This window comes from Streptomyces sp. NPDC051315, from assembly GCF_044455165.1.
Lineage (GTDB): Bacteria > Actinomycetota > Actinomycetes > Streptomycetales > Streptomycetaceae > Streptomyces.
The window spans coordinates 341,433-396,773 of the sequence record NZ_JBITEN010000004.1; the positions used below are offsets into that span (position 1 = coordinate 341,433).

Sequence of the window (55,341 nt, forward strand, 5' to 3'; positions counted from 1 at the left end):
AGGCACTGACCCGGGCGATGGCCCGGGAGACCTCCGCGAGCGGCGGGACGGCGCTCGCCGTCGACAGCCTCGCCGACCGCGTCGTCGCCGCCCTGGACGCCGACGGCGCCGACGTCCACCGGCCCGAGCTCGGCACCCTGGTCGCGGAGGTCCCCGCCGACCCGCAGGCCCGCAACGAGGCACGGCAGGCGGTCGCGGCCGTCGACGACGAGGCCGTGCGCCTGAAGTCGGCCGTGAAGGCGCGCGACGGCTTCTTCACCACCTTCTGCATCAGCCCGTACTCGCGTTACATCGCCCGCTGGTGCGCCCGCCGGGGCCTCACCCCGAACCAGGTCACCACCGCCTCGCTGCTCACCGCGCTGATCGCGGCCGGCTGCGCGGCCACCGGAACCCGCGGCGGCTTCGTCGCCGCCGGCCTGCTGCTGCTCTTCTCCTTCGTGCTGGACTGCACCGACGGCCAGCTCGCCCGCTACTCCCTGCAGTACTCCACCCTCGGCGCCTGGCTGGACGCCACCTTCGACCGGGCCAAGGAGTACGCCTACTACGCCGGCCTCGCCCTCGGAGCCGCCCGCGGCGGCGACGACGTGTGGGCGCTGGCCCTCGGCGCGATGGTCCTGCAGACCTGCCGGCACGTCGTGGACTTCTCCTTCAACGAGGCCAACCACGACGCCACCGCCAACACCAGCCCCACTGCCGCCCTCTCCGACAAGCTGGACAGCGTCGGCTGGACGGTCTGGGTGCGCCGGATGATAGTGCTGCCCATCGGTGAACGATGGGCCATGATCGCCGTCCTGACCGCGGTCACCACCCCGCGGGTCACCTTCTACGCTCTGCTGATCGGCTGCGCCTTCGCGGCGACGTACACCACGGCCGGCCGCGTCCTGCGCTCGCTGACCCGCAAGGCCGAGCGGACGGACCGGGCCGCGCAGGCGCTGGCGGACCTGGCGGACAACGGGCCGCTGGCCGCCGTCGCGGGGAAGCCGCGCAGCCGGAACACCCGCTTGCGCGGCGGATCCCCGCTGCTCCTGGCAGTGATCGGCACCGTCGTCCTCGTCTCGGCCGTCCTCTCCGGCGAACCCTGGGCGGCCGTCGGCGGCGCGGCCGTCCACGTCGTCACCTCCGGGCTCGCCCTGTCCCAGCCCCTCAAGGGCGCCCTCGACTGGCTCGTCCCCCCGCTGTTCCGCGCCGCCGAATACGGCACCGTCCTGATCCTCGCGGCCCAGGCCGAGGTGAACGGAGCGCTACCGGCGGCTTTCGGGCTGGTGGCGGCCGTCGCCTACCATCACTACGACACGGTGTACCGCATCCGCGGCAACGCCGGAGCGCCGCCGGCCTGGCTGGTGCGCGCGGTCGGGGGGCAGGAAGGACGGACCCTGCTGGTCGCGGTCCTGGCGGCGCTGCTGACCGCCGAGCAGTTCACGCTCGCGCTCACGGTGCTCGCGGTGGCCGTCGCCCTCGTGGTGCTCGCCGAGAGCATCCGCTTCTGGGTGTCCGCTGGGGCGCCCGCCGTACACGATGAAGGAGAACCCGCATGATCGGCCTCGTGCTGGCGGCCGGCGCCGGACGGCGTCTGCGCCCCTACACCGACACCCTGCCGAAGGCGCTGGTGCCGGTGGGGCCCGCGGGCATAGAGGGCGAACCCACGGTGCTGGACCTGACGCTCGGCAACTTCGCCGAGATCGGTCTGACCGAGGTCGCGGTCATCGTCGGCTACCGCAAGGAGGCCGTCTACGAGCGCAAGGCGGCCCTGGAGCAGAAGTACGGCCTCCGGCTCACCCTCATCGACAACGACAAGGCCGAGGAGTGGAACAACGCCTACTCCCTGTGGTGCGGACGTGACGCCCTCAAGGACGGCGTGATCCTCGCCAACGGCGACACCGTCCACCCGGTCTCCGTCGAGAAGACGCTGCTCGCCGCCCGCGGCGACGGCAAGAGGATCATCCTCGCCCTCGACACCGTGAAGTCCCTGGCCGACGAGGAGATGAAGGTCGTCGTCGACCCCGAGAAGGGCATGACGAAGATCACCAAGCTGATGGACCCCGCCGAGGCCACCGGCGAGTACATCGGCGTCACCCTCATCGAGGGCGACGCGGCCGCCGAGCTGGCGGACGCGCTGAAGACCGTGTGGGAGACCGACCCGCAGCAGTTCTACGAGCACGGCTACCAGGAGCTCGTCAACCGCGGCTTCCGCATCGACGTGGCGCCGATCGGCGACGTCGCGTGGGTCGAGATCGACAACCACGACGACCTCGCCCGGGGACGGGAGATCGCGTGCCAGTACTGACCCGGCTCATCCCCTCGCCGCTCGTCGTGGACATCCGCCCGGGTGCCCTCGACGACGTGGCGTGCGTCCTCGCTGACGAGCGCATCTCGCACTCCGGCCGGCTGGCCGTCGCCGTCAGCGGCGGCTCCGGCGCCCGGCTGCGCGAGCGGCTCGCGCCCTCGATGCCCGGCGCCACCTGGTACGAGGTCGGCGGCGGCACCCTCGACGACGCCGTGCGGCTGGCGAGCGACATAAAGGCCGGCCACTACGACGCGGTCGTCGGCCTCGGCGGCGGCAAGATCATCGACTGCGCGAAGTTCGCCGCGGCACGCGTCGGCCTTCCCCTGGTCGCCGTCCCGACGAACCTCGCGCACGACGGACTGTGCTCCCCGGTCGCCACCCTCGACAACGACGCGGGCCGCGGCTCCTACGGCGTGCCCAACCCGATCGCGGTCGTCATCGACCTCGACGTCATCCGCGAGGCCCCGGTGCGCTTCGTGCGGGCCGGCATCGGCGACGCCGTCTCCAACATCTCCGCGATCGCGGACTGGGAGCTGGCCCACCGCGTCAAGGGCGAGAAGATCGACGGCCTCGCCGCCGCGATCGCCCGGCAGGCGGGCGAGGCGGTGCTGCGGCACCCGGGCGGCATCGGCGACACCGACTTCCTCCAGGTGCTCGCCGAGGCGCTGGTCCTCAGCGGCATCGCCATGTCGGTCTCCGGCGACTCGCGGCCGTCCTCCGGCGCCTGCCACGAGATCAACCACGCCTTCGACCTGCTGTTCCCCAAGCGTGCCGCCGCCCACGGCGAGCAGTGCGGACTGGGCGCGGCCTTCGCGATGTACCTGCGCGGAGCCCACGAGGAGTCGGCCTACATGGCCGAGGTGCTCAGGCGGCACGGACTGCCGGTACTGCCGGAGGAGATCGGCTTCACCCCGGACGAGTTCGTCCGCGCCGTGGAGTTCGCCCCCGAGACCCGGCCCGGCCGCTACACGATCCTCGAACACCTCGACCTCAAGACCGAACAGATCAAGGACATCTACGCCGACTATGTCAAGGCCATCGGTAGCTGAACTCAGACCGGTCGTCCACCCCCCGGGGGTGAAGGACCGGCGCAGCGGTGAGCACTGGATGGGACGCCTCTACATGCGCGAGGTGTCCCTGCGGGTCGACCGCTACCTGGTCAACACCAGGGTCACGCCCAACCAGCTCACGTACCTGATGACCGTCTTCGGTGTCCTCGCGGCCCCGGCGCTCCTGGTGCCGGGGATCCCGGGCGCCGTGCTGGGCGTGGTCATGGTCCAGATGTACCTGCTGCTGGACTGCGTCGACGGCGAGATCGCGCGCTGGAAGAAGCAGTACTCGCTCGGCGGGGTCTACCTGGACCGGGTCGGCGCGTACCTCACCGACGCCGCGGTGCTCGTCGGCTTCGGTCTGCGCGCCGCCGACCTGTGGGGCTCCGGACGGATCGACTGGCTCTGGGCCTTCCTCGGCACGCTGGCCGCTCTCGGCGCGATCCTGATCAAGGCCGAGACGGACCTGGTCGGCGTCGCCCGTCACCAGGGCGGCCTGCCGCCGGTCAAGGAGACCGCGTCCGAGCCGCGTTCCTCCGGCATGGCGCTGGCCCGCCGGGCCGCCTCGGCGCTCAAGTTCCACCGGCTGATCCTCGGGATCGAGGCGTCCCTGCTGATCCTGGTCCTGGCCGTCGCCGACCAGGTGCGCGGCGACCTGTTCTTCTCCCGGCTCGGCGTCGCGGTGCTGGCCGGCATCGCGCTGCTGCAGACGCTGCTGCACCTCGTGTCCATCCTCGCCTCCAGCAGGCTGCGGTGAGCGCCATGGCCTCCTCCTCCCTGAAGGTCGGCGCGGTCGTCATCACGATGGGCAACCGCCCCGACGAGCTGCGCGCCCTGCTCGACTCGGTCGCCAAGCAGGACGGCGACCCGGTCGAGGTGGTCGTCGTCGGCAACGGCTCGCCCGTCCCGGACGTCCCCGACGGCGTGCGCACGGTCGAGCTGCCGGAGAACCTCGGCATCCCGGGCGGCCGCAACGTGGGCATCGAGGCCTTCGGCCCCAGCGGCCGCGACGTCGACATCCTGCTCTTCCTCGACGACGACGGCCTGCTCGCCCACCACGACACCGCTCAGCTGTGCCGCGAGGCCTTCGCGGCCGACCCGAGGCTCGGCATCATCAGCTTCCGCATCGCCGACCCGGACACCGGCGTCACCCAGCGCCGCCACGTGCCCCGGCTGCGCGCCGCCGACCCGATGCGCTCCTCCCGGGTCACCACCTTCCTGGGCGGCGCCAACGCCGTCCGCACCCGGGTCCTCGCCGAAGTCGGCGGGCTGCCGGACGAGTTCTTCTACGCACACGAGGAAACCGACCTGGCGTGGCGGGCCCTCGACGCGGGCTGGATGATCGACTACCGGTCCGACATGGTGCTGCACCACCCCACGACCGCGCCCTCACGGCACGCGGTCTACCACCGCATGGTCGCCCGCAACCGCGTCTGGCTGGCCCGCCGCAACCTGCCCGCCCCGCTGGTCCCCGTCTACCTCGGAGTCTGGCTGCTGCTCACGTTGGCGCGCCGCCCCTCGGGGTCGGCGCTGAAAGCGTGGTTCGGCGGATTCCGGGAAGGGTGGACCTCGCCGTGCGGTCCGCGCAGGCCCATGAAGTGGCGTACGGTGTGGCGGCTGACCCGACTGGGCCGGCCTCCCGTCATCTGACAAGCTCGTCCCCGAGGGCCCCGGAGCGTGCCGTGGCCCCCCGGCTCATGCCAGACCCGTTCAGGTCGCGCATCCCGAAGACGAAAGTTTCCTACTGGTGAGTGAGACAACGCATGACGGCGGAGTCGCGGTGAGCGCGCCCCCGTCGCCCGACGAGGGCCTCACGGCGGCACAGCTGGCCGCCAAGTACGGGCTGGCCGTGAGCGGTGCCCGGCCCCCGCTGCGGGAGTACGTCCGCCAGCTCTGGGGCCGGCGCCACTTCATCCTGGCCTTCTCCTCGGCGAAGCTGACCGCCCAGTACAGCCAGGCCAAGCTGGGCCAGCTGTGGCAGGTGGCCACTCCGCTGCTGAACGCGGCCGTGTACTTCGCGATCTTCGGTCTGATCCTCGACGCGGGTCGCGGGATGGACAAGGACGTGTACATCCCGTTCCTCGTCACGGGCGTGTTCGTCTTCACCTTCACCCAGAGCTCGGTCATGACCGGCGTGCGGGCGATCTCCGGCAACCTCGGCCTGGTCCGCGCCCTGCACTTCCCGCGGGCCTCGCTGCCGATCTCCTTCGCGCTCCAGCAGCTCCAGCAGCTGATGTACTCGATGATCGTGCTGTTCGCCGTGGCGATCGGCTTCGGCAGCTACCCGGACGCCTCCTGGCCCCTGATCATCCCGGTGCTCGTCCTGCAGTTCTGCTTCAACACCGGCCTGGCCCTGATCTTCGCCCGGGCCGGCGCGAAGACCCCCGACCTCGCGCAGCTGATGCCGTTCGTGATGCGCACCTGGATGTACGCGTCCGGCGTGATGTTCTCCATCCCGGTCTTCCTCGCCGACAAGCCGCAGTGGATCGCGAACGTCCTCCAGTGGAACCCGGCCGCCATCTACATGGACCTGATGCGCTTCGCCCTCATCGAGGAGTACGGCGCCGAGAACCTCCCCGACCACGTCTGGGCGGCCGCGGGCGGCTGGGCGGCCCTGTTCGCCATCGGTGGCTTCGCGTACTTCTGGCAGGCGGAGGAGAGGTACGGCCGTGGCTGAGCAGGTACCGGGGCACCGGGTCCCCACCGTCATCGCCGACGACGTGCACATCGTCTACCGCGTCAACGGCGCGAAGACCGGCAAGGGCAGCGCCACCGCCGCCCTGAGCCGCATGGTCAAGCGCGGCTCCGACGACACCAAGCGCGGAGTGCGCAAGGTGCACGCCGTGCGCGGCGTGTCCTTCGTCGCCTACCGGGGCGAGGCCATCGGCCTGATCGGCTCCAACGGCTCCGGCAAGTCCACGCTGCTGCGCGCCATCGCCGGCCTGCTGCCGCCCGAGAGCGGCAAGGTCTACACCGACGGCCAGCCCTCGCTGCTCGGCGTCAACGCGGCCCTGATGAACGACCTCACCGGCGAACGCAACGTCATCCTCGGTGGTCTGGCGATGGGTATGTCCCGGGAGCAGATCAAGGAGCGCTACCAGGAGATCGTCGACTTCTCCGGCATCAACGAGAAGGGCGACTTCATCACCCTTCCGATGCGCACCTACTCCTCCGGCATGCAGGCCCGGCTGCGCTTCTCCATCGCCGCCGCCAAGGACCACGACGTGCTGATGATCGACGAGGCCCTGGCCACCGGCGACCGCAGGTTCCAGAAGCGGTCCGAGGAACGCATCCGGGAGCTGCGCAAGGAGGCCGGCACGGTGTTCCTGGTCAGCCACAGCAACAAGTCCATCCGGGACACCTGCGACCGCGTCCTGTGGCTGGAGCGCGGTGAGCTGCGCATGGACGGTCCGACCGACGAGGTCCTCAAGGAGTACGAGAAGTTCACGGGCAAGTAGTCCGGTGCGTCGAGGGCCCCGCCGGAACGGTCCGGTGGGGCCCCGCGTCTGCAAAGGAAGCGTCAACTCCGGCCCGTCGTAGGAATCTTGACGCCAATCGGTGTGTTGTTGTGATCTGTGGGACACCCCCGCGAACCCCGCTGCGTTGTACAACGTAAGCTGTACCGGTCCCGAATCACGCCAAGTGGGGCGATATGCGCGACACCCTCGGACGGGGCTGCCGTGCGGGCGGCTGGGCGGCGTGTCCGAAATAGTGGGTATCGGGTTGTCGGTGTAGAACGGGAGATGTGACGGCAATGGCTACGGAAACTCCCCAGCTCAACGCAGCATGTGCCGTCCCTGCCCCGGGCAGCCGACGATGACGGCCCCGGCCCCGTCGCGCCCGCTGGACGCGGAGCGCGACACCCTCGCCAAGGCCGCGCACGAGAACTTCCCGGTGGCCCCGTTCTTCCTCCCCCGCGCCTGGCGCGACGACCTCATGGCGGTGTACGGCTTCGCCCGTCTGGTCGACGACATCGGCGACGGCGACCTGGCCCCGGGCGGCGCCGACGCCCGGCTGCTCGGCGTGTCGGCCACCGACGCCGAGGACCGGCTCGTCCTGCTGGACGCCTTCGAGGCCGACCTGCGCCGCGTCTTCGACGGCACGCCCCGCCACCCCCTGCTGCGCCGCCTCCAGCGGACCGTCCGCCGACGTGCGCTCACCCCCGCGCCCTTCCTCGGCCTGATCGCCGCCAACCGCCAGGACCAGCTGGTCTCCCGCTACGAGACCTACGACGACCTCCTCGCGTACTGCGAACTCTCCGCCAACCCCGTGGGCCGGCTCGTCCTCGCCGTCACCGGCACCTCGACCCCCGAACGCGTCCGCCGCTCCGACGCGATCTGCACCGCCCTGCAGATCGTCGAGCACCTCCAGGACGTGGCCGAGGACCTCGGCCGCGACCGCGTCTACCTGCCCGCCGCGGACATGAGGCGCTTCCACGTCCAGGAGGCGGACCTCGCCGCCGCCACCGCCGGCGCGTCGGTGCGCGCCCTCGTCGCCTACGAGGCGCAACGCGCCCGCGACCTGCTGAATGAGGGCGCCCCCCTGGTGGGCAGCGTCGACGGCAGGCTGAGACTGCTCCTCGCGGGGTTCGTGGCGGGGGGAAGGGCGGCGATCGCCGCGATCGCCGCCGCCGACCACGACGTCCTTCCCGGCCCGCCCCGGCCCGGCAAGCTCCGGTTGCTGCGCGAGGTGGGCGTGACCCTGCGAGAAGAGGGGTGATCCGGACCGTGGACTCCGCGCCACCCGTGTCCGCGCCGGTACTCGCCGCCTACAGCTACTGCGAGGCCGTCACCGGACAGCAGGCCCGCAACTTCGCGTACGGCATCCGGCTGCTCCCCGCGCCCAAGCGGCGCGCGATGTCGGCGCTGTACGCGTTCTCGCGGCGCGTCGACGACATCGGCGACGGCGCGCTGGACGGCGACGTGAAGATCGCCCGGCTCGAGGACACCCGGGCGCTGCTCACCCGGGTGCGCGAGGGCGAGGTCGACGAGGACGACACCGATCCCGTCGCGGTGGCCCTCACGCACGCCGCGCGGGTCTTCCCGATCCCGCTCGGCGGCCTGGACGAGCTGATCGACGGCGTGCTGATGGACGTCCGCGGCGAGACCTACGAGACCTGGGACGACCTGAAGACGTACTGCCGCTGCGTGGCGGGTGCCATCGGCCGGCTCTCGCTCGGCGTGTTCGGCACGGAACCGGGTGCGCGCGGCGCCGAACGCGCGCCGGAGTACGCCGACACGCTCGGGCTCGCGCTGCAACTCACCAACATCCTCCGGGACGTCCGCGAGGACGCCGCGGGCGGCCGCACCTATCTGCCGGCCGACGACCTCGCGAAGTTCGGCTGCTCGGCCGGGTTCGACGGGCCGAGGCCACCGGAGGGCTCCGACTTCGCGGGCCTCGTGCACTTCGAAGTGCGACGGGCCCGCGCCCTTTTCGCCGAGGGCTACCGGCTGCTGCCCCTGCTGGACCGGCGCAGCGGCGCCTGTGTCGCCGCGATGGCCGGCATCTACCGCCGCCTCCTCGACCGCATCGAGCGCGACCCCGAGGCGGTCCTGCGCGGCCGGGTCTCCCTGCCCGGCCGGGAGAAGGCGTACGTCGCCGTGCGCGGGCTGTCGGGTCTGGACGCCCGCCACATGTCCCGGCTGACCGTCAGGAGGCAGATCTGATGGCCACCCGGGGCGGCGCGGTGGGCCCACGTGATGTCACCGGCGGGAAACGGCACGCAACCCTCCGGTGCGGCGCGGCGTCCCTGACTGCGGAGTCCCGCCGTGCACGGGTCGAGCGTCACGGCGGGCGGGCAGGGGAGGCCGCACGATGAGCGACGCACTGCACCCGGACACCGCGAAGGGGTCCGGGAGTTCCGGGCGGGAGGCCGTCGTCGTCGGCGGTGGGCTCGCCGGCATCACCGCCGCGCTGGCGCTCGCCGACGCGGGCGTACGCGTCACCCTGCTCGAAGGCCGCCCCCGGCTGGGCGGGCTGGCGTTCTCCTTCCGGCGCGGCGGACTCACCGTGGACAACGGCCAGCACGTGTACCTGCGCTGCTGCACCGCCTACCGCTGGTTCCTCGACCGGATCGAGGGCGCGGAGCTGGCACCGCTGCAGGACCGTCTCGACGTGCCCGTCGTCGACGTCGCCAAGCCCGAGGGGCGGCGGCTCGGCAGGCTGCGGCGCGACGCGCTGCCCGTGCCCCTGCACCTGGGGCGCGGTCTCGCCACGTATCCGCACCTCTCGCTCGCCGAACGCGCCCGGGTGGGCCGGGCCGCGCTCGCCCTCAAGGGGCTCGACCTCGCCGATCCGGCCCTGGACGCGCAGGACTTCGGTACCTGGCTGACCGCGCACGGTCAGTCGGCGCGTGCCATCGAGGCCCTCTGGGACCTGGTCGGCGTCGCCACCCTCAACGCGGTCGCGGGCGACGCCTCACTGGGGCTCGCCGCGATGGTGTTCAAGACCGGACTGCTGTCCGACCCGGGCGCGGCCGACATCGGCTGGGCGCGTGTCCCGCTGGGTGACCTGCACGACCGGCTGGCCCGCAGGGCGCTCGCCTCCGCGGGCGTGCGCACCGAGGTCCGGACACGCGTCAGCTCCCTCTCCGCGAACCAGAACGGGAGGTGGAGTGTCGAGGTGCCGGGCCATACGTTCCGGGCCGACGCGGTCGTCCTCGCCGTACCGCAGCGCGAGGCCCACGACCTGCTGCCGGACGGGGCGCTCGACGCGCCCGAGCGGCTGCTGCGGATCGGCACCGCCCCCATCCTGAACGTCCACGTCGTCTACGACCGCAAGGTCCTCGACGTGCCCTTCCTCTCCGCGCTCGGCACGCCGGTGCAGTGGGTGTTCGACCGTACCGAGGCCTCCGGCCTGCGCTCGGGCCAGTACCTCGCGCTGTCGCAGTCGGCCGCGCAGGACGAGATCGACGAGCCCGTGGCCGCGCTGCGCGAGCGCTACCTGCCCGAGCTGCGCCGGCTGCTGCCGGGCGCGCGCGGCGCCCGGGTGCAGGACTTCTTCGTGACGAGGGAGCGTACGGCGACGTTCGCCCCCACCCCCGGCGTCGGACGGCTCAGGCCCGGCGCCCGCACCAAGGCACCCGGCCTGTACCTGGCCGGAGCGTGGACCGCCACCGGGTGGCCCGCGACCATGGAGAGTGCGGTCCGCAGCGGTGTGAGCGCGGCGGACGCCGCGCTCGGCGCCCTCGGCCGGCCCCGCCCCCGCCACCTCTTCGAGTTCGAGAAGGCGGCTCACTGCATCGTTCCGGGGATCATCCCCCGGACCCCCGGCCGAGAACCGGAGGGAACCGGCGTCCCACTGCGAGGTGGGAACCGGTGAGGTTCGATCAGCACGGCTCGGCACATCCCCGCACCCCCTCCGGTAACGCAACAAGAGGAGAAACTGTGCCCACTGTGCCCCCGGCCTCGACGGCCGCTCGAAGGCCCGCGGTGGACGTGACCGCGCTCCTGGAGCGCGGCCGCACCCTGGCCACGCCGGTGCTGCGGGCGGCCGTCGACCGTCTGGCGCCCCCCATGGACACGGTCGCCGCCTACCACTTCGGCTGGATCGACGCCCAGGGCAACCCGACCGACGGTGACGGCGGCAAGGCCGTGCGCCCCGCGCTCGCGGTGCTCTCCGCGGAGGTCACCGGCGCCGCCCCCGAGGTGGGCGTGCCCGGCGCGGTCGCCGTCGAACTGGTCCACAACTTCTCGCTCCTGCACGACGACCTGATGGACGGCGACGAGCAGCGCCGTCACCGCGACACGGTCTGGAAGGTGCATGGCCCCGCCCAGGCCATCCTGGTCGGCGACGCCCTGTTCGCCCTCGCCAACGAGGTCCTGCTGGAGCTGGGCACCGTCGAGGCCGGACGGGCGACCCGCCGGCTGACCACCGCCACCCGCGCCCTCATCGACGGCCAGGCGCAGGACATCTCCTACGAGCACCGCGACCGCGTCAGCGTCGAGGAGTGCCTGGAGATGGAGGGCAACAAGACCGGCGCCCTGCTGGCCTGCGCCAGCTCCATCGGCGCCGTGCTCGGCGGCGCGGACGACCGCACCGCCGACACCCTGGAGAAGTACGGCTACCACCTCGGCCTGGCCTTCCAGGCCGTCGACGACCTCCTCGGCATCTGGGGCGACCCGGTCTCCACGGGCAAGCAGACCTGGAGCGACCTGCGCCAGCGCAAGAAGTCCCTGCCGGTCGTGGCGGCGCTCGCGGCGGGCGGCTCCGCCTCAGAGCGGCTGGGCGAGATGCTCGCCGCGGACGCCAAGAGCAGCGACTTCGAGACCTTCTCCGAGGAGGAGTTCGCGGCGCGTGCCGCCCTCATCGAGGAGGCCGGCGGCCGCGACTGGACCGCCGAGGAGGCACGCCGTCAGCACACCATCGCCATCGAAGCCCTGAACGCCGTCGACATGCCCGAGCAGGTGCGGGCCCGGTTCACGGCGCTCGCCGACTTCGTCGTCGTACGAAAGAGATGATCACTATCGGTCGAATAGCCCTCGCGTAGTCGCCGGCCGGTGCAGCGAGGCGAGGACCAGCACCGGCCGACGGCGGACCCACAGCAGCACGACTTCGCACGACTGCACGAAGGGGAAGCCATGACAGCGACGACCGACGGAAGCACCGGGGCGGCCCTGCCGCCCCGCGCTGCCGCGGCCAGCGAAACCGACATCGACACCCCCGTGGCGGCCGGGGTGCACGAAGCCGCCGAGCGCGCGGTGCGGCGCGCCACCGACTTCCTGCTCGCCCGGCAGGACACCGAGGGCTGGTGGAAGGGCGACCTCGAGACGAACGTCACGATGGACGCCGAGGACCTGCTGCTCCGTCAGTTCCTGGGCATCCTCGACGAGTCCACGACCCGGGCCGCCGCCCTCTTCATCAGGGGCGAGCAGCGCGAGGACGGCACCTGGGCCACCTTCTACGGCGGCCCGGGCGAACTCTCCACCACCATCGAGGCGTACGTCGCCCTGCGCCTGGCCGGCGACGCGCCCGACGCGCCCCACATGGCGCGGGCCTCCGCCTGGATCCGCGATCAGGGCGGCATGGCCGCCGCCCGCGTCTTCACCCGGATCTGGCTGGCCCTGTTCGGCTGGTGGAAGTGGGAGGACCTGCCCGAACTCCCGCCCGAACTGCTCTACTTCCCGAAGTGGTTCCCGCTCAGCATCTACAACTTCGGCTGCTGGGCACGGCAGACGATCGTCCCGCTCACGATCGTCTCGGCGAAGCGCCCGGTGCGGCCGGCCCCGTTCCCGCTGGACGAACTGCACACCGATCCGGCCCGCCCGAACCCGCCCAGGCCCCTGGCGCCGGTGAACACGTGGGACGGGCTCTTCCAACGGCTGGACAAGGTCGTGCGTGGCTACCGCTCGGTCGCGGTGCGCCGGCTGCGCAGGTCCGCCATGAACTCCGCCGCGCGCTGGATCATCGAACGGCAGGAGAACGACGGCTGCTGGGGCGGGATCCAGCCGCCGGCCGTGTACTCGGTCATCGCCCTGTACCTGCTCGGCTACGACCTCGAACACCCGGTGATGCGGGCCGGGCTGGAGTCCCTGGACCGGTACGCGGTGTGGCGCGAGGACGGGGCCCGGATGATCGAGGCCTGCCAGTCGCCGGTGTGGGACACCTGTCTGGCCACCATCGCGCTGGCCGACGCGGGGGTGCCGGCCGATCACCCCCAACTGGTCAAGGCGGCCGACTGGATGCTCGGCGAGCAGATCGTACGCCCCGGGGACTGGTCCGTACGGCGTCCGCAACTCCCCCCGGGAGGATGGGCGTTCGAGTTCCACAACGACAACTACCCCGACATCGACGACACCGCCGAGGTCGTCCTCGCACTGCGCCGCGTGAAGCACCACGACCCGGAGCGGGTGGAGAAGGCGATCGCGCGCGGCGTGCGCTGGAACCTCGGGATGCAGTCGCGGAACGGGGCCTGGGGCGCCTTCGACGTCGACAACACCAGCCGGTTCCCCAACCGGCTGCCGTTCTGCGACTTCGGCGAGGTCATCGACCCGCCGTCCGCCGACGTCACCGCCCACGTCGTCGAGATGCTCGCCGTCGAAGGACTCTCGCACGACCCGCGCACCCGGCGCGGCATCGCCTGGCTGCTGGCCGAACAGGAGCCGGACGGCTCGTGGTTCGGGCGCTGGGGCGTCAACTACGTCTACGGCACCGGCTCGGTGGTGCCCGCGCTGACCGCCGCGGGACTGCCCGCCCAGCACCCGGCGATCCGCCGGGCGGTGGCCTGGCTCGAGCGGGTGCAGAACGACGACGGTGGCTGGGGCGAGGACCTGCGCTCCTACCAGGACGCCGGCCGGTGGAGCGGCCGGGGCGCCTCGACCGCCTCCCAGACGGCCTGGGCGCTGATGGCGCTGCTGGCGGCGGGGGAGAGGGAGTCGAAGGCCGTCGAGCGGGGCGTCGCCTGGCTCGCCCGCACCCAGCGGGAGGACGGCTCCTGGGACGAGCCCCACTTCACCGGCACCGGCTTCCCGTGGGACTTCTCCATCAACTACCACCTCTACCGGCAGGTGTTCCCCCTCACCGCGCTCGGCCGGTACGTGCACGGAGAGCCGTTCGCCGCCCAGGCCCTCGTCGGCGCGGTGTCCGTCGAGGCCGAGGGGAGCTGATGAGCGCGCAGCCCGCCTCCGCCCCGCTGCTGATCGCCTGCGCGCTCGGCATCGAGCACCTCGCCCTGCGCATGGGTGACCGCGGCGGGGCCGGCGGGCCGGTCACCGTCCTGCGCACCGGCATGGGGCCGAAGGCGGCCGAGCGTTCCGTCACCCGGGTCCTGGCCGACCCGGTGCTGAGCGGCGCGGCCGTCCTGGCCACCGGTTTCTGCGCGGGACTCGCCCCTGGCATGCACCCGGGCGACCTGGTCGTCGCCGAGGAGACCCGCGACCGGGGCGGGACCGTGCCGTGCGTCGGCACCGAACTGCTCGTCAAGGAACTCGTGCGCACGCTGCCCGGTCGCACCGTCCACACCGGCCCCGTCACCGGCTCCGACCACGTCGTGCGCGGCCCCGAGCGGTCCGACCTGCTCGCCACCGGCGCGATCGCGGTCGACATGGAGTCGGCGGCCACGCTCCTGAGTGCCGTCCGTGCGGGGACGCGCCCGGTTGCGGCCGTCCGGGTGGTCGTGGACGCTCCTGAACATGAACTCGTCCGGATCGGCACGGTGCGCGGTGGAATATCGGCTTTCCGCGTCCTTCGTTCCGTCCTGCCTGCATTCTTCGAATGGCACCGTAACGTGCTGCTCCCCCGGAGGTGAGCCAGATGGCCATGCCGCTGCGCCAGTCCATCAAGGTCGCTACATACTTGGCTGAACAGAAGCTCCGCAAGCGGGACAAGTTCCCGCTGATCGTCGAGCTGGAACCCCTCTTCGCCTGCAACCTCAAGTGCGAGGGGTGCGGCAAGATCCAGCATCCGGCGGGAGTGCTCAAGCAGCGCATGCCGGTCGCCCAGGCCGTGGGGGCGGTGCTCGAATCCGGTGCGCCCATGGTGTCGATCGCCGGCGGTGAGCCGCTGATGCACCCTCAGATCCACGAGATCGTCCGGCAGTTGGTAGCGAAGAAGAAGTACGTCTTCCTCTGCACCAACGCGATGCTGCTGCGCAAGAAGATGGACAAGTTCCGGCCCTCGCCCTACTTCGCCTTCGCCGTGCACATCGACGGGCTGCGCGAGCGGCACGACGAGTCGGTGGCCAAGGAGGGGGTCTTCGACGAGGCCGTGGAGGCGATCAAGGAGGCCAAGCGGCGCGGCTTCCGGGTCACCACCAACTCGACCTTCTTCAACACCGACACCCCGCAGACGATCGTCGAGGTGCTCGACTTCCTCAACGACGACCTCAAGGTCGACGAGATGATGATCTCGCCCGCCTACGCCTACGAGAAGGCGCCCGACCAGGAGCACTTCCTGGGCGTGGAGCAGACCCGCGAGCTGTTCAAGAAGGCCTTCTCGGGCGGCAACAGGCGCCGCTGGCGGCTCAACCACTCCCCGCTCTTCCTGGACTTCCTGGAGGGCAAGGTCGACTTCCCGTGCACGGCCTGGGCCATCCCGAACTACTCGCTGTTCGGCTGGCAGCGCCCCTGCTACCTGATGAGCGACGGATACGTGCCGACGTACCGCGAGCTCATCGAGGACACCGACTGGGACAAGTACGGCCGCGGCAAGGACCCGCGCTGCGCCAACTGCATGGCGCACTGCGGTTACGAGCCCACCGCCGTCCTCGCCACCATGGGGTCGCTGAGGGAGTCGCTGCGCGCCATGCGCGAGACGGTCTCCGGGAACCGGGAGTGACCCCGTGACGGCCGTCTCCCTGGGCGTCCCCGAGGTACCGGCCCGGCCGATCGCCGAGCGCCGCGTGTCGCGGCGCGTCCAGGTCGGGCCGGTGGCGGTCGGGGGCGGGGCCCCGGTGTCGGTGCAGTCGATGACGACGACGCGTACGTCGGACATCGGCGCCACCCTGCAGCAGATCGCGGAACTGACCGCGTCCGGCTGCCAGATCGTCCGTGTCGCCTGTCCCACCCAGGACGACGCGGACGCCCTCGGGACCATCGCCCGCAAGTCGCAGATCCCGGTGATCGCGGACATCCACTTCCAGCCGAAGTACGTGTTCGCCGCGATCGAGGCGGGCTGTGCCGCCGTACGCGTCAATCCCGGCAACATCAAGCAGTTCGACGACAGGGTGAAGGAGATCGCGCGGGCCGCGAAGGACCACGGCACGCCGGTCCGGATCGGGGTCAACGCCGGCTCGCTGGACCGGCGGCTGCTGCGGAAGTACGGCAAGGCCACCCCCGAGGCGCTCGTGGAGAGCGCGCTGTGGGAGGCGTCGCTCTTCGAGGAGCACGACTTCCGGGACCTCAAGATCTCCGTCAAGCACAACGACCCGGTGGTGATGGTCGAGGCGTACCGGCAGCTGGCGGCGCGGTGCGACTACCCCCTGCATCTGGGGGTCACCGAGGCCGGTCCCGCCTTCCAGGGCACCGTCAAGTCGGCGGTCGCCTTCGGGGCGTTGCTGTCGCAAGGCATCGGCGACACCATCCGGGTGTCCCTGAGCGCCCCTCCGGCCGAGGAGGTCAAGGTCGGCATCCAGATCCTCGAGGCGCTGGGCCTGCGGCAGCGGCGGCTGGAGATCGTCTCCTGTCCCTCCTGCGGCCGCGCCCAGGTCGACGTCTACCGGCTGGCCGACGAGGTCACGGCCGGCCTGGAGGGCATGGACGTGCCGTTGCGCGTCGCGGTGATGGGCTGTGTGGTCAACGGCCCCGGAGAGGCGCGGGAGGCGGACCTGGGGGTCGCCTCGGGCAACGGCAAGGGGCAGATCTTCGTGAAGGGCGAGGTCGTCAGGACGGTCCCGGAGTCGAAGATCGTGGAGACCCTCATCGAGGAGGCGATGAAGATCGCCGCACAGATGGAGCAGGACGGCGTCGCGTCGGGGGAGCCGGCCGTCACCGTGAGCTGAACAGCACGGACCGAGAGGGGGCCCGAGCGTGACGATCCTGGAGAACATCCGGCAACCACGCGACCTGAAGGCGCTGTCCGAGGCGGAAGTCGGTGAACTGTCCGGCGAGATCAGGGACTTCCTGGTGCACGCGGTGGCCAGGACCGGCGGACACCTCGGGCCCAACCTGGGCGTGGTGGAACTCACCATCGCGCTCCACCGGGTCTTCGAGTCACCGGTCGACCGCATCCTGTGGGACACCGGCCACCAGTCCTACGTACACAAACTGCTGACCGGCCGGCAGGACTTCTCCAAGCTGCGGGGGAAGGGCGGGCTGTCCGGCTACCCCTCCCGTGAGGAGTCCGAGCACGACGTCATCGAGAACAGCCACGCCTCCACCGCCCTCGGCTGGGCCGACGGACTCGCCAAGGCCCGGCAGGTGCAGGGGGAGAAGGGCCATGTCGTCGCGGTCATCGGCGACGGCGCGCTCACCGGCGGCATGGCCTGGGAGGCGCTGAACAACATCGCGGCCGCCAGGGACCGGCCGCTGATCATCGTCGTCAACGACAACGAGCGGTCCTACGCGCCCACCATCGGCGGGCTCGCCAACCACCTCGCCGCCCTGCGCACCACCGACGGCTACGAGAAGGTCCTGGCCTGGGGCAAGGACGTCCTGCTGCGCACGCCGGTCGTCGGGCACACCGTGTACGAGTCGCTGCACGGCGCGAAGAAGGGCTTCAAGGACGCGTTCGCCCCGCAGGGCATGTTCGAGGACCTCGGCCTGAAGTACGTCGGCCCCATCGACGGGCACGACATCAAGGCCGTCGAGTCCGCGCTGCGCCGGGCCAAGCGCTTCCACGGACCGGTGCTGGTGCACTGCCTCACGGAGAAGGGCCGCGGCTACGAACCGGCCCTCGCCCACGAGGAGGACCACTTCCACACCGTGGGGGTGATGGACCCGCTGACCTGCGCGCCGCTCGCGCCGGCCGGCGGACCGTCCTGGACGTCCGTGTTCGGCGACGAGATCGTCCGGATCGGGGAGGAACGCGACGACGTCGTGGCGATCACGGCCGCCATGCTGCACCCGGTGGGCCTCGGCAGGTTCGCCGAGCGCTTCCCGGACCGGGTGTGGGACGTCGGCATCGCCGAGCAGCACGCGGCGGTGAGCGCGGCCGGACTCGCGACCGGCGGCCTGCATCCCGTCGTCGCCGTCTACGCCACGTTCCTCAACCGGGCCTTCGACCAGCTGCTGATGGACGTGGCCCTGCACCGCTGCGGGGTGACCTTCGTGCTCGACCGGGCCGGGGTGACCGGTGTCGACGGCGCCTCCCACAACGGCATGTGGGACATGTCCGTCCTCCAGGTCGTGCCGGGTCTGAGGATCGCCGCCCCGCGCGACGCCGAGCAGCTGCGCGCCCAGCTGCGGGAGGCCGTCGCGGTGGACGACGCGCCGACGCTCGTCCGCTTCCCGAAGGAGTCGGTGGGGCCGAGGATCCCGGCGATCGACCGCGTGGGCGGCATGGACGTCCTGCGCCGCGGAGGCCGGGCGGACGTGCTGCTGGTGGCCGTCGGCGTGATGGCACCGGTCTGTCTGCAGGCGGCCGAGCTGCTCCAGGCGCGGGGCGTCGAGTGCACGGTCGTGGACCCGCGGTGGGTCAAGCCCGTCGACCCCGCCCTGCCCGCCCTCGCCGCCGGACACCGTCTGGTGGCCGTCGTCGAGGACAACAGCCGTGCCGCCGGCGTCGGCTCGGCGGTGGCGCTGGCCCTGGGCGACGCCGAGGTCGACGTGCCGGTCCGGCGGTTCGGCATCCCCGAGCAGTTCCTCGCGCACGCCAAACGCGCCGAGGTGCTCGCCGACATCGGTCTCACGCCCGTCGAGGTCGCCGGACGGATCAGCGCGAGCCTGGCCGTCAGGGAGCAGCGGTCCGCGGGGCCGTCCACGACGGGGCGGGCCGAGGCGGGGCCGTCCCAGGAAGAGCTGTCCAAGGAGCAACAGCAATGACGACCGCGGAATCCGAGCCGGCCTCGTCCCGGGCGGAGGGGTTCGACCTCCGCGCGCTGCTGGCGGCGCGTGGAGCCGAGCGCTACGCGCTGCACGGCAGGTACCTCAACCACCAACTGCCGCGCGTCCTGCGCACGATCGGCTTCGACAAGGTCTACGAGCGGGCCGAGGGCGCCTACTTCTGGGACGCGGACGGCAACGACTACCTGGACATGCTCGCCGGGTTCGGGGTGATGGGCCTGGGCCGCCACCACCCCGTCGTCCGCCAGGCGCTGCACGACGTCCTCGACGCCCAGCTCGCCGACCTCACCCGCTTCGACTGCCAGCCGCTGCCCGGACTGCTCGCCGAGAAGCTCCTGGCGCACAGCCCGCACCTGGACCGGGTGTTCTTCGGCAACAGCGGCACGGAGGCCGTCGAGACCGCGCTGAAGTTCGCCCGGTACGCGACCGGGAAGCCGCGGATCCTGTACTGCGACCACGCCTTCCACGGTCTGACCACGGGCTCCCTGTCGGTGAACGGCGAGTCCGGCTTCCGGGACGGCTTCGCCCCGCTGCTGCCCGACACCGCGGTCCCCCTCGGGGACCTCGACGCCCTCGCACGGGAGGTGAAGAAGGGGGACGTGGCCGCCCTGATCGTCGAGCCGATCCAGGGCAAGGGCGTGCACGAGGCCCCGCCCGGCTTCCTGCGCGCCGCCCAGGAGCTGCTGCACCGGCACAAGGCCCTGCTCATCGCGGACGAGGTGCAGACCGGCCTCGGCCGGACCGGCGACTTCTACGCCCACCAGCACGAGGAGGGCGTCGAGCCCGATCTGGTGTGCGTGGCCAAGGCGCTCTCCGGCGGCTATGTGCCGGTCGGCGCCACGCTCGGCAAGGACTGGATCTTCAAGAAGGTCTACTCGTCCATGGACCGGGTGCTGGTGCACTCGGCGAGCTTCGGTTCCAACGCGCAGGCGATGGCGGCCGGTCTCGCGGTGCTGTCGGTCATGGAGAACGAGCAGATCGTCGCCAACGCCCGCGTCACCGGGGAGCTGCTGAGGTCACGGCTCGCCGCGCTCACCGAGAAGTACGAGCTGCTCGCCGACGTCCGCGGCCGGGGCCTGATGATCGGCATCGAGTTCGGCCGGCCGAGGTCGCTGAAGCTGCGCGGCCGGTGGGCCATGCTCCAGGCCGCCCGCAAGGGCCTGTTCGCGCAGATGGTGGTCGTGCCGCTGCTCCAGCGCCACCGGATCCTCACCCAGGTCTCCGGCGACGAGCTGGAGGTGATCAAGCTGATCCCGCCGCTGGTCGTCGGGGAGAAGGAGGTGGACCGGTTCGTCGGCGCCTTCACCGAGGTGATGGACGACGCGCACAGCGGGGGTGGTCTGATGTGGGACTTCGGCAAGACGCTGATCAAGCAGGCGGTGGCCAATCGGTGAGCGGATCCCGGCGCCTTTGCCTCTGAGGCAAGAAATTTGCCGCAGAGGCAAAGCTCGGGCTGAATGGAGGCATGAGCTCCTCCGCCGCCGAAGACGGCTCCGGCGCCTCGGCCGGTTCCGGCCCCGGCACCGCTCCCGGTTCCGGCGCCGCTCCCGGCCCGGACGACGCCCTGCCCGCCGTCGCACCGCAGTTGCGCGCCCTGCGCCGCCGGGCCGGACTCACCCTGGAGACCGCGGCCCGTGCCGCCGGTCTGTCGCCCGCCCACCTCTCCCGGCTGGAGACCGGGCAGCGCCAGCCCTCGCTGCCGATGCTGCTCGCGCTCGCCCGCGTCTACGGTACGACCGTCTCGGAACTGCTCGGTGAGACGGTCGCCGACCGGGACGCCGTCGTGCGCGCCGCCGACATGGAGCCGACCCACGCGGGTGGCTGGACGTACTGGCAGGCCGGCGCCCCCGGGCGGGGCATGCAGGCCCTGCGCGTCCGGGTGCCGTACGGCTCCCAGGGCGACATCGTGCGCGTGCACCCCGGTGAGGAGTGGCTGTACGTCCTCACCGGACGGCTGCGGCTGCGCCTCGGTGACACCGCCCACCTGCTCGGACCCGGCGACAGCGCGCACTTCGACTCGCTGACCCCGCACCGGATCGCCGCGCGGGACCCCGACGGGGTGGAGCTCCTCTTCGTCCACACCCTGCTGCAGAGCCCGACGGCCGCCCTGTGCCTCGGTCCCACCCCTGGAGAGACGTCATGAGCGACATCGAGGAGAGGTTCCCGCGCGGCCTGTGGATCCGGCTGATCGTCTACCTCGCCGTGGGACACGTCTTCGCGGCCTTCCTCTGGCTGCTCTTCGAGGTCGGCGCGAACAAGTAGCAGCCCCCCGGCGCCCACGGCGGCCGGCGGCTCAGTCGAGCATCCGCTCGCGCAGCCGCTCGCGGGTCTCCGGGGCGAGCCGCAGGCCCTGCTCCAGGTAGGCGTCGACGCCGCCCCACGTCTCCTCGATGGTCTCCATCGCCGCCGCGAGGTACTCGGCGCGGGCGTCGAAGAGAGGGCTGAGCAGCTCCATGACCTCGGGGGAGTAGGCCGAGGCGGAGGTGCTGCTGCGGTGCACCTTGTAACGGCGGTGCTTGGCGTTCGACTTCAGGTAGTCGTCGAGGATCGCCTCGCGTTCGACGCCGAGGGCGAGCAGGGTCACCGCGACGGACAGGCCCGCGCGGTCCTTGCCGGCGGCGCAGTGCATCAGGGCGGGGACGCTGTCCTCGGCGAGCGCGTGCACCACCTGGGAGTGCTCGGCGGTGCGCTCCCGGATGATCGTGCGGTAGGAGACGATCATCCGGTGCGCGGCCTTGCCGTCGGCGAGTATCTCGCGCAGCTGGTCGAGGTCGCCGTCGCGGACCATCTTCCAGAACTCGGCGCCGTCCGCCGGGTCCGTCAGCGGCAGGTTCACATTGCGCACGCCCGGCAGCTCGACGTCCGCGCCCTCCAGCTTCTGGTCCGCCGCGTTGCGGAAGTCGAAGATCGTGTGCAGGCCGAGGGAGGAGAGGAACGCCGCGTCCTCGTCGGTCGCGTGCGCGAGGTGGCCGCTGCGGTACAGCACGCCGTGACGCACCCGCCGTCCGTCGACGGTCGGCAGGCCGCCCACGTCGCGGAAGTTGCGCACAGCGGCCAGCTCGGGCTCGGTCGACGGAATCTGCTGCGTCACAGGGGCTCCTCCGGTCGTCGGGTCCCGGCCGGCGCGGCTCGGGTTGGCCGACGGAACACTTCCCCGACCATACGACACGGATGCATGGGCCACCGGGTTGTCCACAGGCGAGCGGAACGCCCGGCCCGGTGACCCAGGTTTGCCCAGCGGGACACCGGCCCCCGATGATGTTGGCGCTTGATCGCACCTGTTCGAATCAGTGGGGGTTTGATGCCCGAGTCCGCCGCCGACGGCCGTACCTGGCTCCTTTCCGGGCCCGGCAGCAGCTACGCCGTCCATGTCACCGAGGCCGACGAGCTCGTGCATCTGCACTGGGGCCCGCGGCTCACCCTCGCCGACGCCGAGGCGCTCGCCGAGCGGCCGCTGCCGGACTACTGGCCCTTCGAGTCGCCGCTCGACGGCCGGGAGGAGTACCCGGTCGAGGGCGGCGCCCGCTTCGTCCGGCCCGCCCTGTCCGTGCGCACCGCCGGGCGGCGCGGCACCGAGTGGACCTTCGGGGGGCACGAGGTCGTCGGCGACGAGCTGCGGCTGCGCTTCCTGGACGGCGGACTCGCCGTCACCCTGCACTACCGGATGCGGGGCGACGTCGTGGAACGCCGGGCGACCCTGCGCAACGAGGGCGACGAGCCGCTGGAGCTGCTCCGCGCCGACTCCGCCACCTGGACCCTGCCCGACCGCGACGGCTGGCGCCTGTCCCAGCTGCACGGCCGCTGGGCCGCCGAGTCCCGTCTCACACGGTCCCCCCTCACCTACGGCGAGAAGGTCATCGGCAGCCGCCGCGGCCACACCGGCCACCAGCACCTGCCCTGGATCGCCCTGGACACCGACGCGACCGAGGAGCGCGGCGAGGTCTACGGCTGCGCCCTCGGCTGGTCGGGCTCCTGGCGGATCGCCGTCGCCCAGCTCCCCGACGCGCGCGTGCAGATCACCGGCGGCGCCGGCTACGACGACTCGGGCCTGCTCCGGCTGGCGGCGGGGGAGTCCTTCACCACGCCCGTCTTCGCCGGCCTGTGGACCGACGCCGGCTTCGGCGGCGCGAGCCGCGCCTGGCACGCCTACCAGCGCGCGTACGTGATCCCGGACGCCGACCGCGACCGGCCCGTGCTGTTCAACTCCTGGGAGGCCACCTACTTCGACATCTCCGAGGAACAGCAGGCGGCCCTCGCGCGCCGCGCCGCGGACATCGGCGTCGAGCTGTTCGTGGTCGACGACGGCTGGTTCGGCGCGCGGACCGGCGACCACGCGGGCCTCGGTGACTGGCGGCCCAACCCCGACCGCTTCCCCCAGGGGCTGAAGCCCCTCGCGGACCAGGTGCACGCGCTCGGCATGCAGTTCGGCATCTGGGTCGAGCCCGAAATGGTCAACCCCGACAGCGACCTGTACCGGGCGCACCCCGACTGGGTGCAGTTCCAACCGGGACGGCAGCGGACGGAACTCCGCAATCAGCTCGTCCTCAACCTCGCGCGCGAGGACGTCCAGGAGTATCTCTGGCACCAGCTGGACACGCTGCTGTCCAGTGCGCCCATCGACTACGTCAAGTGGGACTTCAACCGTTGCTTCACCGACGCCGGCTGGCCCGACGACCCCTATCCGCAGCGGCTCTGGGTCGACCACGTGCGCGCCCTGTACGCGCTGCTGGACCGGCTGCGGGCGGCCCACCCGGGTGTCGCCTTCGAGTCCTGCTCGGGGGGCGGCGGGCGGATCGACCTCGGGGTCATGAGCCGCACCGACCAGGTGTGGACCTCCGACAACACCGACCCGCTGGACCGGCTCGCCATCCAGCACGGCTTCAGTCAGATCCATCCCGCGCGCGTGATGGCCGCCTGGGTCACCGACAGCCCCAACACCCAGCTCAACAGCCGGGTCAGCTCGCTGCGCTTCCGGTTCGTCAGTGCCATGGCCGGCGTGCTCGGTATCGGCGGCGACCTCTCCGAGTGGACCGAGGGGGAGCTCGCCGAGGCCCGGCGGTGGGTCGGCCTCTACAAGGAGATCCGGCCCCTCGTGCAGCACGGCGACCTCCATCGGCTGCGCCCCCCGGAGGGCGGGCTGAGCGCGGTGCAGTACGTGCGCGGGGGCGAGACCGTCGTCCTCGCCTGGCTCCAGGCGCAGCGGTACGGCGAGCCGGTGCCGTCCCTGCGTCTGCGCGGCCTCGACCCGACAGCCTCGTACGAATGCCTCGAAACGGGCGAAGTGCACCGAGGGGCGGTGCTGTTGCATCACGGGCTGCGTACCGGGCTGCGTGGTGACCTTGATGCGACGGTTATCCGACTGCGTCGCATCTGAGGTATCTGTCCGGATTGGAATCCTTCATTCCAACTCGCTGTGGAATAAAGGACCCTGGAGACGTGTCACGTGAGGAGCGTCATATTCGTGACCGTGTGTCGCCCGTCATGTTCACGTAATGGTGCGGGTTTTCCGGGGTGTTCGGTGAAAAGGCGGACTCTCGGCTCACGGACGGTGACCGGGATTCCTCGCGGCGGATCAAGAGAAAGGCGTTAACGGCACAACCTCTGCTTGTCCCCGTGCGTCTTGGTCGCTTACGTTCCACCCCAATCCGGGCGGACCGCCGAATCCTGCCGCCGCCCGGAGTCCGCACACTCACCCGTGCCCGGCAGGAGCGGGGGACCCACAGGCACAACCGCCTGGTCCGGTCTCCGGAACAGGCTAGGGGTAAAGCCGCGTCTCGGCGCGGCCGGACATCTCCAGTCCGCACCCGACAGCTCACCTCGCAGGCGCCGGAGAGGAATTCGCCATGCCCGCGAAGGGTAAGCACCGCCGTCCGAAGACCCAGCGTTTCACCCGCTCCATAGCCGTCGCCGGAACCGGGGGCGCCGCGCTCGCCCTTCCGCTCATGGGGGCCACCGGCGCCCATGCCGCGCCGGCGGAGTCGGCGGCCCAGTCGGTCTCCTCGGCCGCCGAGAAGGCCGTCCAGGCCGTGCCGGTCGCGCAGCGGACCGTCGCCGAGTCGCAGACCGCCGCGAGCACCCGCACCTACACGGTGCGGGCCGGCGACTACCTCTCGAAGATCGCGGACGAGCAGAACGTCAGCGGTGGCTGGCGCACGCTGTACGAGGACAACCGTGAGGCCGTCGGTGACGACCCGTCGCTGATCCACCCCGGCCTCGAGCTCTCGATCGGCAAGAAGGCCACGACCGGCGCCACCAAGAAGCCGTCCGCCGCGTCCGGTTCCTCCTCGTCGAAGTCCTCGAAGTCGACGCAGTCGTCGAAGTCGTCGAAGGCGTCGGAGTCCTCCGCCGAGTCCTCGTCGTCGCAGACGTCGGCCACCCTCACCGCCGGGAACGGCGGCACCTCCAGCGGTTACGCGCAGCCCGTGTCCGGCGCCACCGTCGGTACCCCGTACCGCATGTCCGGCAGCATGTGGTCCAGCGGTTACCACACCGGCGTCGACTTCGTCGTCCCGACCGGCACCTCGCTCAAGGCCGTCGCCGCGGGCACGGTCGTCTCCGCGGGCTGGGGCGGCGCGTACGGCAACCAGGTCGTCGTCAGGCTCGCCGACGGCAACTACGCCCAGTACGCCCACCTGTCCGCGCTGTCGGTCTCGGCCGGCCAGACCGTCTCCGCGGGTCAGCAGGTCGGTCTCTCCGGCGCGACCGGCAACGTGACCGGCCCGCACCTGCACTTCGAGATCCGCACCACGCCGGACTACGGCTCGGACATCGACCCGGTCGCCTACCTGCGCTCGCACGGCGTCTCCGTCGGCTGACCCCCGGTACGACCACCGCACCCACGCCCGCCTGACACGCGCGCCGAAGGCCGGACCCGATCCCCGGGTCCGGCCTTCGGCGCGCGTGCCGCCCGGTCCGTCCGCCCGCCCGGCCCCGGCCTCCGTCCCCGGCCGTCCGGCCCGCAAAGGCCTTCGCCCCCCGGCCGTGGTTCCTGACGGCCCTTCCTGACCGCCGTTCCTGACTGTCGTGTCGCGGTCCTGTGGCGGACCCGCGGAGGCGTCGACAAGGGCCGACCTCGACAACTCCTGGAACGCCGTCGACGTCCGCTCCCCGGACGACCTCTTCGCGACCCCGAGGAGCGGGGCGCTGGCGGAGTACGACCATCTGAAGACGTACTACGTCGGCTACGGAGCCAACACCAACACCACGACCCGGCTGCGCCGCTACGTCGGTCAGGCGGGGGTGCGGCCGCTCGTCCTCGACTGCACCGAGCCGCTCCTCGTCGCCAACGAGCCGAACCGTGTCCGCATCGTCTCCGACGGCTCCACCGTCCAGTGGTGGAACAACGGGCGGCTCGTCCTCGACCACGTCGACCCGGAGCCGTACACCGGTGGGCACTTCGCGTTCCGCACCACCTGGAGCCACTTCCGGATCAGCGGATTCCGGGTGTGGTGTCGACCCACCGGCGCGGCTGACGGTGGGTCTATTCCCTGATTGGCAAAGTCTTTAGGAGTGTCTTATCTCACCGCCCGTCAACCCTTGCCTACGGTCGCGTAAGTCACATTCGAAGGTGAATCATGAACTGCTGTGGCAGACGATTCGAAGAATGACAGCAGATCAGTGATCGGGTCGTACGTGGCGGTGGGGGACAGCTTCACCGAGGGCGTCGGCGATCCCGGGCCCGACGGGGCGTTCGTCGGCTGGGCCGACCGGTTCGCGGTACTGCTCGCGGACCTGCGGCCCGAGGGCGACTTCAACTACACGAACCTGGCCGTGCGCGGCAAACTCCTCGACCAGATCGTCGCGGACCAGCTGCCGAGGGCGGTGAAACTCGCGCCCGACCTGGTCTCCTTCTGTGCCGGCGGCAACGACATCCTGCGTCCCGGCACGGACCCGGACGAAGTCGCCGAGCGCTTCGAACGGGCGATCGCCGCGCTGACCGCCGCGGCCGGGACGGTCATGGTGACGACCGGCTTCGACACGCGTGGCGTTCCCCTGCTCAAGCACCTGCGCGGCAAGATCGCCACCTATAACGGGCACGTCCGCGCCATCGCCGACCGTTACGGCTGCCCGGTGCTGGACCTGTGGTCCCTGAAGTCCGTCCAGGACCGCCGGGCCTGGGACTACGACCGGCTCCACCTCTCCCCGGAAGGGCACACGCGCGTGGCGCTGCGCGCCGGGCAGGTCCTCGGCCTGGAGGTGCCGGCCGACCCGGAGCAGCCCTGGCCGCCGCTCCCGCCGCGCGGCACCCTCGAGATCCGGCGCGACGACGTGCAGTGGGCGCGCGAGTACCTGGTGCCGTGGATCGGGCGCCGGCTGCGTGGGGAGTCCTCGGGCGACCACGTGACGGCCAAGGGCACGCTGTCGCCGGACGACATCAAGCTGCGGATCGCCTCGGTGGCATGAGCCCCCGCCGGTGAGCGGCCGGCCGCCGACGCGTGGCGGCCGGCCGCTCCACCAGTGAGGTGAGCTCGCGGGAGTGGTGCGCCCGCGCCGGCCGGGCCGGGTGCTGGGATGACCGCACATCGTCCCCCTCCGCCCCGAAGGAACGGTTCCGCATGGCCCTTCCCCGTACGCCCCTCACCCGCAGGCCCCTTCCCCGCACGCCCCTTCGGGGCACGCCGGTCACCGCGGCCGTCGTCACCCTCCTCGCCCTCGGCCTTCCGGCCGTCGCCGCCCCCGCGGCGGCCGCGCTGCCGACCCATCCGGCTCAGCTCGCTCACCAGGCCCCGGCCCGTGTCGCGCCCAGCCCCGCCACCCTCACCGTGACCGGCGAGGGCAGCGCGAGCGCCGCCCCCGACCTCGCGGTCGTCGTCGCCGGCGTCGAGGCCGTCGCCGACAGTCCGCAGAAGGCCGTGGACGCGCAGACGAGGGCGGCGAACGCGCTGCTGAGGGCGGTGCGCGGCCGGGGTGTCGCCGAGCGGGACATCCGTACCGAGAACCTCTCCCTCAGCCCCGTGTACGACCACGCGGACGGCGCCTCCCGTCTGAAGGGGTACCAGGCCGCGCAGTCCTTCTCCGTGACGGTCCGTGAGGTGCGGGAGACCGGCGCGGTGGTGCAGGCGATCACCGACGTCACCGGTGAGGCGGCCCGTATCACCTCCGTCGCCTTCGCCGTATCCGACCCGGCCCCGCTCCAGGCCCGCGCCCGCCGGGCCGCGCACCAGGACGCCCGCGCGAAGGCCCTCGAATACGCCGGCCTCAGCGGCCGTCGCCTCGGCCGCCTGGTCTCCCTCAGCGAGGACGCCGCCGGCTACCCGCGCCCGGTGCCGGCGGCCGCGGACGCCATCGGCGCGAACTCCGGCGTGCCCGTGACACCGGGCGTGATCCGCGCGACGGCGACCGTGACGGCGGTGTACGAACTGGACTGAGACGAACGCGCGCGGACCCACCGGGGCCGACACGTCCTCCGGGGCCGGCGCCGACCTCCCGGACGGCCCGGCCCGTCGGTCCCTCAGCGCTCCTGGACGCTCAACGACCCTGTGCCCAGACCGAGTTCCCGTGTCAGGGCCTCGTCCGCCCATTCCCGTGCGCGGGCCCGGGAGACGGCGCCGTCGTAGGACGTCAGTTGCACGGCGAGGCCGTCGAGCAGGGCCGTCAGGCGCAGCGCGGTGCCGGACGGGTCCGGGCAGGGGAACTCGCCCGCGGCCACACCCTCCGCGATGACCTCGGCCAGCGCCGCCTTCCACTGCCGGTCGAGGTCGCGGGCGACCTTCCGCAGGGCCGGCTCGCGCAGCGACACCGCCCACCCCTCGATCCACAGGCGCCAGCCCTTGGCCTGGCCCGTCGGCGCGTACCAGCGCACGGCGGACCGCAGCCGGCGCAGGGCGGTGGTGCGGCGGCCGAGCAGCTTGCGCAGGTGCGCCAGGTCGTCCTCGGCCGCGTACGCGAACGCGGCGGCGACCAGCTTCTCCTTGGTCGAGAAGTGGTAGAGCACGAGCGCGTTGCTCACCCCGAGCGCCGCGGCCACGTCGGCGATCCTGACCGCCGCCACACCCCGCGCCTCGATCTGCTCGATGGCGGCCCGCAGCAGCTCCTCGCGCCGCTCGGCCACACTCAACCGGACTCTCGCCACGCGGTCACCCTACACAGGGGCCGCGACCTGCGCCGACGTCCTCACCGGTAGCGGCCGAACCGCTCCGCGATCACCGGCAGCCGCTGCGCGGCGATCGCGTGCGCGGCGGCCCGGGGCGTCGTCCCGTCGGCCTCCGCCCGCGCCAGCACCAGTTCGACCAGCGCCCGCATCGAGCGGCGCGTGTACGCGAACGCCTCGTCGGGGTCCGCGCCGATGTCGCCGAAGAGCGTCCACCACCACCAGGCGTTGGTCGCGGAGTTGACCACGACGTCCGGCAGCACGCGCACCCCGCGCGTGTGGAGCGGTTCCTCCGCCGCGGGCAGGACGGGCATGTTGGCCGCCTCGGCGATCCAGCGGGCGGTGATCCGCTCCTGCTCCTCCACCCCGATCACGTACGACACGGCCGCCGGCACGAGCACCTCCGCGTCCGTGGACAGCCAGGCGGCCGGCGGGAGTTCGCGGTCCCCGGGGCGCAGGACGGAGCGGTCGACGGTGCCGTGGGCGTCCCGCGCGGCCAGCAGCGCCTCCACGTCGAGCCCCGCCGGGTTGGCGATCGTGCCCTTGACGTCGGCGACGGCCACGACCGTCAGATTCGCGCGCGTGAGGAAGCGCGCGGTGGCCCCGCCCATCGTGCCCAGCCCCTGGAGCGCGACCCGCGTGCCGGCGTACGCCGCCCCGTCCCGGTCCAGGGCCGTGAGCACCGACTCGGCGACCCCGCAGCCCCCGACCAGCTCGTCCAGTCCGAGGCCGTCCACCTCGACGGCGAAGGCGTCCGCGAGCCGGCCGCGGGCCGCGGCCTCGTCGTCGAGCAGCGGGTAGACGGCCTGGACCGACGACACGAGCCCCGCCTCGGCGGCCGCCCGGTCGACCACGTCCTGCGTCAGCCCCAGATCCTCGCCGGTGGTCCAGCAGCTCTCGACGTACGGCCGGACCGCCCTCAGATACCGCACCAGCAGCCCGTACGCCCGCGGGTCCCGGGGGTCGCAGTCGATGCCGCCCTTGGCCCCGCCCAGGGGGACGTAGCGGGCGCGGGGGTCGTAGTGCAGGGCCTCCTTCAGGCTCATGCCGCGGGCGAGGCCGGTCACCTCGTCGAGGGTGCAGCCCTCCCGCATCCGCAGACCGCCGCTGCACACACCGCGCACGAGCCGGTCGACGACCAGGAAGCCCTGGCGGCCGGTGACGTGGTCGGTCCAGGTGAGGGAGAACAGGGGGGCGGTCATGCGGACTCCTCGACCGGAACCGTCACTGAACAGTGGGTCAGTTTCAGGAGTGTGCGGCCGCCGTGTCAACGCGGCGTCGCGGGGCCCTGGACGAGGGGGGTCCGGCATTGTCGTAAGGGCCGACCATAATGGGATCCTCAGCGACTCACCTGGAGGTACCGTGGCCGGTTCCCGTTCCCTGAGCTCCGGGCTCCGCGCGTTGCAGCCCGAGGCCTTCGGCGCGGACCCGAGCGGTGAGCGCCTGGCGCGCATCCGCAGATCCCCCCACTTCAAGGACGGGGTCTTCCAGAACCCCGGCGGCCCGGCCCGCACCCGCCCCTCGGGCTCGGCCCTCGACTTCGCCAAGGTGTTCTTCGACAAGGACACCCGCCCCCGCCGCGCCCCCGCCGGGACGGTCCCGGTGCACCCCACCACCGTCGCCGACCTGGCCAAGCCGCCCACCACGGGCCTGCGCCTGACCTGGCTGGGCCACTCCAGCGTGCTCGCGGAGATCGACGGTCGGCGCGTGCTGTTCGACCCGGTCTGGGGCGAGCGCTGCTCCCCCTTCGCCTTCGCGGGCCCGAAGCGGCTGCACCCGGTCCCGCTCCCGCTCGCCGCCCTGGGTCCGGTCGACGTCGTCGTCATCTCGCACGACCACTACGACCACCTGGACATGCCCACGATCAAGGCGCTGGCCGGCACGGACACCCTGTTCGCCGTCCCGCTCGGCGTCGGCGCCCACCTCGAGCACTGGGGCGTGTCCGCGGACCGGCTGCGCGAGCTGGACTGGCACGAGGCGACCAAGGTCGGCGGCCTCACCCTCACCGCCACCCCGGCCCGCCACTTCTGCGGCCGTGGCCTGCGCAACACCCAGCACACCCTCTGGGCGTCCTGGGTCGTCGCCGGTGACGAGCACCGGGTCTACCACAGCGGCGACACCGGCTACTTCGAGGGCTTCGAGGAGATCGGCGCCGAGCACGGCCCGTTCGACGCGACGATGATCCAGATCGGCGCGTACTCCGACTTCTGGCCCGACATCCACATGACGCCCGAGGAGGGCCTGCGGGCCCACCTCGACCTCCAGGGCGGTCCGGTGGGCAGGCTCCTGCCCATCCACTGGGCGACCTTCAACCTCGCCACGCACGCGTGGGACGACCCCGGCGAGGGCACCCTCGCCGCGGCCCGCGCCGTCGGCGCGCCCCTCGCGCTGCCCCGCCCCGGTGAGCCCTTCGAGCCGACCGCCGAGACCGTCCCGGACGAGCCGTGGTGGCGTGCCGTGGCGCTCGCACCGGCGGGTGGGCGGCGTCCTCCGGTCGAGGCGGCAACGAAGGCCAAAGCGGATACCGGCAGTGACGTTCCGGAGGGTGCGGCCGAGGACGGCCAGGCCCCGGACGCGGTTCCGGCGGGCTGATCGGGGCCGTCCGGGCGGGTGACGGTGAGGGTCGGGGAGCGGAGAGCCCCCGGCCCTCACCTTTTGTTTGAGACCGTCTCTGAACAGGCCTGATCGACCTCTTCTTGTCAGCTGTCGGAAATTGACGCGCGGTTATCGGTCTTTCGTGCGACGCCTCATACCAGAGCGGGACGCTCCCTGGGGGACTTTGTCAACTGCCCGCCGCACATGTGGCAGGGGCGACTACTGTGAGTGTCCGTCGGGCGACGTTCGGCCGAATACGCGGCCCTCTCGACCGACACCGCGATGGCGCCTGCCCGAGTCGCGCACCCCGCGCGAACCACCACGCCCGACGGACACAGTACGAGGACCCCGATGTCTCACCTCCGCGCACCGGCCGCACGCGCAGACCGCCGTGAGGGCGGACGGCACGGACGACCGGTCGCCCACACCGCACCCGCACCGGCCGAGACACACATACGGCCCCAACTCCTGCGGCTCGCCGTGCTCCCCCCGACCGCCGTCGCCCTCAGCGCCTGCGCGGCCGTGCTGTACGCCGTGCGCTCCACCGGCGCCCGGCCCGGCCCCACCCTGTGGGCCGTGCTGGCCGGCGCGCTCGGGGTGACCGTCGCGGGCATCCTGATCGCGGCCGTGGCCGCCGATCGCGCCGCCCGCTCGGTCAGCGACCGCATCGAGGCCCTGCGCCGCTCCAGCGCACGCGGCGAGGACGACCTGCGCAGCCTGCTCGACACCCTGCGCCGCGGCGAGGTCCCGCCCCAGCGCACCGCACGCGGCGGCCCGCCCGCCGACGCCGACGAGTTCGAACTGCTCGCCGCCGACCTGTCCCGCGCCCACGACGGGGCCGTCACCGCCGTCGTCCAGGCCGCCCAGCTCTCCAGCCAGGCCGGCAGCGAACAGAAACTGGAGGTCTTCGTCAACCTCGCGCGGCGCCTTCAGTCGCTCGTGCACCGCGAGATCTCCATCCTCGACGAGCTGGAGAACGAGATCGAGGACCCCGACCTCCTCAAGGGCCTCTTCCACGTCGACCACCTCGCCACCCGCATCCGCCGCCACGCCGAGAACCTCGCCGTGCTCGGCGGCGCCGTCTCCCGGCGGCAGTGGAGCAACCCGGTCCCCATGACCGAGGTGCTGCGCTCCGCCATCGCCGAGGTCGAGCAGTACTCCCGGGTCAAGCTGGTGCCGCCGATCGACGGCGAACTGCGCGGACACGCCGTCGCCGACGTCATCCACCTGCTCGCCGAACTCGTGGAGAACGCCACCGTGTTCTCCGCCCCGCACACCCAGGTGCTGCTGCGCGCCAACCTGGTCACCTCGGGGCTCGCCGTCGAGGTCGAGGACCGCGGCCTCGGCATGCCCGTCGAGGAACAGAGCCGGATGAACGCCCTGCTCGCCGACCCCGACCAGGTCAACGTCGGCCGTCTGCTGGCCGACGGCCGCATCGGCCTCTACGTCGTCTCCCAGCTCGCCCGCCGCCACGGCATCCGGGTCCGCCTGCAGACCAACATCTACGGCGGCGTCCAGGCCGTGCTCGTCGTCCCTCAGGTCCTCCTGGGCGCGGCGCCGGGCGCGCCCGTGCCGCAGCCCGAGGAGAGCGGCGGGGGAGCGGCGCCGGCCGGGGAGGGAGCGAGCGGCCGGGCTCCCCGGGAGCTTCAGGCCCACGCCGACACGCGGGCCGGGATCCGGACCGGGGCCGAGCCGCGGAACCAGCCCCGGATCCCGGCCCCTCGGCCTCAGGCCGTCCGTGCGGCCGGGCCCGCGTCGCCCGGGGCGCCGGTGCCGGCCGACGGCCGCCGGAGGGCCGACACCCCGCCGGCACGGAGTGATCCCGCCGCGGGAGGGCCGCCGTCGATCGCCCCGCCGCTCCACGAGTCCGGCGGGGAGCACCGGCCGCCGGCCCCGCAGGCCGTGCCGCCGAACCCCCAGGCCGGCCCGGCAACCCGGCACCACGGCGGGCCCGCCACACCACCCGGCCGGGCCCAGCACGACACCCCGCGCGGGAACGGCCGGGGCCCGGCGCCCCTGCCCGTCCGCGGCGCCCACGAGGAACGGCCCAACCCGGCGGAGGCCGTGCCCGGCGTCCGGCCCGGCGACCGGCCCGTCGTCGAGGGGCACGCGGGCCGCGCACCGACCCCGCGCGTGGGCGCGGTGCGCGGCACCATGGGCAAGCCCCAACTGCCCCGCCGCCGCGCCCAGGAGCACATCGCGCCCCAGTTGCGCGGCGGCCCTGCGCCCCGCCAGGACACCGAGCAGTCCGCCGGCCACGACCCCGGCCTCATGGCGGCCTTCCAGCGCGGCATCGGCCTCGCCGAGACCCAGCAGAGCCTGGAGCCGGACGTCCTGGAACCCGCCCCCTACCCCCCGGCGGACACCCTGGGGCCCCCGCCGCTCGCTCCGGCCGTACCGCCCCCGCCGCCCCTGCGCGCCGCACATCCCGCGCACGCGCCCGCCACCCCCCCTGCCCACGGCGCGTCCGGCCCCGACCACCACACCACCGCCCGGCACGACGGGAGCGCACCAGCCGGATGAGCACGCCCCTGACCACCCCCGCCCCCACCGCTCCCGCAGACCTTCGTACCCCAAGGAGTCGATCCACCATGGCGAGCGACGCGCCGACCGGCCATGTATCCGATCTCGACTGGCTGATGAGCGGCCTCGTGCAGCGCGTACCGCACACGACCAGCGCGGTCCTCCTGTCCTGCGACGGCCTCGTGAAGTCCGTCCACGGCCTCGACCCCGACAGCGCCGACCACATGGCCGCCCTGGCCTCCGGCCTGTACTCCCTCGGACGCAGCGCCGGCGTCCGCTTCGGCGACGGCGGGGACGTACGCCAGGTCGTCGTCGAACTCGACTCGACCCTGCTGTTCGTCACCACGGCCGGTTCCGGCACCTGTCTCGCCGTGCTCGCCGGCCGGGAGGCCGACGCCGCGGTCCTCGGCTACGAGATGGCGATGCTGGTCAAGAGCGTCCGCCCCTACCTCGTGACCGCGCCCCGGCAGCAGTCCGTCGAACCGTCGGTGATGAGGCCTTGAACGTGGCGGCGGCCGGCGACGGGCCCTGGCTCGACGACGCGGCCGGACGCCTGGTGCGCCCCTTCACGGTCAGCAACGGCCGCACCAGGCCCACCGTCGCCCTCGACCTCATGTCACAGGTGAGAGCCACCGGGGTGACCCCCCTCGGCTACCTCGGCCCCGAGCACGCCCAGGCCCTCGACCTGTGCCGCGCACCCGTCCCGGTCGCCGAGGTCGCCGCCCACCTGAAACTGCCGGCGGCGGTCACCAAGGTGCTGCTGTCGGACCTCGTCGACTGCGGGGCGCTGACCACCAAGCCCCCCGAGTTCCACCACCACCCCACCGACCGGGCCCTACTGGAGGCAGTGCTCGATGGACTACGACGACAGCTCTGAGCACGACGACGGCCCCGACCCCTTCCCGACCGCGCTGAAGATCCTGGTGGCGGGCGGGTTCGGGGTCGGCAAGACGACGTTCGTCGGCGCGGTCAGCGAGATCGCGCCGCTCAGCACCGAGGAGCTGCTCACCACGGTCAGCGCCGCGACCGACAACCTCGACGGCATCGAGAACAAGGTCGAGACGACCGTCGCGATGGACTTCGGCCGCATCAGCCTCGACCCTCGGCACGTCCTCTACCTGTTCGGCACACCCGGACAGGAGCGGTTCTGGTTCATGTGGGACGAGCTGTCCGAGGGCGCCCTCGGCGCGGTCATCCTCGCCGACACCCGCCGGCTGGAGGAGTGCTTCGCGGCCGTCGACTTCTTCGAGGAACGCGGCCTCGGCTTCATCATCGCCCTCAACGAGTTCGACGGCGCCCACCGCTACGACCCCGAAGAGGTGCGCGCCGCCCTCGACCTGGCACCGCAGATCCCCGTCGTGCGCTGCGACGCCCGGATCTCCGCCTCCGGCGTCCAGACGCTGCTCACCCTGGTCAGGCACCTCATCGCGCACGCACCGGCGGCACCCCAGCCGAGCCGCGGCGCCCACAGGTGATCCCCGCACACAACGCACCGGAGCCGCACATGCCGTACGTCCACAGTGACGGAGTTCGCCGATGAGCTACGACCCGCCGCGCCCGGCCGGTCGACTGCTGCTCACGCCCGAGGACAAGGACGCTCCCGCCCGCACCCTGAGACTGCGCCGACTCGGCCTCGGCGAGCGGCCGGAGCCCGCCCTCGACGCCTTCGCGGACCGCCTCGCCGAGCTGACCGGCGCGCCGTACGCCATGGTCAACTTCATCGACGAGGAGCGGCAGTTCTTCGCCGGGCTGCGCACCCCCGACGGCGGTGCCGCCGCCCGCCGGGGCAAACCCGAGGTGGGCCGCCGGCTGCCCCGCGACTACGGGTACTGCCCGCATGTCGTCGTGCGGCGCAAGGCGCTGGTCCTGGAGGACGTCCGCGACTACCCGCGCTTCGCGGGCAACCCGGTCGTCGACGAGTACGGCATCCGCTCCTACCTCGGTGCCCCGCTCATCGACACGACCGGCATGGTGCTCGGCACGGTGTGCGTCGCCGACCTCGCGCCCCGCCCGTGGGGCAAGTCCGGCCTGGAGACCATCAAGGCGACGGCCACCGACCTCGCCGTACGGCTCGAACGGCCGACGGCCGACGGGCTGCCGTAGACGGGCCGTGGACGGGCCGTGGACGGGTGGCGGTGGGGCGTGAAGGAAAGCTGTGGCGCCGCTTAAGAAATCCTCGATGGACCGCGCGGGGCGGGGTGGGGCAGATTGCTCCTCGAATCCACCCCTGCCCCCGGATGCGGGCCCCTTCGGCGTGCCCGGGACCTCACCACAGGAGCCGTAGCGTTGAAGGCGCTGGTCAAGGAGAAGGCGGAGCCCGGGCTGTGGCTCACGGACGTGCCGGAGCCCGCCGTCGGACCCGGCGACGTACTGATCAAGGTGCTGAGGACCGGCATCTGCGGCACCGACCTGCACATCCGGGCCTGGGACGGCTGGGCGCGGCAGGCGATCCGCGCCCCGCTCGTCGTCGGGCACGAGTTCGTCGGCGAGGTCGTCGCGACCGGGCGGGACGTCGCGGACGTCAAGGCCGGTGACCGGGTCAGCGGCGAGGGCCACCTGGTGTGCGGCAAGTGCCGCAACTGCCTGGCCGGACGCCGCCACCTGTGCCGGGCCACCGTCGGGCTCGGCGTCGGCCGCGACGGCGCCTTCGCCGAGTACGTCGCCTTGCCCGCGTCCAACGTGTGGGTGCACCGCGTTGCGGTGGACCTCGACGTGGCGGCGATCTTCGACCCGTTCGGCAACGCCGTCCACACCGCCCTGTCCTTCCCGCTGGTCGGCGAGGACGTCCTGATCACCGGCGCCGGACCCATCGGCCTGATGGCCGCCGCCGTGGCCCGGCACGCAGGGGCCCGCAACGTGGTGATCACCGATGTCAGCGAGGAGCGGCTGGAGCTGGCCCGCAAGATCGGCGCGAGCCTGGCGCTGAACGTCTCGCGGGCGACCATCGCGGACGGACAGCGCGCACTCGGTCTGCGCGAGGGCTTCGACATCGGCCTGGAGATGTCCGGGCGTCCCGAGGCCCTGCGCGACATGATCGCCAATATGACGCACGGCGGCCGGATCGCCATGCTCGGCCTGCCGTCCGAGGAGTTCCCGGTCGACTGGGCCCGCATCGTCACCTCGATGATCACGATCAAGGGCATCTACGGCCGGGAGATGTTCGAGACCTGGTACGCGATGTCGGTCCTCCTCGAAGGCGGCCTCGACCTCGCCCCCGTGATCACCGGCCGCTACGGCTACCGCGACTTCGAGGCGGCGTTCGCCGACGCGGCGAGCGGCCGCGGCGGCAAGGTCATCCTCGACTGGACCGCGTAACCCCCCTCAGCTTCAGGAGCTTCTTCGATGTTCGACTCCGTGCGCGACGACCTGCGCGCCACCCTCGACGAGATCCGGGCCGCCGGTCTGCACAAGCCCGAGCGGGTCATCGGCACCCCGCAGTCCGCGACCGTCGCCGTCACCGCGGGCGGCCGCCCCGGCGAGGTCCTCAACTTCTGCGCCAACAACTACCTCGGCCTCGCCGACCACCCCGAGGTGATCGCCGCCGCCCACGAGGCCCTGGACCGCTGGGGCTACGGCATGGCCTCCGTGCGCTTCATCTGCGGCACGCAGGAGGTGCACAAGGAGCTGGAGGCGCGGCTGTCCGCCTTCCTCGGGCAGGAGGACACGATCCTGTACTCCTCCTGCTTCGACGCCAACGGCGGTGTCTTCGAGACGCTCCTCGGCCCCGAGGACGCCGTGATCTCCGACGCCCTCAACCACGCCTCGATCATCGACGGCATCCGCCTGTCCAAGGCCCGCCGCTTCCGCTACGCCAACCGTGATCTCGCCGACCTCGAAGCCCGGTTGAAGGAGGCGTCCGACGCGCGCCGGAGGCTGGTCGTCACCGACGGCGTCTTCTCCATGGACGGCTACGTGGCGCCCCTGCGCGAGATCTGCGACCTCGCCGACCGCTACGACGCCATGGTCATGGTCGACGACTCGCACGCCGTCGGCTTCGTCGGCCCCGGCGGCCGCGGCACCCCCGAGCTCCACGGCGTCATGGACCGCGTCGACATCATCACCGGCACCCTCGGCAAGGCCCTCGGCGGCGCCTCCGGCGGCTACGTGGCCGCCCGCGCGGAGATCGTGGCGCTGCTGCGCCAGCGTTCCCGCCCTTACCTCTTCTCCAACACGCTCGCCCCGGTGATCGCCGCCGCCTCGCTGAAGGTCCTCGACCTGCTGGAGTCGGCGGACGACCTGCGGGTCCGGCTGGCGGAGAACACGGCCCTGTTCCGGCGCCGGATGACCGAGGAGGGCTTCGACGTCCTCGCCGGCGACCACGCCATCGCGCCCGTGATGATCGGTGACGCGGCGAAGGCCGGCCGCATGGCCGAGCTGCTGCTGGAGCGCGGCGTGTACGTGATCGGCTTCTCCTACCCGGTCGTACCGCAGGGCCAGGCCCGCATCCGCGTCCAGCTGTCCGCCGCGCACTCCACCGAGGACGTGAACCGGGCCGTGGACGCCTTCGTGGCGGCCCGTGCGGAGCTGGAGGCCTGAGCGCTCCGGACAAACTGAGAGAATCGGTCGCATGATCGAGGCGCGGCGGCTCCACATCCTCCGTGCGGTGGCCGACCACCGTACGGTGACGGCGGCTGCCGCCGCGCTGTACCTCACGCCCTCCGCCGTCTCCCAGCAGCTCACGGCCCTGGAGCAGGAGACCGGCCACCGCCTGGTCGAACGCGGTGCGAAGGGCGTACGGCTGACCCCGGCCGGCGAGATCCTGCTCGCCCACACGAACGTGGTCCTGGCCCAGCTGGAGCGGGCGGAGGCGGAGCTGGCCGCCTACGGCTCGGGGGCCGCGGGGACGGTCACGGTCGCCGCATTCGCGACCGGTATCGCCCTGGTCGTGGCGCCCGCGGTGGCCCGGCTGGCCGGCACCGCCCCCGGGATAAGGATCCGCGTCCAGGACGCCGAGGGCGACGCCAGCCTGCCCATGGTGCTGGACCGGCAGGTCGACGTCGCCGTCGCGGTCGAGTACCGCGGGGCCCCCTCCGCCGACGACCCGCGCCTCACCCACGTCCCGCTCTACGCCGAGCCCTTCGACGCGGTCGTCCCGGTCACCCACCGCCTCGCCGACACCGCCGAGGTGCCGCTGGCCGAGCTGGCGAAGGACCCGTGGATCGGGCCCTACCCCGGCAACCCCTGTCACGACGTGGTGGTCCTGGCCTGCGAGCACGCCGGGTTCCAGCCGCGGCTGGAACACTCCTCGGACGACTTCCGCGCGGTCGTGGCGCTGGCCTCCGCCGACGCCGGTGTGGCCCTCGTCCCGCGGTCGGCGCTGCGCGGCATGGACCTCAGCGGCGTGGTCGTCCGCCCGGTCGACGGGGTGGCCCCGACCCGCCGGGTCTTCGCCGCCGTACGGCGCGGCGCGGAGGAGCACCCGCTGATCCGGCCGGTGCTGGACGCGCTCGGCGAGGTCACCCCGGCCGCCACCGGCTGAGCCGGGACGGCGGGCGCCGTCACCGCATCTCCATCGAGTGATTCCCGGATCTGGGATACGATCCCGAATATGAAACAGCTTGGAGAGGTCGACTCCGCTCCCGACGCCGTCGACGCCCGGCTCGCGGCCCGGCTGGCCGAGCTGCGGGCCGAACGCGGATGGTCCCTGGGGGAACTGGCCGAGCGCAGCGGCGTGAGCCGCTCCACCCTGTCCCGCGCCGAGCGGGCGGAGATCAGCCCCACCGCGGCCACGCTCAACCGCCTGTGCCATGTCTACGGACGCACGATGTCCCGGCTGCTCGGGGAGGTCGAGGCGGAGCCCGAGCCGCTGGTGCGGGCCGCCGAGCAGCCCGTGTGGGAGGACCGGGCCTCGGGGTTCGTCCGGCGCTCGGTGTCGCCGCCGCACCCCGGACTGCGGGGTGAACTGGTCGAGGGCCGGCTCGCCGCGGGCGCCGACATCGCCTACGACCGGCCGTCCGTACCCGGCCTGGAGCAGCACATCTGGGTTCTGGACGGCGCCCTCGACGTCACGGCCGAGAACGTCGGCCATCACCTGGAGGCCGGCGACTGTCTGCGGCTGCGTGTCTGGGGGCCGACGCGGTTCCGGTGCGCGGGGGACGGGGACGTGCGGTACGTGCTGGCGGTGGTGCTGCCGTGACGACGACCCGTCTCGACGCCGGTCAACTGCTGGAACGCACGGGCGCCTTGGCCGACCTGCTGGTCGACGCGGTGGACGGCGGGGCCTCGGTCGGCTTCCTCGCCCCGCTCGACCGCGCCGAGGCCGTCGCCTGGTGGAAGGAGCGCGTGGCGGGCGTGGCCGCCGGACGGCTCGCGGTGTGGGCGGCCCACGACGGTGACCGTGTCGTCGGGACGGTCACCCTGGACTTCCCCGACAAGCCCAACAGCCGCCACCGTGCGGAACTCGTCAAGCTGATGGTCCACCGGGAGGCCCGGGGACGGGGCCTCGGGCGCCGTCTCCTGACCGTCGCGGAGGAGGCCGCCGCCGCGGCCGGCGTCACCCTGCTCCACCTCGACACCGAGACCGACAGCCCCGCCGAACGCCTCTACCGCACCGCCGGGTGGACGAGGGCCGGGGTGATCCCCGACTACGCGGCGAGCCCGGCCGGAGTCCTGCGGCCGACCACGCTGTACTACAAGCAGATCGGCGTCGGGTGACTGTCAGTGGCAGGCGCTACGGTGCGGAGCATGCCGGACGCCGAAGACGTACGCCGTATCGCCCTGTCCCTGCCGGACACCACGGAGAAGATCGCCTGGAGCATGCCCACCTTCCGGGTCGACGGGAAGATGTTCGCCACGCTGCCCGAGGACGAGACGTCCATCGCCGTGCGCTGCCCCAAGGAGGAGCGCGACGAGCTGGCCCTCGCCGAGCCGCGGAAGTTCTGGATCGCCGACCACGAGGCCCAGTTCGCCTGGGTCCGGGTCCGGCTGGCCGCCCTCGAGGACGAGGACGAGCTGCGGGACATCCTGGCCGACTCCTGGCGCCAGGCGGCCCCGCCGCGTCTGCTCGAGGCGTATCCGGGGCTGGGACTTCCCGCGCAGGGATGAGCCCTTTCGGGGACGGGTCGCCCAAGGGCCCCGGGGGTGGGCCGCCGTAAAGGGGTGCGCGACCACCGACCCGAGTGCGGTATTGTTTCCATGCGCGTTCGGCCGGGGGAAACCCCAGGTCAGACGGGCAACGGGACGTGGCGCAGCTTGGTAGCGCACTTGACTGGGGGTCAAGGGGTCGCAGGTTCAAATCCTGTCGTCCCGACTTTACGGAGTCGCAGGTCATGGGGCCGGTTCAGAGGACATCTGAACCGGCCCCATGATCATTTCGGGGGTCGGCGAAGTGAAGATTCACTTCCTGGATCACCGTGCATCCACTCTCAGCGCAGTCGGCGCAGTTCCCGCAGCTCCCCGACCCGCAGCAGCCGCGCCAGCGCGACGTACCCCACCCCCAGCGTGACGGTCCCCGCCGCCAGGGCGAGCGCGGTGGCCGGGGTGCCGTCGCCCAGCGAGGCCGCGCAGGCCCGGTCCGCCGCCCAGGCCAGTGCTGCGGCGAGGGACGCGGCGGACACCAGCCGGGTGTAGGTGCGGCGTACCGCGCCGTCGTCGAGGCGGCCGCCGGTCCGCCGGCGCAGCAGCCGCACGGTGAGGAGGAGGCCGGCCAGGCAGGACAGCGCGTAGGCGCCGGCCATGCCGGTGACCGACCAGCGGGCGGGCAGCAGCAGGTGGCAGGCCGTGGCCAGGGCAATGTTCACCACCGCGATCCAGACCGCCAGCAGGAACGGGGTGCGGGTGTCCTCGAAGGCGTAGAAGCCGCGCAGCAGCAGGTACTGCGCCGAGAACGGGATCAGGCCGAGTCCGAAGGCCTGGAGCATGTGCCCGAGCGGCTGGGCGGAGGCCGCGTCGGCCGCGCCGTGCGCGAACAGCAGCGTGGAGATCCGCGGGCCGAGGGCCAGGAAGAGGAAGGCCGCGGGCACGACGACGACGCCGCTCATCCGCAGGCCCCGGGACAGGTCCGCGCGCAGGTCACCGACCCGGCCCTCCGCGACGGCCCGGGTCATGCGCGGCAGCAGCGCGGTCACGAGGGAGACGGTCACCACCGACTGCGGCAGCATCCAGATCGTCTGCGCGTACGTGTACGCCGAGTAGCCCACGCCGGCGTCGGGCAGCGCCTGGTCTGCCGCGTTGGCGTAGTTGGTGACCACGGTCAGCGCGACGAGGTTCGTCAGGACGAAGAGCAGGGTCCACTGGGCGGCGCGGACGCCGGAACCCAGGCCGGAGCCGCGCCAGTCGAAGCGCGGACGGAAGCGGAACCCGGCCGCGCGGGCGAACGGGACCAGGGCGAGGGCCTGTACCGCGATCCCGGCCGTCGTGCCGATGCCCAGCAGGCGCACCTGGGCGTCGGTGATGTCCTCCACCCGTGCCGGCACGGTCATCAGGCCCAGGTAGGCACCGAACATGCCCAGCAGCACCACGTTGTTGAGGACCGGGGTCCACATCATCGCGCCGAACCGCTCGCGGGCGTTGAGGACTTGGCCGTAGATGTTGAACAGGCCGTAGAAGAAGATCTGTGGGAGCAGGAAACGCGCGAAGACCACGGTGAGTTCGTAGGCCTCGTGGTTGCGCGGGGTGTCGCGCAGGTACACCGAGACGATCTGCGGGGCGGCCCACACCGCCAGCGCCGTCCCGACGGCCAGGACGGACACGACCAGGGTGACCAGCCGCTGCTCGTAGGCGCGCCCGCCGTCGGGGTGGGTGGTCCGGGCGCGCACCAGCTGCGGCACCAGCACCGCGTTGAGGGCCCCGCCGATCAGCAGGGTGTAGAGGCTGGTCGGCACGGTGTTCGCCGTGTTGTACGTGGTGGCCAGCAGGCCGGTGCCCAGGGCGGCCGCCTGGAGGACGGTGCGGATCAGGCCGGTCGCCCGGGACACGACCGTGCCCAGCGCCATCAGCGCCGACGAGCGGGCGGCGCCGCCCCTGCGGACGGTGCGTGTCGCGGTCGTCGTCCCGTCCACCATCCGGCCAACCTACGTCACCGGGATCGGTGCGCCTCAACCACCCTGCTCAGGCGTCCGGTTGAGCAAGGTCCAGTGCCGGTGCGAGCAGCCTGAACGCGTGGTCGGCCAGGGCGGCCGGGTTTTCGGAGCCGTCGCTGTCGCTCCAGCGCTGCAGCACCGTGTCGAAGGCGGTGAGCGTCATCCCTGCGGCGAGCCGTGCGCGCAGATCGGGGTCGGGGCCGGATGGCAGACGGTGCGTCAGCTCCGCCGCGAGGTCGTCGCGCCACTGGGCCTGGCGCCCCAGGAAGCGGGCGCGCAGGGCCGGTGTGCGCAGGATCAACCGGACCACGCGCAGGGCCCGTTCCGCGTGGTCGGACCGGTCGGCGCACTCGGCGACCGGCACCTGGAGGCGGTGTGCCGCAGCGCGACCGAGGGCGGCTCGTCGGCGGGGCGGGCCGCCAGCTCCGCGCGCATCGCCTCGCCCATGCCGGACAGGAACTGGACGACTGGTCCGGGCCGGTAGCCGGGTCCGGCAGGGCGAGCGGCCGGGCGGTACGGGGGTCCGTCCGGGCCGGGGAGGGGGGAGCCGCCGGGCGTGACCGGTTGAGGTACGCCGGCACGCCGGCGTGCCTCGGCTGCGACGGGGCGTCTCGGCGGCCCTTCTCCGGGTCGCCCGGGCCCCGGCGGCTACCGGCGTCGACGAGCCGCCCGCGCCGCTCGGGGCGGGCTGACGAACTGGAGCTCCAGCGTGACCGGTGGCTCGGCGACGCCCGGTCCGCCGGCGGCCGCCCAGGCCGCGATCTCCTCCGTGCAGTCGTCGTCCATGGCGAACCCCACCCACGTGGCCCGGCCACCGGCCCGGCGTCCGGCGGCGGACGGCTGGACCACGATGACGTTCGCCTGGTCGCACGGGCCGAGACAGTCCGTCGTACGGACCTCGAAGCCGCCGTCGGACGCGGACGCGGCTGCCCGCAGGCGGTCCAGCTGCCAGGCGTGGTCGTAGCCGGGGTGCTTGCGGGCGTCGCCGCAGCAGCAGCCCCGGCACACGACGACGGTGCAGGGACGGCGGGCGGCGGCGCCGATGCTCACCGCACGCTGAGCCGGAAGTGCGGGACGCGACCCCACGCCGGTCAGGAGGCCGAGAGGCCGACGTGGGCCAGCGCCTGCCGCAGCAGGAAGCCGTGCCCGCCGGGCATCTCGCTCTGCACCGCGGGCGAGGCCGCCTCCTGCGGGTCGAACCACACCAGGTCCAGGGCGTCCTGCCGGGGCCGGCAGTCGCCCGTCACCGGCACGATGTAGGCCAGGGACACCGCGTGCTGACGCGGGTCGTGGTACGGGGTGATGCCCTGCGTCGGGAAGTACTCGGCGACGGTGAAGGGCTGGAGCGAGGCCGGGACGCGCGGCAGGGCCACCGGGCCGAGATCCTTCTCCAGGTGGCGCAGCAGGGCGTCACGGACCCGCTCGTGGTGCAGGACCCGGCCGGATACCAGGGTCCGGCTGACATTGCCGTCCGGTCCGATGCGCAGCAGCAGGCCGATGCTGGTGACTTCGCCGCTGTCGTCGACGCGCACGGGCACGGCCTCGACGTACAGGATCGGCATGCGGGCGCGCGCCATCTCGAGCTCGTCGGCGCTCAGCCATCCGGGTGTGGTCTCGGTCATGTCAGACATTGCTTGATCATACTTTCAGTGTCCGTCGGGAAGCCGGTAGACCCTGCGGGCGTTGTCCGCTCCGGCCCACCGCGCCAGCCGCAGCGCGTCGGGCAGGCCCAGTTCGTCGGCGTCCACGCGGTCCTGGAGGAGGTCTCCCAGGCCCCGGCGGAACGCCAGCGCGCCGAGCGCGTAGAACTCGGCGACACCGTAGGCGTCGGAGCCGTACAGCAGTTTGCGGAACGGTGTGATCTCCAGCGCCTCCTCCAGGACCGCCCGCGCCCGGGCCGGGCCGACGTGGTGCAGGGTGAGCCCCACGTCCAGGTACGCCTGCTCGAACACCGCGGCCAGGTAGGCGGCCTGACGCTGGTAGGGCCAGCAGTGCACGAGCAGTACCGGGATCCTGCCCGCGGTCAGGTGCGGCCAGTCCGTGAGGTGGGTGGGATCCACCCGGTGCAGACGGATGTCGTTGTCGCCGAAGCCCGTGTGCAGCTGGAGCGGGAGACCGAGGTCGACCGCGGTCCACAGCGGGTGCCGGAGAGGACGGGTTCGTCCAGCCGGCCCCCGCGCGCCAGCCAGTGCCGGGCCGCCCGCGTGACCTCCGCGTCCGGGGGCCGGGCCGGGTCCAGGTCGAAGCCGGTGCGGTACGCGGCCACCGACTGCACCGCCACCACCCCCGGCCCCCGCACGGCGTCCAGCGCGGCCGCCCGGAACGCGTCCGCGTACCCGCCCGCGTCGACGCCCCGCGCTACCACCGCCTCGGCGACGGCCTCCAGCCGGACCACCTCGTGCGCGATCCCGCCCGCCGCCCCGGCGAGTCGGCGGGCGACGTCAGCCGCCGCGGGACGAACCCGGTGTCCACGCAGAACACGCCGGTACCGGCGGCCGCCAGGAAGCGCCGGTTGACCTCCCGCGGGCCCACCTCGGCCCGCCGGGCCAGGTACGCGTCGGCGGGGGCGTGGCGCTCCAGGTCCAGCAGGGGCGCGCAGTGCCGCCGTACGGCGACCCCGGCCGGGGTGTCGAACGACGAGCTGCCGGGCCAGCGGTCGCCCTCGGTCAGCAGCGCTTCGAAGCCGGCCCGGTCGAGCGGGTCGGTGACGACGCCGTGACAGTGGTGGTCGACCAGCTCCAGCGCGGCGAGCGCCTCGTGGACGGGTCCGGGGCGGCCATGTCAGTACACCCAGCGGTAGGCCGCGGCCACCCGCTCGTCGTCCAGCCCGTCCACCGCCGCGATCTCCCCCTGCCGTACGGCGGTCACCGCGTCGGCGAGGACCGGGCCCAGCGTGGTCCGCAGCACCTCGTCCCGCGGAACTCCGTCAGGGCCTCGCCCAGTGACGTCGGCAGCCGGCGGACGTCCCGAGCAGCTGCCTGACCGGCGTCCAGCCGGGCCGGGTCACCGGTGGTCTCCTCGGGCAGGGTGGCGCCCGACGCGAGCCCGTCGAGACCGGCGGCGATGAGACAGCCGAGGGCGAGATACGGGTCGGCGGCCAGGTCCACGGGCTTGACCTCCAGGTTCGCCCGCTCGGCGCGCCGGCCCGCAGTGCCGCGCACCAGACGCACCGCGCTCTCGCGGGTCTCCAGGCCCCAGGCGGTGACCCCCGCCCACTGGGACGGCCTGAGCCGCAGATAGCTGGCCGGACTCGGTGCGGTCACCGCCGTCAGGGCCGTCAGGTGGGCCAGCACACCGGCCGCGAAGGCCTCCGCGTCGGCCGTCAGACCGTACCGGCGGTCGCCGCCGGCGTGCAGGTTGGCGCCGTCGCGCCAGGCGGAGAGGTGGATGTGACCGCCGTTGCCGACCCCCCGGGCGGCGACGGCGGGGGAGAAGGAGACGCGCAGACCGTGACGCCGGGCGACCGCGCGGACGGTCTGGCGCACGAGCACACTGCGGTCGGCCGCCGCCACCGGGTCGAGGGCACCGACGGCGATCTCGAACTGGCCGGGCGCGTACTCGGGTGGATCTGGTCGACGTCCACGCCCTGCGCCGCGCACGCCGCGATCAGGGCGGCGGTGTACTCGCTCAGCTCGATCTGCCGGGTCGCCCCGTACGCCGGTCCCGTGGCGGCCGGGACGAAAGCGCCCTCGGGGGCGGAGTCCGGCCCGAGGACCCACTCGATCTCGATGCCCGCCTTGAAGGTCAGGCCGTGCGCGCGGGCCGCGTCGGCGACGATCCGGCGCAGGAAGGTGCGGGTGCAGCCCGGATGCCGGGTCCCGTCCCGGGTCATCCGGTCGACCGGCGCCCACGCCCATCCGGGCTGCCCGGCCAGGACGACCAGCCGGTCGAGGTCGGGGTACAGACGCAGGTCGCCGTCCGGCGAGCCGAGCACGTCGGTGGTGACGATGTGGTCGTTCGCCAGAAAGGTGTCGAACACCGGGGACATGCCGACGCCCCAGGCCACCGCCGACGCCAGTCCGGCGACCGGCACCGTCTTCACCCGGCCGATGCCGGCGGTGTCGACGTAGGACAGCACGATCCCGTGGACGCCCCGCCCCGTCAGCTCCCCGCTCAGCGCTCTCGCCCGTTCGACGTCACCGGGGCGTCCGCCGGGCACGGGGTCGGCCGAGGGTGGTCATACGGCCTCCACGGTCACGGCCCGCACGGTCGCGGCGCGCACGGGCGGTCGACGGTCAGGGTTTCACGGCCACCGCGCCGTACTGCGGCACCACGGCCGGGGAGCCGGGCCCGGCCCGCCACCGCGAGCAGGACACCAGGCCCGGCTCCAGCAGCTCCAGGCCCGCGAAGAACGCGGCGATCTCCGTGCCGCTGCGCGCCGTGATCGGCGGGGTCGCGTTCTCGTTCCAGAACTCCATGGCCGGGATCTGGCCCTCGCCGCCCACCTCGCTGTCGTGGGTGGGGTGGGTCAGGACCAGGTGGCTGCCGGAGGGGACCTCGGCCATGATCCGCCGCACGATGTGCCGGGCCGCCTCGACGTCCAGCACGAAGTTCAGGATGCCGAGCATCATCACCGCGACCGGGCGGCCGAAGTCCAGCGTGCGGGCGGCACGCTCGAGGATGGCGTCCGGGTCGCGCACATCGGCGTCGACGTAGTCGGTGACACCGTCGTCGGTACCGGTCAGCAGGGTGCGGGCGTGCACCAGCACGATCGGGTCGTTGTCGACGTACACGACCCGCGCGTCGGGCGCGACGCGCTGCGCGATCTCGTGGGTGTTGTCCGCCGTCGGCAGGCCGGTGCCGATGTCGAGGAACTGCCGCATCCCCCGCTCCTCGGCCAGGAAGCGCACCGCGCGGCCCAGGAACCGGCGGTCGGCGCGGGCGATCTCCCGGATCAGCGGGAACATGGCGGCGACGTGCTCGCCGACCTGCTGGTCGACCTCGTAGTTGTCCTTGCCGCCGATCCAGTGGTTCCACACCCGCGCGTTGTGCGCCACGGCGGTGTTCAGCCGCGTCGGCCCGCCCGGCCGCGTATGGCCCTCGCCCACGTCACCGCTCCTCGCTCCGCGTCCTTACCGTCGCGGGCCATTGTGCCGCCGCGTGATCAGCGGTGTCCCCGGAACCGGCGCAGCGGTGGGGCCGGGGCCCGTGGGGCGCGCGGTGTCCCCCGGTAGGGTGACGATCCGGTCCCCCGTACAGGAAGCAGGACATGCCCTACTCGCACTCCCCCCAGCTGACCGCCCGCGAGCCGTCGGCCGAGCACGCCGACATCCGCCTCGTCGTCACCGACATGGACGGCACGCTGCTCGACGACGACAAGCGGACGCCGGACGGGCTGTGGGAGGTGCTGGCGCGGCTGCGGGAGCGCGGGGTGCTGTTCAGCCCGGCGAGCGGACGCCAGTACGCGACATTGGAGCGCGAGTTCGCCGAGGTCGCCGACGGGATGGTCTTCATCGCGGAGAACGGCACCTACGTCGTCCGCGACGGCGAGGAGCTGAGCTCCGATCCGCTGGCCCCGGACGTGGTCAGCGAGGTCGTCGGGGCGGTACGACGGCTCGTGGCCGGCGGCGTCGACGTCGGGGCCGTCGTGTGCGGGAAGCGGTCCGCGTACGTGGAGCGGGCCGACGAGGACTTCCTGGCCGAGGTGGGCCGGTACTACCTCCGCCACCAGGTGGTCGAGGACGCCGCCGCCGTCGACGACGACATCCTGAAGGTGGCGCTGTTCGACTTCGGGTCGGCGGAGGAGACCACCGCCCCGGCCCTGGCGTCCGTCGCCGACACCCACCAGGTCGTGGTCTCCGGCGAGCACTGGGTCGACGTGATGAACGGCACCGCCAACAAGGGCGCGGCCCTGCGCCGGCTCCAGCGCGAGCTGGGCATCACGCCCGCGCAGACCATGGTGTTCGGCGACTACCTCAACGACCTGGAGATGCTGGACGCCGCCGACTGGTCCTTCGCCATGGCCAACGCCCACCCCGAGGTCGTCCGCCGGGCCCGCCACCTGGCCCCCTCCAACAACGACAACGGAGTGCTGCGCACCGTCGTGCGCCTGCTCGGCCTCCCGGTGAGCGGCCTGTGACTCCTAGGCCCTGTCTGACAATTCGCGTCGGATCGGGCCGGGCGGGCCGGACACAAAGGGGAGGGGCAGACAGGCTCCAGGACGGACCCTACGGCCGGGCCGTCCCGTCCGGCACCGGCGTGGCCTGGTGGTAGTAGAGCCGGAATTCCCCGGCGGCGTCGCGGCGCCAGATCGACGAACGGCGGGCCTGTCGGTCCTCGATGCGGGTCTCGTAGGTGAGGTGAACGATCCCGGGGGCGAGGACCGTGCCCTCGAAGTGCTCTGCGGTGATGGAAGTGCTGTTCGCGGCGCCGCCGTGGAGCGTGGGCAGGGCGGCGACCATCTCCGCATGCGTCCACCGCCGCCCGGAGGCGCCGACCTCGATGAAATCGGGGTCGAAGAGGGCTTCGGCGAGGGGACCGGAGAGGCGGACGGAAGGGTCGTGGAGGCGTCGCTCCCGGACGATCGCCTCGGTGACGTCCGGATGCTGCGGGAGCGCCTCGGGCGCGTGCCGATCGTTTCGGATCATGGCGACATGATGCACGGTCGCGGCCGGTGGGCCCTCGGCGGCCGGGCGGCCTTCAGCGGTGGCGGGCCCTGGCGCCGCTGATAAAGATCTTGTGGTGGGTCGTGGTGAGCTGACGGATGCGGCATGGGCGCGGATAGCGCCTCTGCTGCCGGGTGTTGAGGGGCGAGGGCGTCCGTGGCGGGATCACCGGCAGGTGATCAACAGGGTGTTGTGGCGGTTGCGGACCGGTGCGCCGTGGCGTGACCTGCCGGAACGCTATGGGCCGTGACAGACGGCCTATGAGCGGTTCGCCCGCGGGGAGGCGGACGGCACCTGGGCCGACCTGCTCAAGCAGGTCCAGGTCCGGGACGACTCCGTCGGAACCGTGGAGTGGACGGTGTCGATCGACTCCACGATCAACCGAGCCCACCAGCACGCCGCCGGGGCCCGCAAAAAGGGGCGGCGGCGGTGGACGAACTGGAAGATCCGGCACGCGCGACGGCCGGCCAGGCGCTCGGCCGGTCCCGCGGTGGGCCTACCACCAAGGTCCGTCTCGCCTGCGATGGCCGCGGCCTGCCCCTGGCCGTCATCGTCACGCCCGGCAACGTCAACGTTTGCACCGTCTTCGACGCCGTCCTGGAGGAGCGGAGGGTCGCCCCGGGCCGGCGCCGGACGACCCCGCCGCAGGCCCGGCGCGGTCATCGCGGACAAGGCGTATTCGTCCCGGGCGATCCGCCAGTCCCTGCGGCGCAGGGGTATCCGGGCGGTGATCCCGGAGCGGGCGGATCAAGAGGCCAACCGCCTGCGGCGCGGACAGACCGGCGGCAGGCCGCCAGCCTTCGACCGAGAGCTATACAAGGCCCGCAATGTCGTCGAACGCTGCTTCAACCGCCTCAAGCAGTTCCGCGCGATCGCCACCCGCTTCGACAAACTCGCCGACCGCTACGAAGCCGGAGTCCACCTTGCCGCACTCATCCTCTGGCTCCGCGAAGCCACCCAAGATCCTTTGTCAGACAGGACCTAGGGTCAGCCGCGTGACCGCACGTGCCCGTGCTGCTGCCAGGCCCGGGCCGCGGCCTCGACGCGGTTCCGTGCGTCCCGCGTGAGCCGGACGCTGGACAGACGCGCCTCGACCGCGGAGGGCGAGACGTACGGTCCGGCGGCGATCTCGGCGTTGGAGTGGCCGAGGGGGATTGGACGGACCACGTCGGGCTCGCGGTCGTTCAGCGCTTCGGCAGGCTTCCCGGCGGGGGACACCGGGAGCAGTGGGCGTCCGGCCGAGGGGCCCGTGTGACGCGCCGGAGCAGACGGAAGGTGACCGAGGGAGAGACCAGCGCGTAGTCCGCCTGCCAGGCCGTGCTGTTGTTCCGGTGCGGTCCGGCCGGGCACCCGCCGGCCGCGGCCGCGCGGACCGTCTCCGTCAGGAGCGTCGGCCCGCAGTCCCGGGGCGCGGAGCGGGGTTGGGGGGGTCTCACCGGCGGACAGAGAACCGGGTGGACGCCTGCGGCGCCGACGCGTGCGCGGGCTGAGCGTCGGGCGGCGGTCCGACGCCGGCGCGGCGTCACGCCGGGGCACGGGGCGGCCCGCTCTCCTAGGCTGCGAGGTGGACCCGGCGTCCCGCGGCACACCGAGGTGCGCGCGTCCCGTACGCGGAGGCGGGGCACGAGGAGAGGGGAGCGGTATGAGTGAGCCGGCCGTCGTCGCGGGTCTCGCCCGTGAGGTGACCTCCGGACTGAGGACGGCGGACCTGGAGGACTTCTACCGGGACCTGCACCGCCACCCCGAGCTGTCCTTCGAGGAGCACCGCACGGCCGCCCGTCTCGCGGCACGGCTGCGGGCGGCCGGGTACGAGGTGACGGAGGGCGTCGGCCGTACCGGAGTCGTGGGGGTACTGGCCGACGGGGACGGGCCGGTGGTGTGGCTGCGCGGCGACATGGACGCGCTGCCGGTACGGGAGGCGACCGGACTCGCGTACGCCTCCACCGTCGAGGGCGTGATGCACGCCTGCGGCCACGACCTGCACGTCACCTGGCTCGCCGGCGCCGCCGAGGCGCTCGCCGCCGCCCGCGGGACGTGGTCCGGCACGCTCGTCGTGGTCGGGCAGCCCGCCGAGGAGGCGGGGGGCGGGGCGGCGGCGATGGTCGCGGACGGTGTGCACGAACGGTTCCCGCGCCCCGACGTCGTCCTCGGCCAGCACGTGGCCCCCGGCCTCGCCGGCTTCTATCCGCACACCCCGGGGCTGACCCTGTCGGCCTCCGACGACGTCGAGGTCGTCGTGCACGGCGTCGGGGGACACGGTTCGCGACCCGAGTCGGCGGTCGACCCGCTCGTGACGGCCGCGTACGTCGTCACCCGGCTGCAGACCGTCGTCTCGCGCGAGGTCGCGGCGAGGGACTCCGTGGTGCTGACGGTGGGGCGGTTCCACGCGGGGACGAAGCCCAACATCATCCCCGCCGAGGCCCGGCTCTCCCTGAACCTGCGCACCCAGGACCCCCGGGTGCGCGAGCGCGTCCTCGCCGTGATCCGGCGCGTGGTCGAGGGGGAGTGCCGGGCGGCCGGCTGCCCGGCGCCGCCCGGCATCACGGTGGTCCCGGGGTGCCCGGTGACGGTCAACGACCCGGCCCTCGACGAGGAGATCGCGGCCGTGCACCGCGAACTGTTCGGCGCCCACACGGTGTTCGACTTCGGCCAGGCGATGGGCAGCGAGGACTTCTCCCTCCTCGCGCCGGGCGGAGTTCCGTACGACTACTGGTACGTGACCTCCACGCCGGCCGGGGTGTGGGAGGCGGCGCCGGGCGGGGAACTGGCGGAGAAGCTCGCCGGCGTGCCCGGCAACCACAGCCCGCTGTTCGCCCCGGACCTGTCCGTGGTCGTCCCGGGCGTGCAGACGCTGGTGTCGGCCGCGCTCAGCCGCCTGACGTGAGCGGGTGGCCCGGGGCTCGGGCCCCGAGCGGCGCGGCTCGGGGGCTCAGGGCTTGAGCGGGTCGTGGCCGATCGTCATGAGGCGGTGACGCAGGCGGGTGTCCTCCGCCGCCGGCTCGTCCTCCAGGTCCGTCTGCGCCGTCACCGTGTCCACGACCCGGTACATCACCCGGATGTCGTCGTCGGTCAGGTCGGTGCGCCGCTTCTGCAGGATCGCCAGCACGTGCTGCCCGGTCGGGGTGCCGGCCTCCTCGGGCAGCGGCTCCGCGTTCTCGTCGGCGTCCCGCACCCGCAGCCAGGCGGCCAGCTCCTGCGAGGTCATGTTCACCACGCGGTGGAAGTCCGCCCACAGCGCGTCGAGTTCGAGGGCGTCGGTCATGGCGTGCCCCTTCCTTCGGTGGGTGCCCCTCGGGTCGGTGGGTGCCCCTCGGGTCGTGGGTGTCTCCTGGTCCGGTGGGTCAGTCGCGCGGCCAGTTCTCCGCCTCGAACATCCACCGCTGCTTCTCCAGGTCGGCGGTGATGCCGATCAGCAGGTCCTGCGTGACCGGGTCGGCCTTCTCGGTCGTCTCGATCCGCTCCCGCAGGCGTCCGATGGCCGCCCCCAGGGTCTCCGCGATCACCTGCACGACGTCCTCGTCGCGCAGCCAGCCGTCCTTCGGGGCCGGCAGGGTGAACGCCGAGGCGATCGTCTCCGGGCGGCCGTCCGGCGGCAGGCCGAGGGCGGCGGCACGCTCGGCGACGGTGTCCGCGTAGCTTCGGGCCGTCGAGACGACCTCGTCGAGCTGGAGGTGGATCGAGCGGAAGCGGGGGCCCACGATGTTCCAGTGCGCCTGCTTGCCGATCAGGGAGAGACCCAGCAGATCGACGAGGGTGCTCTGCAACGCGTCGAAGGTGACCTGACGGGCCGGTTCGGGAAGCGGGCTCTTCACCACAGTCATACCGGGGTACTCCTAGTCGCGTCGTATCGGGCGGTACGGAGCAGTTCGGCGCGTTCCTCCTCGGCCGTCCCGCCCCACACGCCCGACGTCTGCCCGCTGTCGAGGGCGAAGTCCAGGCAGGCGGCGGTCACCGGGCAGCGGGCGCACACGCGCTTGGCGTCCGCGGTGTCCCGCAGCGCCGGTCCGGACGTGCCCACGGGGAAGAACAGCTCGGGGTCCTCTCCCACGCAGGCGGCACCGCGCAACCACTCCATGGGGGCGCGGGTGCCCCGGGCGAACCCCAGCAAACACGGCGTCCCGCAGGTGGTGAGCAGGTCGGCCTCAGGGCGCGAGCACGCCGTCGACGAAGCGCGTCACGTCCGCGAACACCTCGGCCCGGTTCGTCTCGTGGAACACCTCGTGCCGGGCGCCGGGGTAGATCCGCTCGGTCAGCCGGCCGCCGCTGAGCCGCTCGACGCCCACCCGGCTGCCGTCGAGCGGGACCAGCCGGTCGTCGTCGCCGTGCAGCCACAGCAGCGGGAGCGAGCCGACGTCGCCGTCCCGGGCGACGGTCTCCAGGGTCCGTACGAACGCCTCGAGCGTCGGCCGTTTCATCGGCCCGTGCCAGACCAGCGGGTCGGCGCAGTAGGCGGCGCCCACCGCGGGGTCGCGGGAGAGCGCGGACGGGCTGATCGGGGTGTCCGGGATCGCGTCGAGGGCGAGCAGGCGCCCGGGCAGCTCCCAGGCGCCGATGACCGGCCCGGACAGCACGAGCGCGGCGAGCCCGTCGCCGTACCGCTGGGCGTAGCGGGCGGCGATCAGCCCGCCCATCGAGTGGCCGATCACGACCAACGGCAGCCCCGGGTGCGTGGCGCGCGCGAGCGCGGCCACGGTGTGCACGTCGGTGACCACGTCCTCGAAGTCCTCGATCACCACGCGGTCACCGGACGACCTGCCGTGCCCGACGTGGTCGACGGCGAACACCGCCGCTCCGTGCCCGGACAGCACCCGGGCCGGCTCGTCGTAGCGGCCGGCGTGCTCGCCGTAGCCGTGGACCAGGAGGGCGAGGTACCGCGGCCGCGGGTGCGGCCACTCGTAGGCGGCGAGCGGGCCCCGGGTACCCGTGAGGACGTGCTCCGTCATGTCTCCTCCGGCTGCGTCGGCGAGGTTCCCCGGGATCTTCCCAGCAGGCCGGTCACCGGTCTATAGTCCGAAACTAGCAGTGCTAATTAAGTGTTGTCGTGGCGATCCACGGCGTCGTCGGTCAGGAGTCCTGTCGTGCGTCCCGTCCACTTCGCGGCCGCCCGCCGCACCCCCGTCGGAAAAATCCGCGGTGCCCTGTCCACCGTGCGGCCCGACGACCTCGCCGCCGCCGTCATCCGCGCGCTCGTCGCCGACGTGCCGGCCCTCGACCCGGCCCGCGTCGACGACGTCTACTGGGGCGCCGCCAACCAGGCGGGCGAGGACAACCGCAACGTCGCCCGCATGGCCGCCCTGCTCGCCGGCCTCCCCGAGAGCGTGCCCGGCGCCACGGTCAACCGGCTGTGCGCCTCCGGCCTGGAGGCCGTCACCGCCGCCGCCCGCACGATCGCCGCCGGAGAGGCCGACGTCGTGCTCGCGGGCGGCTCGGAGTCGATGAGCCGCGCCCCCTTCGTCCTCGCCCGCCCCGAGGAGGCCCTCCCGCACCGCGTCGAGACCGTCGACACCCGGCTGGGCTGGCGCCTGGTCAACCCGGCGATGAAGGACCTGCACGGCCTGCTGTCCATGGGCGAGACGGCCGAGGAGGTCGCCGAGCGGTACGGCATCTCCCGCGAACGCCAGGACGAGTTCGCCCTGCGCAGCCACCGACGGGCCGCCCTGGCCCGCAAGAACGGCCACTTCGACGACGAACTCCTGCCGGTCACGCGCCCGGACGGCGTGGTCGTCGACGCCGACGAG

At 72.8% G+C, this 55,341-nt stretch carries 53 protein-coding genes, 1 tRNA gene, 5 pseudogenes and 1 riboswitch (2 of these 60 running past the window's edge); of the genes and pseudogenes, 42 read left to right on the top strand and 17 right to left on the bottom strand.

Features of this window, described 5'->3' with window-relative positions:
• The 20 genes and pseudogenes from ACIBBD_RS10710 to ACIBBD_RS10805 form a co-directional block, all read left to right on the top strand.
• On the top strand, positions 1 to 1,535 hold the 3' portion of the coding sequence (locus ACIBBD_RS10710; protein ID WP_399418965.1) for a DUF5941 domain-containing protein. 265 nt of this gene lie to the left of the window's left edge; the window shows 1,535 of its 1,800 coding nt (coding positions 266-1,800); its start codon lies beyond the left edge, outside the window; the stop codon is at positions 1,533 to 1,535.
• Positions 1,532 to 2,284, top strand: coding sequence for a sugar phosphate nucleotidyltransferase (locus tag ACIBBD_RS10715; RefSeq protein ID WP_399418966.1), 753 nt, complete (start codon positions 1,532 to 1,534; stop codon positions 2,282 to 2,284). The genes ACIBBD_RS10710 and ACIBBD_RS10715 overlap by 4 nt, the downstream gene beginning before the upstream one ends.
• Positions 2,272 to 3,333, top strand: a complete 1,062-nt coding sequence (locus ACIBBD_RS10720) for an iron-containing alcohol dehydrogenase family protein (protein ID WP_399418967.1) — start codon at positions 2,272 to 2,274, stop codon at positions 3,331 to 3,333. The genes ACIBBD_RS10715 and ACIBBD_RS10720 overlap by 13 nt, the downstream gene beginning before the upstream one ends.
• Positions 3,311 to 4,090 carry a CDP-alcohol phosphatidyltransferase family protein gene (locus tag ACIBBD_RS10725; protein WP_399418968.1) on the top strand — a complete coding sequence of 260 codons (780 nt, stop codon included), beginning with the start codon at positions 3,311 to 3,313 and terminating at the stop codon, positions 4,088 to 4,090. The genes ACIBBD_RS10720 and ACIBBD_RS10725 overlap by 23 nt, the downstream gene beginning before the upstream one ends.
• Before the next feature lie 5 nt (positions 4,091 to 4,095).
• Positions 4,096 to 4,983, top strand: a complete 888-nt coding sequence (locus tag ACIBBD_RS10730; protein WP_399418969.1) for a glycosyltransferase family 2 protein — start codon at positions 4,096 to 4,098, stop codon at positions 4,981 to 4,983.
• A gap of 97 nt (positions 4,984 to 5,080) precedes the next feature.
• Complete coding sequence (locus tag ACIBBD_RS10735; RefSeq protein ID WP_399418970.1) at positions 5,081 to 6,010, top strand: ABC transporter permease; 930 nt, start codon at positions 5,081 to 5,083, stop codon at positions 6,008 to 6,010.
• On the top strand, positions 6,003 to 6,791 hold the full coding sequence (locus ACIBBD_RS10740; protein WP_399418971.1) for an ABC transporter ATP-binding protein: 789 nt from the start codon (positions 6,003 to 6,005) through the stop codon (positions 6,789 to 6,791). Before ACIBBD_RS10735 ends, ACIBBD_RS10740 begins: the two co-directional genes overlap by 8 nt.
• Before the next feature lie 358 nt (positions 6,792 to 7,149).
• Complete coding sequence (gene hpnC, locus ACIBBD_RS10745) at positions 7,150 to 8,052, top strand: squalene synthase HpnC (RefSeq protein ID WP_399418972.1); 903 nt, start codon at positions 7,150 to 7,152, stop codon at positions 8,050 to 8,052.
• A complete protein-coding gene (hpnD, locus tag ACIBBD_RS10750) occupies positions 8,049 to 8,999 on the top strand; it encodes a presqualene diphosphate synthase HpnD (RefSeq protein ID WP_399418973.1) in 951 nt (316 codons plus the stop codon). Before hpnC ends, hpnD begins: the two co-directional genes overlap by 4 nt.
• Positions 8,999 to 9,088, top strand: a pseudogene (locus tag ACIBBD_RS10755) (DUF6380 family protein); the annotation flags it as partial. The gene hpnD and the pseudogene ACIBBD_RS10755, both read left to right, overlap by 1 nt.
• Complete coding sequence (hpnE, locus tag ACIBBD_RS10760) at positions 9,067 to 10,653, top strand: hydroxysqualene dehydroxylase HpnE (protein ID WP_399418974.1); 1,587 nt, start codon at positions 9,067 to 9,069, stop codon at positions 10,651 to 10,653. The pseudogene ACIBBD_RS10755 and the gene hpnE, both read left to right, overlap by 22 nt.
• A 74-nt stretch (positions 10,654 to 10,727) precedes the next feature.
• A complete protein-coding gene (locus tag ACIBBD_RS10765) occupies positions 10,728 to 11,792 on the top strand; it encodes a polyprenyl synthetase family protein (protein WP_399419105.1) in 1,065 nt (354 codons plus the stop codon).
• A gap of 120 nt (positions 11,793 to 11,912) precedes the next feature.
• Positions 11,913 to 13,937, top strand: coding sequence for a squalene--hopene cyclase (gene shc / locus ACIBBD_RS10770; protein ID WP_399418975.1), 2,025 nt, complete (start codon positions 11,913 to 11,915; stop codon positions 13,935 to 13,937).
• Positions 13,937 to 14,578 (top strand): 1-hydroxy-2-methyl-2-butenyl 4-diphosphate reductase, encoded by a 642-nt coding sequence (locus tag ACIBBD_RS10775; RefSeq protein WP_399418976.1) that lies wholly within the window; start codon positions 13,937 to 13,939, stop codon positions 14,576 to 14,578. The genes shc and ACIBBD_RS10775 overlap by 1 nt, the downstream gene beginning before the upstream one ends.
• Positions 14,579 to 14,583: 5 nt before the next feature.
• Entirely contained in the window at positions 14,584 to 15,606 is a 1,023-nt protein-coding gene (hpnH, locus tag ACIBBD_RS10780) for an adenosyl-hopene transferase HpnH (protein WP_399418977.1), read from the top strand.
• A gap of 4 nt (positions 15,607 to 15,610) precedes the next feature.
• Positions 15,611 to 16,768, top strand: coding sequence for a flavodoxin-dependent (E)-4-hydroxy-3-methylbut-2-enyl-diphosphate synthase (gene ispG / locus ACIBBD_RS10785; protein WP_399418978.1), 1,158 nt, complete (start codon positions 15,611 to 15,613; stop codon positions 16,766 to 16,768).
• A 28-nt stretch (positions 16,769 to 16,796) separates the two neighbouring features.
• Complete coding sequence (gene dxs, locus ACIBBD_RS10790) at positions 16,797 to 18,749, top strand: 1-deoxy-D-xylulose-5-phosphate synthase (RefSeq protein WP_399418979.1); 1,953 nt, start codon at positions 16,797 to 16,799, stop codon at positions 18,747 to 18,749.
• Positions 18,746 to 20,164 (top strand): aspartate aminotransferase family protein, encoded by a 1,419-nt coding sequence (locus ACIBBD_RS10795; protein ID WP_399418980.1) that lies wholly within the window; start codon positions 18,746 to 18,748, stop codon positions 20,162 to 20,164. Before dxs ends, ACIBBD_RS10795 begins: the two co-directional genes overlap by 4 nt.
• A gap of 71 nt (positions 20,165 to 20,235) precedes the next feature.
• Entirely contained in the window at positions 20,236 to 20,913 is a 678-nt protein-coding gene (locus ACIBBD_RS10800) for a helix-turn-helix domain-containing protein (protein WP_399418981.1), read from the top strand.
• Positions 20,910 to 21,032 carry a DUF6126 family protein gene (locus ACIBBD_RS10805; RefSeq protein ID WP_399418982.1) on the top strand — a complete coding sequence of 41 codons (123 nt, stop codon included), beginning with the start codon at positions 20,910 to 20,912 and terminating at the stop codon, positions 21,030 to 21,032. Before ACIBBD_RS10800 ends, ACIBBD_RS10805 begins: the two co-directional genes overlap by 4 nt.
• A 31-nt stretch (positions 21,033 to 21,063) precedes the next feature.
• Here ACIBBD_RS10805 and ACIBBD_RS10810 read toward each other — a convergent pair whose 3' ends face one another.
• Positions 21,064 to 21,861, bottom strand: a complete 798-nt coding sequence (locus tag ACIBBD_RS10810) for a tyrosine-protein phosphatase (RefSeq protein ID WP_399418983.1) — start codon at positions 21,859 to 21,861, stop codon at positions 21,064 to 21,066.
• Between the two features lie 210 nt (positions 21,862 to 22,071).
• Between ACIBBD_RS10810 and ACIBBD_RS10815 the strand changes: the two genes are divergently transcribed.
• The 5 genes and pseudogenes from ACIBBD_RS10815 (at position 22,072) to ACIBBD_RS10835 (ending at position 28,138) form a co-directional block, all read left to right on the top strand.
• Complete coding sequence (locus tag ACIBBD_RS10815) at positions 22,072 to 24,144, top strand: alpha-galactosidase (RefSeq protein WP_399418984.1); 2,073 nt, start codon at positions 22,072 to 22,074, stop codon at positions 24,142 to 24,144.
• 306 nt (positions 24,145 to 24,450) lie between these two features.
• Positions 24,451 to 24,609: riboswitch (cyclic di-AMP (ydaO/yuaA leader) on the top strand.
• A 4-nt stretch (positions 24,610 to 24,613) separates the two neighbouring features.
• On the top strand, positions 24,614 to 25,585 hold the full coding sequence (locus ACIBBD_RS10820) for a peptidoglycan DD-metalloendopeptidase family protein (protein WP_399418985.1): 972 nt from the start codon (positions 24,614 to 24,616) through the stop codon (positions 25,583 to 25,585).
• Between the two features lie 250 nt (positions 25,586 to 25,835).
• Positions 25,836 to 26,261, top strand: a pseudogene (locus ACIBBD_RS10825) (DUF6250 domain-containing protein); the annotation flags it as partial.
• A 126-nt stretch (positions 26,262 to 26,387) separates the two neighbouring features.
• Complete coding sequence (locus tag ACIBBD_RS10830; RefSeq protein WP_399419106.1) at positions 26,388 to 27,173, top strand: SGNH/GDSL hydrolase family protein; 786 nt, start codon at positions 26,388 to 26,390, stop codon at positions 27,171 to 27,173.
• Positions 27,174 to 27,325: 152 nt separating this feature from the next.
• Positions 27,326 to 28,138: an SIMPL domain-containing protein gene (locus ACIBBD_RS10835; protein WP_399418986.1), complete on the top strand. Its 813-nt coding sequence runs from the start codon at positions 27,326 to 27,328 to the stop codon at positions 28,136 to 28,138.
• An 83-nt stretch (positions 28,139 to 28,221) separates the two neighbouring features.
• Here the strand turns inward: ACIBBD_RS10835 and ACIBBD_RS10840 are convergent, their stop codons facing one another.
• Together ACIBBD_RS10840 and ACIBBD_RS10845 are read right to left on the bottom strand one after the other, a co-directional pair.
• Entirely contained in the window at positions 28,222 to 28,842 is a 621-nt protein-coding gene (locus ACIBBD_RS10840; RefSeq protein WP_399418987.1) for a TetR/AcrR family transcriptional regulator, read from the bottom strand.
• A gap of 41 nt (positions 28,843 to 28,883) precedes the next feature.
• Entirely contained in the window at positions 28,884 to 30,062 is a 1,179-nt protein-coding gene (locus ACIBBD_RS10845) for a Glu/Leu/Phe/Val dehydrogenase dimerization domain-containing protein (protein ID WP_399418988.1), read from the bottom strand.
• 160 nt (positions 30,063 to 30,222) lie between these two features.
• Here ACIBBD_RS10845 and ACIBBD_RS10850 point away from each other — a divergent pair, with 160 nt between their 5' ends.
• The 13 genes from ACIBBD_RS10850 (at position 30,223) to ACIBBD_RS10910 (ending at position 41,227) form a co-directional block, all read left to right on the top strand.
• Positions 30,223 to 31,452, top strand: coding sequence for an MBL fold metallo-hydrolase (locus ACIBBD_RS10850; RefSeq protein WP_399418989.1), 1,230 nt, complete (start codon positions 30,223 to 30,225; stop codon positions 31,450 to 31,452).
• Positions 31,453 to 31,806: 354 nt separating this feature from the next.
• Positions 31,807 to 33,978: an ATP-binding protein gene (locus ACIBBD_RS10855; RefSeq protein ID WP_399418990.1), complete on the top strand. Its 2,172-nt coding sequence runs from the start codon at positions 31,807 to 31,809 to the stop codon at positions 33,976 to 33,978.
• A gap of 68 nt (positions 33,979 to 34,046) precedes the next feature.
• On the top strand, positions 34,047 to 34,481 hold the full coding sequence (locus ACIBBD_RS10860; RefSeq protein WP_399418991.1) for a roadblock/LC7 domain-containing protein: 435 nt from the start codon (positions 34,047 to 34,049) through the stop codon (positions 34,479 to 34,481).
• A gap of 2 nt (positions 34,482 to 34,483) precedes the next feature.
• Positions 34,484 to 34,855 carry a DUF742 domain-containing protein gene (locus ACIBBD_RS10865; RefSeq protein ID WP_399419107.1) on the top strand — a complete coding sequence of 124 codons (372 nt, stop codon included), beginning with the start codon at positions 34,484 to 34,486 and terminating at the stop codon, positions 34,853 to 34,855.
• A complete protein-coding gene (locus tag ACIBBD_RS10870; RefSeq protein WP_399418992.1) occupies positions 34,833 to 35,453 on the top strand; it encodes a GTP-binding protein in 621 nt (206 codons plus the stop codon). The genes ACIBBD_RS10865 and ACIBBD_RS10870 overlap by 23 nt, the downstream gene beginning before the upstream one ends.
• A gap of 61 nt (positions 35,454 to 35,514) precedes the next feature.
• Complete coding sequence (locus ACIBBD_RS10875) at positions 35,515 to 36,081, top strand: GAF domain-containing protein (RefSeq protein WP_399418993.1); 567 nt, start codon at positions 35,515 to 35,517, stop codon at positions 36,079 to 36,081.
• 183 nt (positions 36,082 to 36,264) lie between these two features.
• A complete protein-coding gene (tdh, locus tag ACIBBD_RS10880; RefSeq protein WP_399418994.1) occupies positions 36,265 to 37,293 on the top strand; it encodes an L-threonine 3-dehydrogenase in 1,029 nt (342 codons plus the stop codon).
• 27 nt (positions 37,294 to 37,320) lie between these two features.
• Positions 37,321 to 38,514 (top strand): glycine C-acetyltransferase, encoded by a 1,194-nt coding sequence (locus tag ACIBBD_RS10885; protein ID WP_399418995.1) that lies wholly within the window; start codon positions 37,321 to 37,323, stop codon positions 38,512 to 38,514.
• 31 nt (positions 38,515 to 38,545) lie between these two features.
• A complete protein-coding gene (locus ACIBBD_RS10890) occupies positions 38,546 to 39,457 on the top strand; it encodes a LysR family transcriptional regulator (RefSeq protein WP_399418996.1) in 912 nt (303 codons plus the stop codon).
• A gap of 69 nt (positions 39,458 to 39,526) precedes the next feature.
• The gene (locus ACIBBD_RS10895) at positions 39,527 to 40,114 is read left to right on the top strand and encodes a helix-turn-helix domain-containing protein (RefSeq protein WP_399418997.1); all 588 of its coding nucleotides are present in this window, start codon (positions 39,527 to 39,529) and stop codon (positions 40,112 to 40,114) included.
• The gene (locus ACIBBD_RS10900; protein WP_399418998.1) at positions 40,111 to 40,632 is read left to right on the top strand and encodes a GNAT family N-acetyltransferase; all 522 of its coding nucleotides are present in this window, start codon (positions 40,111 to 40,113) and stop codon (positions 40,630 to 40,632) included. The genes ACIBBD_RS10895 and ACIBBD_RS10900 overlap by 4 nt, the downstream gene beginning before the upstream one ends.
• Before the next feature lie 30 nt (positions 40,633 to 40,662).
• Entirely contained in the window at positions 40,663 to 41,022 is a 360-nt protein-coding gene (locus tag ACIBBD_RS10905; RefSeq protein WP_399418999.1) for an MmcQ/YjbR family DNA-binding protein, read from the top strand.
• Positions 41,023 to 41,153: 131 nt separating this feature from the next.
• A tRNA-Pro gene (locus ACIBBD_RS10910) sits at positions 41,154 to 41,227 on the top strand.
• A gap of 115 nt (positions 41,228 to 41,342) precedes the next feature.
• Here the strand turns inward: ACIBBD_RS10910 and murJ are convergent.
• From murJ to ACIBBD_RS10950, 8 genes and pseudogenes are all read right to left on the bottom strand, one after another.
• Complete coding sequence (gene murJ / locus ACIBBD_RS10915; RefSeq protein ID WP_399419000.1) at positions 41,343 to 42,980, bottom strand: murein biosynthesis integral membrane protein MurJ; 1,638 nt, start codon at positions 42,978 to 42,980, stop codon at positions 41,343 to 41,345.
• A 46-nt stretch (positions 42,981 to 43,026) separates the two neighbouring features.
• A pseudogene (locus tag ACIBBD_RS10920) lies at positions 43,027 to 43,466 on the bottom strand (TetR family transcriptional regulator); the annotation flags it as partial.
• A gap of 180 nt (positions 43,467 to 43,646) precedes the next feature.
• Positions 43,647 to 44,042: a (2Fe-2S) ferredoxin domain-containing protein gene (locus ACIBBD_RS10925; RefSeq protein ID WP_399419108.1), complete on the bottom strand. Its 396-nt coding sequence runs from the start codon at positions 44,040 to 44,042 to the stop codon at positions 43,647 to 43,649.
• A gap of 47 nt (positions 44,043 to 44,089) precedes the next feature.
• Positions 44,090 to 44,620, bottom strand: coding sequence for an NUDIX hydrolase family protein (locus tag ACIBBD_RS10930; RefSeq protein ID WP_365458600.1), 531 nt, complete (start codon positions 44,618 to 44,620; stop codon positions 44,090 to 44,092).
• A gap of 24 nt (positions 44,621 to 44,644) precedes the next feature.
• Positions 44,645 to 45,740, bottom strand: a pseudogene (locus ACIBBD_RS10935) (amidohydrolase family protein).
• A 39-nt stretch (positions 45,741 to 45,779) separates the two neighbouring features.
• A complete protein-coding gene (locus ACIBBD_RS10940) occupies positions 45,780 to 45,905 on the bottom strand; it encodes a hypothetical protein (RefSeq protein ID WP_399419001.1) in 126 nt (41 codons plus the stop codon).
• On the bottom strand, positions 45,863 to 46,855 hold the full coding sequence (locus tag ACIBBD_RS10945; protein ID WP_399419002.1) for a hypothetical protein: 993 nt from the start codon (positions 46,853 to 46,855) through the stop codon (positions 45,863 to 45,865). The genes ACIBBD_RS10940 and ACIBBD_RS10945 overlap by 43 nt, the downstream gene beginning before the upstream one ends.
• Positions 46,856 to 47,233: 378 nt before the next feature.
• A complete protein-coding gene (locus ACIBBD_RS10950; protein WP_399419003.1) occupies positions 47,234 to 48,046 on the bottom strand; it encodes an SAM-dependent methyltransferase in 813 nt (270 codons plus the stop codon).
• Between the two features lie 161 nt (positions 48,047 to 48,207).
• On the opposite strand from ACIBBD_RS10950, the gene ACIBBD_RS10955 reads away from it, so the two are divergent.
• Entirely contained in the window at positions 48,208 to 49,077 is an 870-nt protein-coding gene (locus ACIBBD_RS10955; protein ID WP_399419004.1) for a Cof-type HAD-IIB family hydrolase, read from the top strand.
• An 88-nt stretch (positions 49,078 to 49,165) separates the two neighbouring features.
• Here ACIBBD_RS10955 and ACIBBD_RS10960 read toward each other — a convergent pair whose 3' ends face one another.
• Positions 49,166 to 49,585 carry a DUF4440 domain-containing protein gene (locus tag ACIBBD_RS10960; protein WP_399419005.1) on the bottom strand — a complete coding sequence of 140 codons (420 nt, stop codon included), beginning with the start codon at positions 49,583 to 49,585 and terminating at the stop codon, positions 49,166 to 49,168.
• Between the two features lie 91 nt (positions 49,586 to 49,676).
• On the opposite strand from ACIBBD_RS10960, the pseudogene ACIBBD_RS10965 reads away from it, so the two are divergent.
• Positions 49,677 to 50,588, top strand: a pseudogene (locus tag ACIBBD_RS10965) (IS5 family transposase).
• A 2-nt stretch (positions 50,589 to 50,590) separates the two neighbouring features.
• Here ACIBBD_RS10965 and ACIBBD_RS10970 read toward each other — a convergent pair.
• Positions 50,591 to 50,770, bottom strand: a complete 180-nt coding sequence (locus tag ACIBBD_RS10970; protein WP_399419006.1) for a hypothetical protein — start codon at positions 50,768 to 50,770, stop codon at positions 50,591 to 50,593.
• A gap of 475 nt (positions 50,771 to 51,245) precedes the next feature.
• Between ACIBBD_RS10970 and ACIBBD_RS10975 the strand changes: the two genes are divergently transcribed.
• On the top strand, positions 51,246 to 52,487 hold the full coding sequence (locus ACIBBD_RS10975; RefSeq protein WP_399419007.1) for an amidohydrolase: 1,242 nt from the start codon (positions 51,246 to 51,248) through the stop codon (positions 52,485 to 52,487).
• Positions 52,488 to 52,532: 45 nt separating this feature from the next.
• On the opposite strand, the gene ACIBBD_RS10980 is transcribed toward ACIBBD_RS10975, so the two are convergent.
• The 4 genes from ACIBBD_RS10980 to ACIBBD_RS10995 all read right to left on the bottom strand — a co-directional run bounded on the left by ACIBBD_RS10980 (position 52,533) and on the right by ACIBBD_RS10995 (position 54,546).
• Positions 52,533 to 52,865, bottom strand: a complete 333-nt coding sequence (locus ACIBBD_RS10980) for a DUF3140 domain-containing protein (protein WP_399419008.1) — start codon at positions 52,863 to 52,865, stop codon at positions 52,533 to 52,535.
• 79 nt (positions 52,866 to 52,944) lie between these two features.
• Positions 52,945 to 53,424, bottom strand: a complete 480-nt coding sequence (locus tag ACIBBD_RS10985) for a Dps family protein (RefSeq protein WP_399419009.1) — start codon at positions 53,422 to 53,424, stop codon at positions 52,945 to 52,947.
• Positions 53,421 to 53,678 (bottom strand): WhiB family transcriptional regulator, encoded by a 258-nt coding sequence (locus ACIBBD_RS10990; protein WP_399419010.1) that lies wholly within the window; start codon positions 53,676 to 53,678, stop codon positions 53,421 to 53,423. The genes ACIBBD_RS10985 and ACIBBD_RS10990 overlap by 4 nt, the downstream gene beginning before the upstream one ends.
• 67 nt (positions 53,679 to 53,745) lie before the next feature.
• Complete coding sequence (locus ACIBBD_RS10995) at positions 53,746 to 54,546, bottom strand: lysophospholipase (RefSeq protein ID WP_399419011.1); 801 nt, start codon at positions 54,544 to 54,546, stop codon at positions 53,746 to 53,748.
• Positions 54,547 to 54,681: 135 nt separating this feature from the next.
• Here ACIBBD_RS10995 and ACIBBD_RS11000 point away from each other — a divergent pair, with 135 nt between their 5' ends.
• Positions 54,682 to 55,341, top strand: the 5' portion of a protein-coding gene (locus tag ACIBBD_RS11000; protein ID WP_399419012.1) for a thiolase family protein. 528 nt of this gene lie beyond the right edge of the window; 660 of the gene's 1,188 nt are visible here — the first part of the coding sequence; it begins with the start codon at positions 54,682 to 54,684; its stop codon lies off the right edge, out of view.

What these genes read in the sequence shown, in the direction of transcription:
- murJ (WP_399419000.1), bottom strand. Translation starts at nt 42,980, where the DNA reads ATGGTGGACGGGACGACGACCGCGACACGCACCGTCCGCAGGGGCGGC.
- ACIBBD_RS10895 (WP_399418997.1), top strand. Translation starts at nt 39,527, where the DNA reads ATGAAACAGCTTGGAGAGGTCGACTCCGCTCCCGACGCCGTCGACGCC.
- ACIBBD_RS10835 (WP_399418986.1), top strand. Translation starts at nt 27,326, where the DNA reads ATGGCCCTTCCCCGTACGCCCCTCACCCGCAGGCCCCTTCCCCGCACG.
- ACIBBD_RS10775 (WP_399418976.1), top strand. Translation starts at nt 13,937, where the DNA reads ATGAGCGCGCAGCCCGCCTCCGCCCCGCTGCTGATCGCCTGCGCGCTC.
- ACIBBD_RS10805 (WP_399418982.1), top strand. Translation starts at nt 20,910, where the DNA reads ATGAGCGACATCGAGGAGAGGTTCCCGCGCGGCCTGTGGATCCGGCTG.
- ACIBBD_RS10955 (WP_399419004.1), top strand. Translation starts at nt 48,208, where the DNA reads ATGCCCTACTCGCACTCCCCCCAGCTGACCGCCCGCGAGCCGTCGGCC.
- ACIBBD_RS10845 (WP_399418988.1), bottom strand. Translation starts at nt 30,062, where the DNA reads ATGACCGCCCCCCTGTTCTCCCTCACCTGGACCGACCACGTCACCGGC.
- ACIBBD_RS10890 (WP_399418996.1), top strand. Translation starts at nt 38,546, where the DNA reads ATGATCGAGGCGCGGCGGCTCCACATCCTCCGTGCGGTGGCCGACCAC.
- ACIBBD_RS10985 (WP_399419009.1), bottom strand. Translation starts at nt 53,424, where the DNA reads ATGACTGTGGTGAAGAGCCCGCTTCCCGAACCGGCCCGTCAGGTCACC.
- ACIBBD_RS10905 (WP_399418999.1), top strand. Translation starts at nt 40,663, where the DNA reads ATGCCGGACGCCGAAGACGTACGCCGTATCGCCCTGTCCCTGCCGGAC.
- ACIBBD_RS10800 (WP_399418981.1), top strand. Translation starts at nt 20,236, where the DNA reads ATGAGCTCCTCCGCCGCCGAAGACGGCTCCGGCGCCTCGGCCGGTTCC.
- hpnH (WP_399418977.1), top strand. Translation starts at nt 14,584, where the DNA reads ATGGCCATGCCGCTGCGCCAGTCCATCAAGGTCGCTACATACTTGGCT.
- hpnC (WP_399418972.1), top strand. Translation starts at nt 7,150, where the DNA reads ATGACGGCCCCGGCCCCGTCGCGCCCGCTGGACGCGGAGCGCGACACC.
- ACIBBD_RS10725 (WP_399418968.1), top strand. Translation starts at nt 3,311, where the DNA reads ATGTCAAGGCCATCGGTAGCTGAACTCAGACCGGTCGTCCACCCCCCG.
- ACIBBD_RS10730 (WP_399418969.1), top strand. Translation starts at nt 4,096, where the DNA reads ATGGCCTCCTCCTCCCTGAAGGTCGGCGCGGTCGTCATCACGATGGGC.
- ACIBBD_RS10870 (WP_399418992.1), top strand. Translation starts at nt 34,833, where the DNA reads ATGGACTACGACGACAGCTCTGAGCACGACGACGGCCCCGACCCCTTC.
- ACIBBD_RS10945 (WP_399419002.1), bottom strand. Translation starts at nt 46,855, where the DNA reads ATGGGCGTGGGCGCCGGTCGACCGGATGACCCGGGACGGGACCCGGCA.
- ACIBBD_RS10990 (WP_399419010.1), bottom strand. Translation starts at nt 53,678, where the DNA reads ATGGAGTGGTTGCGCGGTGCCGCCTGCGTGGGAGAGGACCCCGAGCTG.
- ACIBBD_RS10795 (WP_399418980.1), top strand. Translation starts at nt 18,746, where the DNA reads ATGACGACCGCGGAATCCGAGCCGGCCTCGTCCCGGGCGGAGGGGTTC.
- ACIBBD_RS10930 (WP_365458600.1), bottom strand. Translation starts at nt 44,620, where the DNA reads ATGACCGAGACCACACCCGGATGGCTGAGCGCCGACGAGCTCGAGATG.
- ACIBBD_RS10995 (WP_399419011.1), bottom strand. Translation starts at nt 54,546, where the DNA reads ATGACGGAGCACGTCCTCACGGGTACCCGGGGCCCGCTCGCCGCCTAC.
- ACIBBD_RS10875 (WP_399418993.1), top strand. Translation starts at nt 35,515, where the DNA reads ATGAGCTACGACCCGCCGCGCCCGGCCGGTCGACTGCTGCTCACGCCC.
- ACIBBD_RS10960 (WP_399419005.1), bottom strand. Translation starts at nt 49,585, where the DNA reads ATGATCCGAAACGATCGGCACGCGCCCGAGGCGCTCCCGCAGCATCCG.
- ACIBBD_RS10715 (WP_399418966.1), top strand. Translation starts at nt 1,532, where the DNA reads ATGATCGGCCTCGTGCTGGCGGCCGGCGCCGGACGGCGTCTGCGCCCC.
- ACIBBD_RS10975 (WP_399419007.1), top strand. Translation starts at nt 51,246, where the DNA reads ATGAGTGAGCCGGCCGTCGTCGCGGGTCTCGCCCGTGAGGTGACCTCC.
- shc (WP_399418975.1), top strand. Translation starts at nt 11,913, where the DNA reads ATGACAGCGACGACCGACGGAAGCACCGGGGCGGCCCTGCCGCCCCGC.
- ACIBBD_RS10815 (WP_399418984.1), top strand. Translation starts at nt 22,072, where the DNA reads ATGCCCGAGTCCGCCGCCGACGGCCGTACCTGGCTCCTTTCCGGGCCC.
- ACIBBD_RS10885 (WP_399418995.1), top strand. Translation starts at nt 37,321, where the DNA reads ATGTTCGACTCCGTGCGCGACGACCTGCGCGCCACCCTCGACGAGATC.
- ACIBBD_RS10860 (WP_399418991.1), top strand. Translation starts at nt 34,047, where the DNA reads ATGGCGAGCGACGCGCCGACCGGCCATGTATCCGATCTCGACTGGCTG.
- ACIBBD_RS10855 (WP_399418990.1), top strand. Translation starts at nt 31,807, where the DNA reads ATGTCTCACCTCCGCGCACCGGCCGCACGCGCAGACCGCCGTGAGGGC.
- ACIBBD_RS10980 (WP_399419008.1), bottom strand. Translation starts at nt 52,865, where the DNA reads ATGACCGACGCCCTCGAACTCGACGCGCTGTGGGCGGACTTCCACCGC.
- ACIBBD_RS10820 (WP_399418985.1), top strand. Translation starts at nt 24,614, where the DNA reads ATGCCCGCGAAGGGTAAGCACCGCCGTCCGAAGACCCAGCGTTTCACC.